The following is a 57671-nucleotide window of genomic DNA, read 5'->3' on the forward strand; positions in this document are numbered from 1 at the left end:
CGACTACTACCTGCGCCTCTCCGCGCTGCACGAGTTCGGCGGACGCCGCGGCATGCATCTCTCTGCAGCCGACGGCGAGACGCTGGACTGGTCGCGCGACTACGGCAGCACCTGGTACGAAGCCAGCCTCGGCGGCACGTACCGCTTGAACAGCCGCACGACCCTCTACGGCGACGTCCAGCGCTCGTTCGGCAGCGACTGGCACAAGAAATGGCAGGGCAACATCGGCATCAACTGGCAGTTCTGATAGAAAATGAAAATGACGCGGCAGGATCACGCCTGCCGCGTCATTTTTGTTGTTCGTCGTCCCCCCTTCCCCGGGGAAGGGGGGACCGCGTAAGCGGTGAAGGGGTCCATGGGCGAGGTTCTGCGCATATTTCGGTTTACAGCAAAATGGCAAGTTGCTGCGAGCAGGCACCCCTTCAGTCAGCTTCGCTGACAGCTTCCCCCAAGGGGGACGCCATCTGCACAAGCCCCAGCCGTCCCCGCGCACGGGGAAGGTGCCCCGAAGGGACGGAAGAGGTCCATGGACGGACGGGGAAGAACAATCTCCTCGACAGCAAGTCCTTACAAGCGTCGTAGCCCCGCGCACGGGGGCGCGAAGCGCGGGATGCCGGTGGCATCCCCGGGTGTGGCCCGCAGGGCCGAAAGGGGTTCATGGGCGAGGATATGCGTACGACCGATGATGCTGCGGGATGCATTGTGCCTCGAAGCGCGGCCTTCCCCGCGCACCTAAGGATTTGACAGGTATTTTTCAAGCGTGTAACATTAAGGGGTAAGCAGTTTCCTGATTTCATTTCTCACCGATGGCTGCATCTTGCGGCGAAGCGGTGAAGGAAAGGATGGTTTATTATGTTAGGAGGATATTTGCGATGAGTGGAATCTTTTATGGTATTGGTGTCGGCCCCGGCGACCCGGAGCTCTTGACGATGAAGGCGATTCATGCCATCCAGAAAGCTGATGTGCTGATTGCGCCCAAGACGGAGAAGAAGGATGGCAGCGTGGCGCTGTCGATTGCGAAGCCGTATTTCAAGCCGGACATTGAGATTGTCTATCAGGTGTTCCCGATGGTCAAGGGCTTCGAGACGGATACGGCGGCCTGGGAGGCCAACAAGGCGGAGATCCTGAATCTTTTGAAGGCCGGCAAGAATGTGGCGTTTTTGACACTCGGTGATCCGATGTTCTTCAGTACCTACATATATATATACCGGCTGCTGGAGCACGAGGATGTGACGATTGAGACGATCCCGGGCGTACCGGCATTTGCGGCCATCGGCAGCTATGTTGGTTACCCGATTGTCGAGGGCAACGATATCCTGACAATCATCCCGGCTACGGCGCCGGAGGACAAGATCGAGAAGGCTATGGATGCGGCCGACAACGTCGTCCTGATGAAGGTCTACAAGAATTTCCCCGAGATGGCGGAGCTGCTCAAGAAGAAGCATCTTTCCAAGCAGGCCGTGATGGTCAGCCGCGCGGGGCTTTCGGAGGAGCGCATCATCCGGGACATCGAGGCGCACAAGGATGAGCATGTCAATTACTTGTCGACCATTCTGACGCGCAAGCAGTGAGGAGGGGAGTTTCATGAAACGATTCGTTGTTTTGTGCTTTGCCCTCCTGGCCCTGCTTGTGGCGGCAGGCTGCGGCTCACAGGCGAGTGCGCCGTCCTCTTCTTCCGGCGACAAGGCGTTTGCCGTCATCCACGATGCCATGGGCCGCGAGGTGACGCTTTCGAAGAAGCCGGAGCGCATCGTCGTGACGTCAGCTTCGTTCCTCGAGCCGCTGCATGAGGTCGGCGGCGATGTCGTCGGCCGCCCGGATTCGAAGACGAAGATGCCGGATTACGCCAAGGACAAGGCGAGTGTCGGCAAGGTCTATCAGATTGACATCGAGAAGGTGCTGTCCTGTGAGCCGGATCTCGTCATCGTCAACAAGGGCATGAACGAGAAGCTCGTCGATACGCTCGAGAACAATGGCATCCAGACGGTCGTGCTCGACATGAAGAGCTACGACGATGTCAAGAATGAGGTGCAGGTGCTCGCGCAGATCACGGGTGAGCAGCAGAAGGGCGAACAGCTCATCAACGACATGGACGCCAAGATCCAAGCCATAAAAGATAAGATCCCGCGGGACACGCATCGCGTATCCATCATTCATACGACGAATCAGGGACTTTCGGTGCAGCTCGAGGGCAGCATCGCCGGCTGCACGGCCCGCCTGCTCGGCTGGGACAATGTGGCTGCCGGCATGACGCCGCTCGAGAAGAATCCCGATGCAGCGCCATACAGCCTCGAGACGCTCGTCGAGCAGAATCCGGAAATCCTGTTCATCACGAGTATGGGAAAAATCGAGGAGGCCAAGGCTGGCATGGAGAAGACTATGGCGGAGAATCCGGCCTGGCAGACGGTCGATGCCGTCAAGAACGGCCGCGTCTATTATCTGCCGCAGGACCTTTTTCTGCTGAGCCCGGGCATCCATTACCCGGAGGCCGTCGAGACGATGGCAAAGTGTGTCTATCCGGAGGCCTTTGCTAAATGAGTGAAGGGAAGAAGCAAGGCCGCAGCCTCCTGACGCGCAGCGTCCTGTTCCTCGTCTTTGCCGTGCTGGCCGTGACGGGCGGTATCGTCAGCATCATGCTGGGGTCCGTCGAGATCCCCGTGCAGGAGATCTGGTCGGCGCTCACGGGCGGCGGCGCGGGCACGCACGGGCAGATCCTCATGAACATCCGGCTGCCGCGCACGCTTGTGGCGGCACTCGTCGGCATCAATCTGGCGCTTTCGGGTGCCATTCTGCAGGCGGTCATGAAGAATCCGCTCGCAGACCCGCACATCATCGGCATTTCGTCGGGCGCGGGCCTCATGGGCATCCTCGTCATGCTGCTGCTGCCGGAGTACGCGTATCTCGTGACGCCGGCGGCCTTTGTCGGCGCGATGGGGGCGGCTATCCTCATCTACATCCTGGCCTGGAAGAACGGCATCCGGCCCATCCGGATCATCCTGGCCGGTGTGGCTGTCTCGGCATTCCTGGGGGCGGGTATTTCCGCGCTCATGATCCTCTACAGCGACCGCGTGCACAGCGCGCTCATGTGGATGGTCGGCGGACTTTCCGCGAGGAGCTGGCCGCACGTGGCGATGCTCTGGCCTTATACGCTCGTTGGCAGCGTGCTGGCCTTCCTGGCCGCACGCCATCTCAACATCCTGCAGCTCGGCGATGAGCTCGCGAAGGGCCTCGGGCTGCGCGTGGAGCTCACGCGCCTGCTGCTGACGGCCGTCGCCGCCCTGCTTGCGGCCAGCGCCGTCTCAGTCGTCGGGCTCCTGGGTTTCGTTGGTCTCATCGTGCCGCATGCGGCGCGCCTCATGATCGGCTCGGACTACCGGTATCTGCTGCCGGCTTCGGCCGTGCTCGGCGCGGCCGTCGTCATGTACAGCGATACCTTTGCGCGCGTGGCCTTTGCGCCCGTGGAGCTGCCGGTCGGCATCATCATGGCGGTGCTCGGCGCTCCGTTCTTCCTGTTCCTCTTGAGAAGGGAGCTCTGATACGATGGAACTTACGGCAAAAAATCTGCAGGTGTCCATCGCAGGACACACCATCTTAAAGGATTTGTCCGTCACGTTTGCCGCAGGCAGGCGCACGGCCATCATCGGGCCGAACGGCGCGGGCAAGTCGACGCTCCTGAAGGTCCTCACGGGTCTCAACGAGGATTACCGCGGGCAGGTCACGCTCGACGGCGAGGATATCCGCCATCTCGGGAGGCAGAAGCTCGCGCGCCATCTCGCCATCCTGCCGCAGGGCGCGCAGGCCCCGCCGGATACGACGGTAGAAAGGCTCGTGGACTACGGGCGTTTCCCGTACCGCAGCTGGTTCCGCGCCGGCGATCCCAGGGCTGACCGGGAGGCGGTGGCCTGGGCCATGCAGGTGACGCATGTGGAGAAGTTCCGCCAGCGTCAGGTGCAGACGCTCTCAGGCGGCGAGCGCCAGCGGGCGTTCCTCGCGATGGTGCTCGCGCAGCAGCCCGATATCCTGCTGCTCGATGAGCCGACGACGTACCTTGACATCGCGCATCAGCTCGAAGTCATGCAGATCGTTTGCGAGGTCAACCGGCGCTACGGCATGACGGTGATCATGGTGCTGCACGACATCAACCATGCGCTGCAGTATGCCGACGAGATCGCCGTGCTCAAGGACAGGCATATCGTGCGGCAGGGGCCGCCGCGCGAGGTTGTGACCGTCTCGATGCTCGCGGAGGTCTTCGGCGTCCGCGCGGATATCTTCACGAACCGGACCGGGGCGGCCGTGCTTTCACCGGTAGCCCTGGTGCCTCGGCCATAAAACAAGAAAGAACCGTATGCGTACGGTTCTTTTTTTTATGGAATTTATTCTTGATCGAGACGGCTTCCTTTGCAAATGAAAATATCTTTCAAATAAGTGCTGAGAATGCTTGACAGATTTTAATGATATGGGCTATCATAGTCAATGAAGAAATAATCTCATTATCATTATCATATACGATTAGGAGGCGTTCTGATTTGACATTGAAAGACGGCAAGACCGGCATGACGCTCAAAATCCTGAAGATTGATGAGTCCGACCTCAAACAGCGCATGATGACGATGGGCCTGATCCCAGGCACGAAAGTCAAGATCCTGCGCTCGGCGCCACTCGGCGATCCCATCGCCATCGGTGTCCGTTCCTACAACCTGGCGCTGCGCCGCGCGGATGCGGAGAAGGTACAGGTTCAACAGGTCAACTGAGTGGAGGAAAGGAGACGCAAGCTTTTATGTCAACATTAGCAGTAGCACTTACCGGTAATCCGAATACCGGCAAGTCCACCATTTTCAACGAACTGACTGGTGCACGCCAGAAAATCGGCAACTGGCCGGGCGTCACGGTCGATAAGAAAGTCGGCTATACGCGTTACAACAACCGCGCCATCTCGATTGTCGATCTGCCGGGTACGTACAGCGTCAACGCGCGCAGCCCGGAGGAAAAGATTGTTATCGATTACCTCATGAACAACAAGCTCGACCTCGTCATGGACGTCGTCGACAGCTCCAATATCGAGCGCAACCTGTTCCTGACGGTACAGCTGCTTGAAGCCGGCATCCCGCTGCTCATCGACCTCAACATGCAGGACGATGCCGAGCGCCGCGGCGTCAAGATTGATACGAAGCGCCTCGAAGAAGCCATCGGCATGCCGGTGGTCGAGACGGTTGGCCGCAGCAGCAAGAGCACGAAAAAGCTCCTCGATATCTTCACGAATACGGTCATGGCCAACTACGAGGTCAGCCCGCAGGTACAGGCGCACATCGACAAGGTTAACGCCATCAAGGCCAGCAGCAAATCCGAAGAGGAGAAAGAGGAGGCCATCATCGAGGCCCGCTATGCCCTCATCGATAAAATCATGGCGCAGGCCGTCGACATGAGCAATGTCGGCCAGTCGAAATCCGAGAAGATAGACCGCTATCTCGCCAACGGCGTGCTCGCACTGCCCATCTTCCTCGTCATCCTTTACGCGGTCTTCCAGATCACGTTCACCTGGATTGGCCAGCCGATTGCGGATTTCCTTGACGATGCCATCAACACGAACTTCGTCGATTTCATGACGGATTTTCTGACGGATGCCGGTGTTGCGGACTGGATGGTTTCGCTCGTCTGTGACGGCATCATCTCGGGCGTCGGCGCGGTGCTGACGTTCGTGCCGCTGATCTTCGTCCTGTTCTTCTGCCTCTCCTTCCTCGACGGCACGGGCTACATGGCCCGCATCGCCTTCATCATGGACCCGATCATGCGCCGCTGCGGCCTGACGGGCAAAGGCGTCATGCCGCTGATGATGGGCTTCGGCTGCGGCGTCCCGGCCATCATGGGTGCGCGCGCACTCGATTCCGAGAAGGACCGCATGGTCTCCATTCTCGTCACACCGTTCCTTACGTGCGGTGCAAAACTGCCGATCATGGCACTGTTCGCCGCGATGTTCTTCCCCGATAATGCCGCCAATGTCGTCTTTGCCATGTACATCATCGGCATGCTCATGGCCATCATCGTCGCCAAGGGCCTCGGCTCCACGATCTTCAAGTCGGAGGGCTCGACGTTCCTCCTGGAGCTGCCGCCGTACCGCATGCCGGATATGAAGACGGTTCTCCTCGAGACGTGGGACAAGGGCAAGGGCTACCTCATCAAAGCCGGTACGATTATCTTTGCCGCTTCCGTCCTGCTCTGGGTCATGTCGAACTACAACTTCAGCGGCCCGTGTGAGATTGAGGATTCCATCCTTGCCACGATCGGCGACTGGATGTCGCATCTCTTCGTCTTCCAGGGCTTCGACACCTGGGAGGCCGGCGCAGCTGTTCTCTCCGGCATCATGGCCAAGGAGACGGTTGTCGCGACGATCGGTATCCTCTACGGCGCCGGCGATGTCTCGACGGAGGCTGAGGATGCCGCCGATACGGCTTCCACGATGATGCAGACGGGCATGGCCACGGCCTTCACGAGCCTTTCGGCCTTCTCCTTCATGGTCTTCTCGCAGCTCTACACGCCTTGCGTGACGGCACTCGGCACGATCAAGAAGGAAGCCGGCGGCTGGAAGTGGGTTGCGTTCTCCGCATTCTACATGTTCGCCATCGCCTGGCTCGTCTCGCTGCTCGTCTATCAGATCGGCAGTCTGCTGGGCTTTGCCGGCTGATGACGGAGAAGAAGGCCCAGGCCTTGCACCTCGTTGCCTTCTGTGATACGCTTTAAGAAAGATTTCCGGGCAGGCGCTTCGTGCGCCCGGTGCCCGGATGGATTGGAGGGATTTTTATGGCAACCTTTATCGTAGGCGCTTTGGTGGCGGTGGGGCTCTATTACGCCCTGCGCCATGTTTACCGGAATTTCCGCCTCGGGCGTGAGGACTGCTGCGGCGGCAACTGCTCGGCGTGCAGCGGTCACTGTATGGGAGGCCATTCCCTTCCGGTAAAGAAGTGACGATTCTCTATCCTTACACATAATCCACATGATGTGCATCGCCTGCTTTTGGCGATGGCCGCACCATCAGGTATCCTGCCTCTTGGTGCGGTATTTTTTTTGTTTGTGCCCGGATTCTGGGCAGAATGTCAAAAATTTTGTGGACTGTCTTTTCAGATGCGCACCGATATGGTAATATATAAAGCAGAGATTTGTCTTTGAGGCGGGGAGCATTTCCCCACCGGCGGTATAGCCCGCGAGCCTGCCTGGCAGGCACGATCCGGTGTGATTCCGGAGCCGACCGTATAGTCGGGATGAGAAAAGGCAGGCACGTGTTTTTCACATGTAAAAGCAGCCGCTGGGAAGAGATCTTCCAGCGGCTTTTTATTTTCTCAATGTCTCATACACAGATCCATGTTCCTTTGGTGAATCATGAGAGTCTGAGGTGATTGCATGCAGGATGAAGAATTCATGCGGGAAGCCCTGCAGCTTGCCCGCAATGCCGAGGGGCGGACCTCGCCGAATCCCATGGTGGGCGCGGTGATCGTCCGCGGCGGCCGCATCGTGGCTGCCGGCTGGCATAGGAAAGCCGGTACGCCTCATGCGGAGGTCCATGCGCTGCGCATGGCGGGGGAGCTTGCCAGGGGCGCGACGCTCTATGTGACGCTTGAGCCCTGTGCGCATTACGGCCGCACGGGCCCATGCGCCAGGGCCGTCGCAGAAGCCGGCATCCGCCGCGTCGTCATCGCGATGCAGGACCCGAACCCGCTCGTGGCGGGCAAGGGCATCCGCATCCTTCGCGAGGCGGGTGTCGAGGTCGTCTGCGGCGTGCTCGAGGAGGAAGCGAAGAAGCTCAACGAGGTCTTCCTCAAGTGGATTCCGCAGAAGATGCCGTTCGTCGTGCTCAAGACGGCCATGTCGCTCGACGGCAAGATTGCGACGCGCACGGGAGCTTCCAAGTGGATTACGGGAGAGGCCGCAAGGCTGCGCGTACATGCGTACCGCGACCGCTATGACGCCATCCTCGCGGGCATCAGCACGGTGCTCGCGGACGACCCGAGCCTCACGGCCCGCCTGCCGGATGGCACGGGCCAGAACCCCGTCCGCATCATCGTGGACAGCTGCGCGCGCACGCCGCTTGAGTCGAAAGTCGTCACGGACAAGGCCGCGCGCACGATTATCGCCGTGACGGAGGCGGCACCTCCTGCGCGCGTCGAGGCCCTGCGCAAGGCCGGTGTCGAAGTAATGACGGCAGGACCGGGCCCCGAGGTCGATCTGAAGCTCCTCTGCCAGGAGCTCGGTCAGCAGGAAATCTGCTCCATCTTCGTCGAAGGCGGCGGCAGCATCGGGTTCTCGTTCCTGCAGGCCGGCCTTGTCGACAAGGTTCACGCCTTTATCGCGCCGAAGCTCATCGGCGGGCGCACGGCCCTGACCCCGGTGGAGGGCGAGGGCTTCGCGGAGCTCAAGGATGCCGTGGAGCTCCGGGATGTGGAGGTCGAGCGGCTGGGAGGAGACATCCTCGTCACCGCTTATACGAAATGATGAATGAGGGACGCTTATGTTTACAGGAATCATTGAAGAGGTCGGCCGCATCCAGCGGCTCGGCGGCGGCTCGCTTACCATTGCCGCCAGGGAGGTCCTCAAGGATGTACATGTGGGCGACAGCATCGCCGTCAACGGCATCTGCCTGACGGTGACCTCGTTTGATGCCCGCCATTTCACAGCCGATGTCATGCCGGAAACGGTGCGCCGCACGTCGCTTGACGGCCTGCGGCAGGGCAGCCCCGTGAACCTCGAGCGCGCGCTGCAGCTCGGCGGCCGCCTCGGCGGCCATATCGTCTCGGGCCATATCGACGGCACGGGCACGATCCGCGCATTCCGCGACGAGAAGAATGCCATCCTCATGACGGTGGAGGCGGAGCCCTCCATCCTGCAGGGCATTGTCGAGAAGGGCTCGGTCGCCCTTGATGGCATCAGCCTGACGGTGGCGGAGGTCACGGATCGCGATTTTACGGTGAGCCTCATCCCGCACACGCGCGAGGTCACGAACCTCGGCAGCCGCAGGCAGGGAGACGCCATCAACATCGAGAACGATGTCATCGGCAAATACGTCGCGAAGATGCTCGGCAGCGCCTATGGAACGGCAGAAGATGCCGGGCATGCGGGGGGCCTTTCGAAGGATTTCCTCGTCCGGAACGGCTTCTTTATTTAATCCGCAAGATAATCCGCAAGAATCAACAACGAATCAGGAGTGAAGATACATGTCAGATTTTGCAACTGTAGAACAGGCCATCGAGGATATCCGGAATGGCAAGATGGTCGTCGTCGTCGATGATGAGGACCGCGAGAACGAGGGCGACCTCATCGTCGCCGCTGAGACGGTGACGCCGCAGGATATCAACTTCATGGCGACGTATGCCAAGGGCCTCATCTGCACGCCGATTGACGGCAAGCGCCTCGATGAACTCGCCATCGGCCAGATGGTCGTCAACAACACGGACAACCACGAGACGGCTTTCACGGTCTCCATCGATGCCTACGATACGGAGACGGGCATCTCGGCCTTTGAGCGCTGCGATACCATCAAGAAGCTGCTCGACCCGAAGTCCAAGCCTGCAACGTTCCGCCGTCCGGGCCACGTTTTCCCGCTGCGCTCCGTCGAGGGCGGCGTGCTGCGCCGTGCCGGCCATACGGAGACGACGACGGATCTCGCGCGCCTCGCCGGCTTCTATCCGGCCGGACTCTGCTGCGAGATCATGGATGACGACGGCCACATGATGCGCACGCCGCGCCTCAAGGAATTCGCCAAGGAGCACGGCCTGCACATCATCACGGTCAAGGCACTCATCGAATACCGCAAACGCACGGAGAATTTCGTGCACGAGGTCGCTGATGTCGATTTCCCGAGCAAGTACGGCCATTTCCGCATCCATGCGTATGAGAACGAGCTCAACAACAAATGCGACATCGCCATCGTCAAGGGTGATGTGCGCGGCAAGAAGGATGTGCTCGTGCGCGTTCACTCCGAATGCCTGACGGGCGATGCACTCGGCTCTCTGCGCTGCGACTGCGGCGATCAGCTCGCACTCGCGCTCAAGAAGATCGAGGCAGAGGGTGCGGGCGTCGTGCTCTACATGCGTCAGGAGGGCCGCGGCATCGGCCTCGCGAACAAGATGCGCGCCTATGAGCTGCAGGATAAGGGCCGCGACACGGTGGAAGCCAATGTCGAGCTCGGTTTTGCGCCAGACCTGCGCGACTACGGCATCGGCGCGCAGATCCTCGCGGACCTCGGCCTCACGAGCATCCGCCTGATGACGAACAATCCGGCGAAGCGCGCAGGCCTCGAGGGCTACGGCCTCGAGATTACGGGCCGCGTGCCGCTGCAGGTGCATGCCAACAAGTTTGACAAGCGCTATCTCACGGTCAAGAAGGTCAAGATGGGCCATATCTTCAGTGACGATACCCTGAAATAAGCGATTCAACACAAGTGTCCAGGCTGCCGGACCGAAGCGGGCAGCCTGGTTCCAGCGGAATGGAGGAAAAACCATGGCAAATGTAATGGAAGGTTTTGTGACGGGCAAGGGCCTCAAGTTCGGCCTCGTCGTCGCACGTTTCAATGAGTTCATCACGAGCAAGCTTTTAAGCGGCGCACTCGATACGCTGCACCGCCACGAGGCGAAGGACGAGGACATCGATGTCGCCTGGGTCCCGGGTGCCTTTGAGATTCCCATCGTCGCCAAGAAGATGGCGGAGTCGGGCAAATACGATGCCGTCATCTGCCTCGGCGCCGTCATTCGCGGTTCGACGACGCATTATGATTACGTCTGCAACGAGGTTTCCAAGGGCGTTGCCCAGGTCGGCCTGCAGACGGGCGTGCCGACGATCTTCAGCGTCGTGACGACGGAGAACATCGAGCAGGCCATTGAGCGTGCGGGCACGAAGGCCGGCAACAAGGGCGTCGATGGCGCTATGGCTGCCATGGAGATGGCCAACCTGCTCAAGAACATCGGCTGATTTCAGCCCGTTTATCTGCAACAATCCATCAATCTTTATGCGCTTGGCGGCGCTGTCCGTAAGACGGTCTGCTGCCAGGCGTATCTTGCTATCTTGCCGAAAGGAGAGCTTTTTTATGAAAATCGGTATCATCAGCGATACACACGGCCATGAGATGGCCTGGGCCAAGGCTTACGACAAGCATTTCCACGATGCGGATCTCATCCTGCATGCCGGGGATGTGCTCTATCACGGCCCGCGCAATCCGATGAAGGCGGATTACAATCCGGCCGGCCTCGTGGAACGCATCAATCATTCGGACGTCCCCGTTGTCATCGCGCGCGGCAACTGTGACTCCTCCGTCGATGCGAGCTGCCTCGAGACGCCCATCCTCGCACCGTATGCCTATGTCGTCTGGGAGGGACGCCGCATCATCATCACACACGGCGATGCTGTCATGACGGACGCGGAAAAGGATGCGATGGCGGCGCATCTGAAGGCCGATGTCTTCATCAGCGGCCATGTCCATGTGACGGTGCTCGAGCAGCGCGGTAATACCGTTTTCGTGAATCCTGGCTCGGCCGCTCTTTCCAAGCGTCCGGACGGTCGCAACACCATCGCCGTCTGGCAGGACGAGACGATCCGCATCCATGACATCGATACGGATGAGGTGCTCGCCGAGCTCACGCTGCCTCCCAAGGCATGAATCTCACAAAAAGGAGTTAATTATTCATATATGAAAGATCATCTTGTAAAAGCGACGGCAGAGGGTGTGCGCATCTACGCTGCCGTCACGACGAATCTCGTCAATGAGGCCATTCGTCGCCATGACTGCCACGCCGTCGCTGCAGCGGCGCTCGGCCGCACGATGACGGGCGCGCTTTTGCTCGCGGCCAATCTCAAGAATCAGGAAGCCCTGACCGTGACGTTCGATGGCCACGGGCCGCTCGGCCGAGTCACGGCCGATGCCACGCCCGAGGGCTTCGTGCGCGGCTATGTCGTCAATCCGCATGTTGAATTGCCGCAGAATGATAAGGGCAAGATCGATGTCGGCGGCGGTGTCGGCACGGACGGCACGGTAACGGTCACGCGCTTCACGGGACTGCGCAACCCCGTGACGGGCAGCGCGCCGCTGACGGACGGTGAGATCGCCGACGACCTGACGAAATACCTCTACGTCTCCGAGCAGACACCGTCGAGCGTCGGCCTCGGCGTGCTCGTCGGCCATGCCGGCGACCGCATTGCCTGCATCGGTGCGGGCGGCTTCATCCTGCAGCCGCTGCCCGATGTCAGTGACGAGGTCCTCGACCGCCTCGAAGCGAATCTGCGTGAGGTGAATTCCGTCTCGCACATGGTGGATGAGGGCTACGATGCCAAAGGCATCATCGCGGCCGTGCTCAAGGGCTTCGACATCCACTACCTGACAGAAACGGAACTGGCCTTCCGCTGCCACTGCTCGAAGCAGCGCGTCAGCGAGGTGCTGCTGAGCCTCGGTGAGAAGGATCTCAAGTCCCTCGTGGAGGACGGCCATGCGGAGGCCTGCTGCCCGTTCTGCGGCGAGCGCTACCAGTTCACGGGCGAGGAGCTGCAGGCCATCTACGATCACGCCATGGCAGACCGCCAGAAGCCGCAGGACTGAGATGAAAAGGAGAGCAGGAGCCGTTTCGCAGCTGATGGTTTCCGGTACGGCTGTCGCCGTCACGCGCAAGGCCATCAAGAATTTCTATGTGCGCGTAGACCGCGAGACGGGCGAGGTGCGCGTCACGGCGCCGCGGCGTCTGAGCGATGACGAGATCGGGCGGCTGCTGCGGCGCGACTGGCCCTGGGTTGAGAAACAGCGGGCAAGAGCTGCTTTGCGGCCGCATCTGCCCGAGCACCGCTATGAGACGGGCGAGGTCTTCTATCTCTGGGGCAGGCCCTATGTGCTGACCGTGCGGGAAAGCCACGCGCGGCGGCCTGCCGTCTGCGTCCGGGCGGGCAGGCTTCTGCTCTATGCGGAGGCTTTGCTGGGGGCTGAGGAGCGTCAGAAGGCCATTGAAGCGTGGTACCGCGCGCGGCTCGCACAGGGCATCGAGGCGCTGCAGGGCGAGGCCGAGGCCATCGTCGGCCGCCGCCCGCGGGAGTACCGCATCAGGAAGATGAAGACGCGCTGGGGGACCTGCAACACCGCGGCGGGCCGCATCTGGCTCAATCTCAAGCTCGCCCAGTACCGGCCGGCCATCCTGCGCTACATCATGCTCCACGAGCTCACGCATCTCTGGGTGCACAATCACGGTCCAGCCTTCCACGCCCGCATGGACCGCTTCTGCCCGGACTGGCGCACGCTCAAACAGGAGCTCGACGGCGGCCCGGCTTACGAGATATGAAGAAATAAAAAAGTCACATTCTTGACCTGGTTGTCAGAATGTGACTTTTTGTTCGTGGGCCTCTTTTACTGCTGGCGGATGCGGGCGAAGAGAAGGCGCTGCGGGATGTATTCCGGCTTCAGCGCGCAGCTGAATGTGAAAGACGGGGACGAGGGCGCAACGCTGTGCGAAGTCGGCTGGCTAAAGGTTTTTTTCCTTTTTAACGAAGCCTGACGAACGTGCGAAACGCGCGCTGCTTGAACGACGCTCGTTCGCCAGGAAGCTGGCAAGGAAAAAATCCCTTCTTAACGCCAGGCGCCAACGCTCCGCTTATGCGCCCTCGTTCCCTCAGGTATTATCGCGGGCAATCACTGCGCGCCTCCAGGCGGAATACATCCCTCCGCTCGGGCCCATGCCTTTCGGTAGAACACGAGCGCAGCAAGTCGCGTGCCTTCCCCGCGCACGGGGAAGGTGCCCCGAAGGGGCGGAAGAGGTCCATGAGCTGACGGGCATCAACATGACTCGATTGCAAATATTTGCAATCGCCGTAGCCCGCGCTCCGCGCCCCTGCGGGGAGAAGGCTTGGGGCTCGGGCCCATGCCTTTCGGCAGAACATACGAGCGTCACAAAGCGCGTGCCTTCCCCTCTGGGGAAGGTGGCAGCCGCAGGCTGACGGATGAGGTGTTTTGTCATTCTTCCGCGAAGTAGAGCTTTTGCATCTCGTCGATGACGGAAGTCAGGCTGCTCGGGCGGAAGTGGATGCCGTAGCCGACGTAGATGGGCGGCGTGGCGAAGCGCGGCAGGATCTTGACGGCGATGCGGCCGTCGTTTTCGTAGAAGAAGATGTTGTAGCTCCTGGTCTGCGCGGCAAAGCGGTGCATGAGGTAATCGACGGTGAGCTGGATGAAGTCGGCGAGCGTCGCGATGGTTTCATCCGTGAGCGATTCGGGCACGATGTTGAATTCCCAGAAGCCGATGCGCGGCACGGTGGAGACGTTGAGCGTCACGCCATGCCGCCTGGCGATGACGGGGCCTTCGAATTCCTCGGGCTGGCAGAGCAGCTCGCGCTTGACGTGAGGCAGGCCGATGAGCTGCATGTGCGGATGGCGGATGGTGCCGCCCGAGAACGGCCCGTAGTTCTTGAAGAAGAGCACGGCTTCGTAACGGCCGCTCGTGAGCAGGTCCTGCCACATGCGCAGGCCGAAGCGGATGAGCGCGTGCATGTGCTCTTTCGTGTAGTCGGGCATGTCGCTGTGGCAGGCGCTGCCCTCGATGAGGACGAACTGGTCGGCTCCCTCAATGACGTTGTATTTATTGCGCAGGAAGATCATGTCGCCTTCGGTGGCAAGGATGTCCGTGAGCTGGCTGCGGTCACAGAAGGGGCAGGCATTTTCCTGATGACGGATGGTTTCTGGTTTCTGGCGTCCGATGCTCATATCGAAGCCCATGAGGTTGATGTCCATGCCGGGACTCCTTTCTGGTTTTTGCAGGCAGTTCCTGCAAAGAAATACTGGATTGATTGGCGCAATGATGATATAATCTCAATGTTGAGTACCATTATAACGACATTTTATTCTTTTTGCAAAAGAGAACGAGGCGGGGGAACCTGCCTCTCTTATTTCTATTTTAATCCTGGCAGTGTATCTGCGCACGTAGGCGGTGTTTTCAATTAGCAAGCAAGATGTAGAAAAAAAAGTAGAGATGGAGGCTTCCGCGCTCGGAACGGAACCGGCGGAGGAAATGAAGTCCAAGGGCGAATCGTTCCTCAAGGGCACCTTCATCCTGACGATTGCCGGCTTTGTCGTCAAGGTCATCGGTTCGTTGAACTGGATCTTCGTATCGCGTATCCTCGGCGGCGAAGGCATCGGCCTCTATCAGATGGCTTTCCCGATTTACTTCTTTGCCATGACGGTATCCCAGGCCGGCGTGCCGGTGGCCATCTCCATCATCACGGCGGAGCGCGTGGCGCTCAAGGATATTTTCGGGGCCAAGCGTGTCTTCCACATTTCGATGGCGCTGATGGTCGTGACGGGACTCTTCTTCTCGGTGTTGACGTACTTTGCGGCAGACTGGCTCATCGAATGGCATTTCATCCGTGATCCGCGCGCCTATATGTCGATGGTCGTGCTCGCGCCGACCGTTTTCTTCGTGACGCTGCTCGCGAGCTCGCGCGGCTATCTGCAGGGCTGGCAGCGCATGACGCCGACGGCCGTCTCGCAGATCGTTGAGCAGATTTTCCGCGTCATCACGATGATCCTCCTGGCGCAGCTCTTCCTGCCCTGGGGCCTCGACTACGCGGCGGCCGGCGCTTCTCTCGGCGCGCTTGCCGGCGCGGTGACGGGCCTCATCGTGCTCGTCTATTACCAGTGGAAGCTCGACCGCGACATCGAGCGCGATTACGGCAAGGACATCCAGCCGCTGCCGGGGACCGAGCATGAATCGGTCTTCCGCATCGTGCGGCGCATCTTCACGCTGTCGCTGCCGGTGTCGGCGGCGAGCATCATGCTGCCGGTCGTCTCGAACCTCGATCTCATGATCGTGCCGCAGCGCCTGGAAGTAGCCGGCTACAGCGTCAATGAGGCGACGGAGCTCTTCGGTTACCTGACGGGCATGGCCGTGCCGCTCGTCAACCTCTCGTGCATCATCACGGCCTCGATGGCGATGAGCATCGTGCCGGCCATCTCGGAAGCGCGCGCGCTGCGCGACATGAAGCGCGTCTACAATCAGACGGCGGCTTCGGTGCGCATCTCGAATTTCGTTTGCTTCCCGGCCTTTGTCATCGTCTTCGTGCTCGCGACGCCGATCGCATCCCTTATCTACAATGCGCCGGGCGCCGGTCCTGCCGTCATGATCTCGGCCGTCAGCATCGTGCTGCTCGGCCTGCATCAGGTTTCGACGGGCATCCTGCAGGGCCTCGGCCATCCGACCATCCCGATGGTCAACATGATTCTCGCAGCGGCGGCCAAGGTCATCCTGAACTGGGAACTCACGGCCATTCCCTGGCTCGGCATCATGGGTGCGGCCTGGGCAACGGCTGCCGACATGGGCGTCGCAGCCATCATCAATTTGTTCTTCATCTACAAGTTCATCGGCTACCGCATGGAGATCCCGCAGCTCCTCAAGACGATTTTTTCGGCTGCGGTCATGGCAGCTGCCGTCTACTTCTTCTATGAGTGGACGTACGCCTGGTGGGCCATCGGCGCCATTTCGACGTTCGGCGCGGTGTTCTTCGGCTGCTTTGTCTACATCGCCGTCATGCTGCTCATCGGCGGCCTGCTCGAGGAGGATCTCGTGCGCATCCCGCTGATCGGCCGCATCGGCATCCGCGCCCTGCGCCGCATCGGCGTGTTTAAATGAGTCTTGTCAAGAAAGTAGAGGAAATGGAGGAAGTATCGTTGAAGAAATTGGTTCTCTTCTATAATCCGGTTTCTGGCCATGCAGCGTTCAAGAACAAGCTGGACTGGATCATTGAGGCGTTCCAGCGTCGCCATATTGCAGTCATCCTGTATCGCACGCGCCGCGAGGGCAATGAGGAGTTCATCCCCTTCGTGCAGGAGATGCAGCCTGATGGACTGCTCGTGGCGGGCGGCGACGGCACGGTCCACGAGATCGTCAATCTCATGATGAAGGGCGGGCTCGATCTGCCGCTCGGCATCATCGGCAGCGGCACGTCAAACGATTTTGCCACGTATCTCGGCGTCAATGAGGATCTCGAGGCCTATATCGACATCATTGCCGCAGGGCGCAGCCGCCGTGTGGATCTCGGGCTCGTCGGCGATACGTATTTCATCAATGTGGCCAGTGGCGGTGCCATGGCCTGCATCGCGCATGAGGTCAACGCGCGGTTCAAGAATTCCCTCGGCAAGATGGCCTATTATTTAAAGGGCATCGGCGATCTGCCGAAGTTCCGCTATTTCCCGCTGAAAGTGGAAGCGGACGGCCGGCTGTATGAGCTCGAAACGTTCCTGTTTGTCGTCATCAACAGTGCCGTGGTCGGCAGCATGAAGAATGTGGCCGAGCACGTCGAGGTCGATGACGGCAAGCTCGACCTCCTGTCCATCGGCAAGTGCAGCATTCCGAAGCTCATGGCTCTGTCGGCAGATCTCATCGCGGGCAAGCCCGTGTCGGAGCGCGAGGATGTGCTGCACGTGCAGGCAAAGCATTTCCACATCGAGTCGGGTATTCCTGTGGAGAGCGATATCGACGGGGAGTGCGGCCCAATGCTGCCGCTGACAATCGATACGGTGCCGCAGGCCGTGGCCATCTATTGCTGAATCATCACAGCGCAGAAACGCAGATATAGAAAAGGAACCTGCCGCATGAAGCGAGTTGCTTCGTGCGGCAGGTTCCTTTTTGCTGCTTATGTGGGAAAGGCTTCAGTTGTTGGAGCCGTCGAGCTGGCCGAGGTAATGCGCGACGAACTGCTGGGCCGTGCGTCCGCTGCGGCCGCTGTGTGTCATTTCCCAGCGTGTGCCGGCGATGCGGAGTTCCTCGGGCGAGAGCTCGATGCCGGCCTTGCGCAGGCGGTGATCGATGATGGCGAGGTATTCCTTCTGGTCGGGCGCGTAATACTGGATGATGAGGCCGAAGCGGTCGGAGAGCGAGATCGTCTCATTGATGCTGTCGTCGCGGTAGACCTCGTCCTGTCCCTCCGCGCGGTCACGCCAGTGCTCGCGGATCAGGTGGCGGCGGTTGGACGTGGCGTAGATGAGCACGTTCTCGGGGCGCGACTCGACACCGCCTTCGATGGCGGACTTGAGGTATTTGTATTCGGCCTCAGCTTCTTCAAAGGAGAGGTCGTCGAGGAAGATGATGAAGCGCTTGCTGGCGAAGTAGCGCAAATTCTCCATGATGGCCGGCAGGTTCTGGAGCTGGGGCTTGGTGAGCTGCAGGAGACGCAGGCCGCGCTGGTAGTAGACGTTGGCGAGCGCCTTGACGGCAGAGGATTTGCCCGTGCCGCGCGCGCCGACGAGCAGGACGTTGTTCGCGGGCTTGCACTGGACGAAGGCTTCCGTGTTGTCGATGAGCTGTTCCTTCTGGTGGGCATAGCCGATGATGTCGTCCATCTGCATGGCTTCGAAATGGCGGATGCCGACGAGGACCTGGTTCTTTTCATCCCAGCGGAAGGCCTTGTAGGAGGCGATGTCGCCGTAGCCGTAGCGGCTGTAATACGTGAGGAGGCCTTCGGCGTAGTCCTCGGCCGTCTCAGCTCCTGCCAGGAAGTCCTGCAGAGCCGTGAAGGCCTCGGTGGCGAGCGGCGTGGTCGGCTGGTAGTCGTCGAGGAGCTCGAGGCCGAGGAAGTCGCTGGCGGGCTGTGTCAGGAAAGGCAGCAGCAGGGCGATGTCCTGCACGAAGGCCTGATGCAGGCTTTCGCCGATGGGGCCGCGGCTGACTTCTGTGGTCTGCGCGGCGAGGTTGGCGTCATGGACGAGGCGGTAAAGCAGATAGGAGCGCAGCAGATTGCCGGAAAGGCCAACCTCTTCGGCCGTCTCGATGAGCAGTGCCGCACAGGTGCCGGCTTTTTCCTCCTGGCCGGAGAGGACATCGGCGAGAGCCTGGCAGGCGGGGTCAGAGAGCAGGCTGCGGCAGATCAGGAGCTCTTTGATATGAGGACGTTGAGACATGGAAATCCTTCCTTTCGTATGGTCATGGTTTCATGGTATTGTTCGTTTTGTGTGTCCATCTATATTCGTGATAAGGATATTCCTCTACTATAGAACAACTGACGCTGTTTGTAAATGAAAATATGTAAAGTTGTAATCTTCCAATCTTCATGGCTTGAAGAAGCGCGGCGAGCGCGTGAAGTCGTCGGGAGCCGCGAGCTCCGGCAGCGTCAGCGTGCGAAGTTCCGTGGCAAAGGTGTCAAAGGCGAGCATCTGGCGCTCAAGCGAAAGCTCCGGCAGGCGCAGGCGGTCGCGGGAGTGGAGGAAGGGGCCGACCTTTGTAATGAGGGGCAGGGGGGATTCGCACTTGACCCGGCGCAGCAGCAGGCGGCCGCGTGCACTGCAGGCAAGCACGCGCAGGTAGCAGGGGCCTTTTTCATCGGCAGCGGCCATGAGGGCGCGCGGCGTCTGGAGCAGCAGGTGGGGGATGAGGCGCTGGATACGGCTTTTTGCATAGCGGCTCGTGACGACGCCCTGGAGAAAGTCCCCGGTGGATTTGGCGCGCCCTGCCGCCTCCTGCAGGCGGTTCTCGATGCCTTCGCCCGCGGGCAGGCCGTACTGCGCCATGAGGTCATCGCGGCTGAGCGTCAGCAGCCGGAGCTTCAGGGCGCGCAGCAGGGCATCGGGCTCCGGGATGGCCCCGGGGAAGGCCTCCTGCAGGACACGCAGCGTCCCAGGCGGCATGGCGGCGGCGAGGGCGGTCCAGTCGGGCGTTTTTGTGCGCAGGGCCTGCCGTATGGCCGTGGCGCTTGCGAGCTCCTGCAGATCCGCTTCATGGTAGCCGGCTCCGCGGCGCTGGATGAGAAAGGGGGTGACGGCTGTGCCGCGCAGGGCCCGCAGGTATTCGACGGCGAGGATGTTGTTGGCTTCGTGGAGCTCGGGCCCGCGGGCAAAGCCAAGGCCTTGCAGTGCGGCCGTGAGTGCCTGCGCGTAGGACTTCCCCTCGCGTATGAGCCGGCCCGTGCGCTCCTGCGTCTCCGGCGCGTCGATGGCGGCGGCGAGGGCGCGCAGATGGCCGAGGTCATCACTTTCGGCGCCGAAGGCCAGCGCATCGATGCCGAGTGACATGAGCAGCCGCACGCCGCCGCGCGCGAAGTCCTGCGCACTGCGGCATGCGAAGAGAAAGGGCAGCTCGCATACGAGGTCGCAGCCTCCTGCGATGGCAAGCTCGGCCCGCTGCCATTTGTCGAGCACGGCCGGCGTCCCGCGCTGCACGATGCTGCCGCTCATGGCGACGGCGATGATGGTATTGGGCCGCTCCTCGCGGATGCGGCACAGCTGATACGCATGGCCGTTGTGAAATGGATTGTATTCGGCGATGATTCCTGTGACGTGCATGTAAACCCTCCTGTTCTTTCTTCCAGTCTAGCAGAAGGAACGCCGTCCGTCCAATGACGCCTGTCGCTGCCGGGGGACGGTTGAGCTTTCGGCTCGTGATATGATATACTAGAAGATAAGTTCCTGTCCTTGCGGAGCCCTGCTGGAGATGCCGGCAGAGCGGCCGGGCGCAGGTGCGTGCCGGCGCAGGATTTGTCACAGAAAGGACTTGCACATCGATATGGAGAAGAAGAAAGTCGTCGTCGCGATGAGCGGCGGCGTGGACAGCTCGCTGACGGCGGCGCTGCTCGTCGAGCGCGGCTATGATGTCATCGGCGTCACCATGCGCCTGTCGGAGGAGAGCCGTGATTTTGAGGAGGACGACCGGGGCTGCTGCAGCCTCAGCAGTGTGGACGATGCCCGCCGCGTCGCGGAGATCGTCGGCATTCCGCATTACGTCATGAACTTCAAGGACATGTTCCAGGAGAAGGTCATCGACTATTTCCTCGCGGACTATGCGAAGGGCTGGACGCCAAACCCCTGCATCGCCTGCAACCGCTACGTCAAATTCGAAGGGCTGCTGCAGAAGGCCATGGAGCTCGGCGCCTCCTATGTGGCGACGGGCCATTACGCCCGCATCGGCCAGGACGAGACGGGACGGTATCTCCTCAAGAAGGGCATTGACGAGAAGAAGGACCAGTCGTATGCGCTCTACCACCTCAATCAGTCGTCGCTCGCGCATTTCCTCATGCCGCTCGGCGAGTACACGAAGGTGGAGACGCGCGAGCTCGCCGAGAAGTACAGCCTGCCGGTTGCACACAAGCCGGACAGCCAGGAAATCTGCTTCGTGCCGCACGACGACTACAAGGCGTATCTGCGCGCGCACAACCCGGCGTGCCTGCACCCGGGCGACATCGTCGACACTGCTGGCCATGTGCTCGGTCATCATGAGGGCGTGCCGCTCTACACGATCGGCCAGCGCAAGGGCCTCGGCATTGCCGCTGCGCATCCGCTCTACGTCGTCGATCTCGACATGGTACACAACCGCGTGGTCGTCGGCGGCGCCGATGATGTCTATGCCGACAGCCTGGTCGCAGGCGATCTCAACTGGATTGCCATCGATGCACTCGCTGAGCCCATCGCGGTTACGGCCAAGGTCCGCTACGGCAAGCGCGAGGGCAGGGCCCGCGTCGAGCCCCTTGCCGCAGGCAAAGTCCGCGTGACCTTTGTGGAGCCGCAGCGCGCCGTGACGCCGGGGCAGTCCGTGGTCTTCTACGACGGCGATACCGTCGTGGGCGGCGGCATCATCGAAGCGGCCAACCATCATAAGAGCTGACAGTTTCGCTGGAGGATAAGCGTATGAGCAAGATGCTGAAATTCAAGTTGATCGTTGTCCTTTTGCTGGTCATCGCCATGCTCTTTGGCGGTGCCTGGTGGTATTTCCACGTCCATACGAAAACGCCTGAGTATGCGCTGCAGCAGATCGAGACGGCTCTGACGAAGCACGAGACAGACCGCTTTGAGCGCTACGTCGACCTCGACGCGCTGTTCGACACATCGTACGATGATTTCATGGCGGGCCTCGTGCTCGCCGACACGGCGGGCAGCGAGGAGGAGAAGGCCGCCATCGGGGATTTCACGCAGATGCTCAAGGCCCCGCTGCTCACGAGCCTCAAATCCGCCGTGGAGCAGTACGTCGCCACGGGCAGCTGGCCGGGCGCGTCCTCTGGCAGCGGCACGGCGCTTGACGCCAGCCAGTTCCTTGAGAAAAGCGGCCTTTCCGAGATGGAATACCGCGGCCTCGACAGCCTGACGCAGGATGAGGAGAAGGGGCAGGCTACGGCGAAAATCCGCGTCTTCCAGAAGGAAGCCGACGAGGAATTCGTCTTTGATGTTGAGCTCACGAAACAGGAGGATGGCGACTGGCGCGTGACGCGCGTGACGAATGTCGGGGATTTCGCCTCCTTCCTCGCCAGGGCACGCCAGGCGAAGCTCAAAGCCTATGCCGACGCGGCCAATGCCGTCATCGCCAGACACAATGAGACGATGATGAAGGCCCAGGAGGACTTCACGACGACGCTGGCGGCCGGCAGCCTCGGCAACCAGCAGACGCGCGAGGCACTCAAGGCGCTGATGCAGGATACGGTTGTGCCGGACTGGCAGCAGCGCAGGGAGGAGCTCTCCGCCATTGACGTGCCTGCTGCGGCCCAGTCGCTGCAGAAGCTGCGCCTCAAGATCTGCAATCTGCACATCGCATACGCACAGGGCTATGCGGACTGGATGACCGACAAGAAGGCGGCCACGTTGCGCGATGCCGAGCGTCAGCTCGCGCAGGCCCGCACCCTCGAACAAGAAGAGAAATTCCTGGCCCGCCGCGTGGGCGACCGCGCCCAGTGACGGCGCCGGGCAATCATGAATAGGAAGAATAGTATATGACATTGGTTTCAAACAATACGACTGTGGGGATCCTCTACGATATCGAGAATGCCCCCTTTGAGATGCTGAATTACACGCTCGGCAAGGCAAGGCGGTTCCAGCCCTGCCGCACCATCGTGATTTCCGACTGGGACGCGCGCCCTGAGCAGAAGCGCTGGGACAAGCTCCTGCGCCGCCCGGGCTTCACGTTCCGTCAGATCAGCCGCACGTTCCTCGGCAAGAACTCGCTTGACTCAGCCCTTTACGATTCGGCGAAGCTGCTCTACGAGGAGGGCGTGCGCCGCTACTTCGTCATCACGACGGATTCCGATTTCGTGCGCATCGCCGAGATGCTCAATTCCCGGGAAAAATCCTACATCATCGGCGTGGGCACGAAGCAGGCCAGCGAAACGCTGCGCAGCGCCTATGACGAGTTCATCGTCTACCCGCCGGAGGAAAAGCCAAAGGCCGCAAAGGCCGGCAAGAAAGCCGCCAAGGCCCAGAATCAGCCGGACGAGAAGCCGGAGGCGGAGAAGAAGCGCGGCAAGTGCAAGAAAGAGCAGAAGGATTCGCAGGAAGTCCTGAATGAGTCCAAGGACCGCAAGGAGGCCAAGGAGCCGAAGAACGTCAAAGACGCAAAAGAGGCAAAGGATGCCAAGTCTGCAAAGGACGCAAAGGAAACGAAAGCGGCCAAGGCGGTCAAGAGCGGCAAGAATGCCAAGCATGCGAAGGCCGACAAGGCTGATTTGCGCGTAAAGCCGGGCAAAAACCAGAAGGCCGAGAGTCTCGAACAGGCGGAGCAGTCAGCCCGGACAGAAGCTGCCGAGGCGGCGAAGAAGCCGCAGCCGGCAGAAATGCAGCCGTCTGAGCCGCAGGGCAAGAAAGCCAGGAAGAAGGCGGCCAAGGAGCAGCCGGCAGTACCCCAGCAGCCGGCAGTACCCCAGGAGACGGCGGGCCTGCTGACCGTGCGCCTGCCAAAGACGCTCCGCCAGAGCCTCGAGGAGCGCATGCAGCATGAGGAGGTCACGATGGATGAACTCATCACGTATCTTTTGATGCGCGGCCTCTCCAAGTGAGACAAAATGTGAGAAAGGAAAACCCATGAAGCGAGAAGAACAAGTCCTGTTTTATCAATTTCACGATGATGCGAAGCTCGAACTCGCACAGAAGACCCTGCACCGCATGGGCATCAAGACCCGTCTGCTGCCGGAGGAGGCCTGGCGCGAGAAAGTCGGCTTCCTGCTGGGGCTCAAGGGCTTCCGGCAGACGAAGCACGAGGAAAATGATGACTTCGTGTTCCCGCATGAGGTCATGATCCTCCAGAACATCCGCAACAAGCGGCTCGACCAGGTTCTCTTGGCCCTCAAGGAAGCCGGCGTGCCGCAGGTCCACTATAAATCGGTCGTCACGCCCTTCAATACGCTCTGGACGCTGCGCCGCCTCTGCGAGACGATGCAGAAGGAGCATGCCGCGATGATTGAACTGGAAACGAGAAAAGCCGAAGGCAGTGCACAATGAACAACAATGACAACGCTGGCCGGAATGACCAGATCAAAAAGACAGATGCGCGGGAGCCATTGACGCCTGTGCGGCCAGGACAGCCGCTGCGCGGAGGCATCCCTGATGAGGAAGCGACGCGCTGCCTGACGCCTGACGAACAGGCGCGCCTGCAGCAGGCCGCGGGCAAAGGTGCGGCAGTCAATGCCGGCAAAACGGCGCCGAAACTTGACGATACCCAGTCGCTGCCGCCGCTGACCGATGCAGCGGAGCAGGAGGAGTCCATCCAGCAGCCCTTCCCGCAGCAAAACGATGATGTGCGCCAGCTGCAGCCCGCATTGGACAGGGAGTCCGGGCAGGGCGGCTGGCTGACGCCAAGGCGCAAGAAGGCCATCCTGCTCTGTGCGGGCTTTCTCATCGCCCTGTTCGCGGGGTTCGCAATAGCCGGCTACCGGCAGGATCAGGCGGATCTGGCGGCCAATGAGCGCCAGTATCAGGCACAGGAGATGAAGGACCGCCAGCAGAAGCTCGACCAGCAGGAAAAGGACCTGCAGCAGAAGCGCCAGCAGCTCGAACAGCAGAAGAAGGAGCTCGAGCAGCAGAAGCGCAGCCTGCAGCAGGATTCGGACCGCTTGGCCGGCCGCCAGGAACAGATGGCCGCCGATGATGCCTCGTCCTCGACCGTGCAGAAACTCCTCGACAAGGTGACGGGCAAGGAGGCGGACCGCCAGAAAGCAGCGCAGTCCGCGCAGCAGCAGCAGTCCCAGAATACGAGCAGCACCGATGCTGTGAACCAGTCCCTGGCAGACGCGCAGTCCATGCTTGACGATGTCAATGCCAAGCTCAGCGATGTCGAAACCATGAAAAACGAGGCCGGAAAGATGAAGGAAAAAGCCGCGAATGCGTATGACGAGAACAAGGATGTCATCGATACGGCCCTCTACTACGTCAAGGCAGGAGCCTCGATGGCGCTCGACATGCTCTTGCATTGAGTTTCTGCCTGTATTCCCCAAAATAAAAATTTAAATGAGAGAAGTGTGTGCGTTGAATTTATTGAATCTGAGTTCAAAATGGAAGAAATTCTTATGTGCGGGTACGGCCGTCGCCATGCTTTTGGCGATGGGAGGCTGCGGCTCGCAGGATGATCAGGCGGCCAAGTCCCCAAAGGAGCTGCAGCCGCTGACTGTGGGCCTCATGCCCGATACGGATTCGCTGCCGTTCATCATCGCCCAGGAGAAAGGCTATTTTGCTGATGAAGGGCTCAAGGTGGACATCCAGCAGTTCAAGAGTGCGATGGACCGCGATTCGGCCCTGCAGAGCGGCAATCTCGATGGCGCCGTCTCGGATATGCTGGCCGTGGCGTTTGCGAAAGACGGCGGCTTTGACGTGAAGGTCACGTCCATGACGGACGGCAGCTACAAGCTCGTCGCGGGCAAAGAGGCCGGCGTACAGTCGGTGGCGGACCTCAAGGGCAAGGATGTCAGCGTCTCGCGCAATACGATCATCGAGTACGTGACGGATCAGATCCTCGTGCACAACGGCATGCAGGAGGGCGATATCAACAAGGTCATCATCCCGCAGATCCCGACGCGCCTCGAGATGCTGCAGAACGGCAAGCTCGCGGCTGCCACACTGCCCGAGCCGATGGCCAGCATCGCCGTGCACAACGGCTGCCATTTCGTGACGGGCTCAGATGAGCTCGGCATCAACCCCGGCGTCATCCTCTTCACGTCCAAGGCCGTTGCGGACAAGAAGGCGGAAATCGCCGCCATGTACCGCGCCTACAACCGGGCCGTCGACTACCTCAACAACACGCCGCGCGACGAATACATCGACCTCGTGGTGGATAAGGGCGGCTTCCCGCCGGCAGCCAAAGAGGCCTTGAAACTGCCGGAGTACCACAAGGCCGCGCTGCCGAAGGAGCAGGATGTGACGGACTGCATCCAGTGGCTCCGCAGCAAGGATCTCATCAAGGATACGTACGGCTACCAGGATATCGTCACGGATCTTCTGGGCAAGGCATCATCATGATCGCGATTGAGAACCTGACCGTCCGTTACCGGGCAGCGCGCCCGCACAACCGGATAATCACGGCACTTTCAGGTGTCAGCCTCACCGTTCCGCAAGGAACGGTTTGTGCTATCATCGGACCTTCCGGCTGCGGCAAGTCCACCCTGCTGAAGGTCATCGCCGGCCTCATCCGCCCGGCGGAGGGAAGCGTCACCATCGACGGCTGCCCCGTCAATCCCAGGCAGACATGCATCGGCTTCATGCCGCAGAACTATGGGCTTTTGCCCTGGAAGACCGTGCGGCAGAACATCCTCCTGGGCTGCGAGATCCGCGGCAGCCGGAAGGATACGCGCGGGCAGGGCATGCAGGAGCTGGCGGCAAAGCTCCATATCGCGGAGCTTTTGGACCGCTATCCGCATGAGCTCAGCGGCGGCCAGCAGCAGCGCGTCGGCCTCGCGCGCGCCTTTTTGCTGCAGCCCGACCTCCTGCTGATGGATGAGCCGTTTTCGGCGCTCGACGCCATCACGCGCGAGACGATGCAGGATGTCTTCCTCACGCTCTGGCAGCAGCAGTCCGTGACGACGCTGCTCGTGACGCATTACGTGGAGGAAGCGCTGTGCCTCGGCCAGAAAATCGTCCTGATGGCCGCACAGCCGGGACGCGTCGCCACGGTCATCGACAATCCTTTGGGCGGTCATCGGGAGCTGCGCAATACGACGGAATTCTTCCGGCAGGGCCAGGCCCTGCGCGAAGCCATCCGGAAGCTGGAGGTGGAGGCATGAATCATTTCAAGGCCACGCGCCACATCTTCCTATCGTATCTTGGTGCGGCAATTTTCCTGCTCGCCGCCTGGTGGGGGGCATCTGAGCTCCTGCAGCTGCCCATCGTGCCGTCGCCCTGGCGCGTCTTTGCGCGGCTTGGCCGCGTCTTTGTCTCCGATATCGCCATACACGGGGCCTATAGTCTCTGGCGCATCTTTGCCGGACTCGCGCTCGCCGTGGGCATCGGGTACCCGCTGGGCGTCCTCATGGGATATTTCCGGCGGGCTGACCGGCTCTTGTCACCCGTCGTCTATCTGACGTATCCCATCCCCAAGATCGCCCTGCTGCCGATTCTCATGCTGCTGGCCGGCGTCGGGGAACTCTCGAAGATCCTCATGATCTTCCTCATCATCGTCTTTCAGGTCGTCGTGGCCGTGCGCGACGGCATACGCGCCATCCCGGAGGAGACGTACTACCCGCTGTATTCGCTCGGCGCTTCGTTCCTCCAGGTCTTCCGCTATGTCATCCTGCCGGCCTCGTGGCCCAAGTCCGTCACGGCCATCCGCGTGGCCATGGCGACGGCCGTTTCTGTGCTGTTCTTCACCGAGACGTTTGGCACGCAGTACGGCATGGGCTACTACATCATGGATGCCTGGCTGCGCGTCAACTACCTCGAGATGTATGCGGGCATCCTCGTCCTGAGCGGCATGGGCCTTTTGCTCTTCGGCCTCATCGATCTTCTGGAGTACACGACCTGCCGCTGGCAGCGCCGCTGACGGAGGAGGTTTGTCATGAAAAGAATTCTTGCCGTCCTTATATTCCTGCTGCTGCTCGGCGGTGCGGGCTGGGCCGGCTTCCACATGAGCGATCTCTGGCCGACGTTTGTCGCATATCTCGAGGATCGGGAGACGAATCCCGCCATCCGCATCCACGAAGCAGGAGACGTCTCTGCCGCCGCGCGCCGCGATGTCGAGCTGGCCACGGAGAAATTTCCCCTGCTCCTGCACCGCGAGATGGGGACGGGGCTTCGCCATTCGGTCGACGTCTACATCGCGGCTTCGGAAAACGATTACGCCGCGGTCCTGCGCAAGCAGTTCGACCTCTCAGCAGACGATGCGCGCGAGGTGGCGGCTGTCTCGGGCGGCTGGTCGGGAGGGCGCATCCGCACGACGGCCATCAACGGCACGGCCGGCGTCATGGACACGAGCGGCGAGCGCATCGCGACGACCGGCCACGAACTCTTCCATCAGGTGCAGTACGAGCTGAGTCACGGCAACGATACCGACGAACAGGCGCTGTTCTGGCTGTCGGAGGGCTCGGCCGACTACATCGGCGCCCTGCTGGCCGACCAGTACGGCGGGCGTCCGTTTGCAAAATGGCAGATGGATGTGCTTGACGCCCTGCTGGCCGCACCGAAGGTCATCCGTCCGGAGAGCCTCATGCACCTTGATTTTGAGCAGCGTAAAGCCGTCATGGCCAGGGAAAATCACGCCTATCAGATGGCCGACCTCATGACCTGGTACCTCCTGCAGCGCTATCCGCGCGAAGAGGCCAATGACCGCCTGAAGAATTACTTCTATATGCTCGGCGAAAAAAAGGATGGAGAAGCCGCCTTTGCCCGCGCCTTCGGCATGAGCTCTGCCGATTATCTGCGGGAATTTTCGGCCTGGTGGCAGCAGCAGAAGCAGCAGCCGGCCGAGATCCACTATGAAGTGCGCGCAGGCGTGACGCCGGAGATGGCGGCCGCCGTCAAGGAAGAGGTCAGGAACTCGCAGGACTTCCTCACAAAGCGTTTCGGCCGCACGCTCGGCGGTGCCTACACGATCATCCTGACGAACAGCCGGGACGATATGGTGCAGGCTGCTGCTGTCCTGGCCGGCATGAGTGAGGAGGAGGCAAATGACTTCTCGGGCGACAGTCTCTGGGTGGAGAGCGGCAGCACGATCCTTCTGAATGTCGCAAATCTTACGGATGCGCGTCAGCGCATCTTCAATCTCGCCGTCATGACGGCCCGCGTCTTTGAGGCGCAGAACATGGGGGCGGAATCCAAGGAGATGGCCTGGCTTTCGCGCGGCATCGCCTACCTCGCGGGCACGGGCCGCCTTGAAGAAGCCGGCTACGGCACGCTGCCGGATTATCGCCGCGCCTGGCTCGAGACGCTCCGCCAGGGCAGAGACATTCCCAATGTCGTGCACCTTGAAACGAAACAGGGCTTTGAGGAGGCGTCCGCATCCCTGGGCTCCGAGCGCGTGTCGGCCGTGACGGAGCTCGCCGCGGCCAGCCTGCTCGACCGCCGTGGCTGGAGCGGCTTCTACCGCTGGATGCGCGCCGTCGGCGCCAGGGATGAGACGGGGGAAGAGGCCCAGGCGGGCCGCGACGCATTCCGCGCCGTCTACGGCCAGGACACGGCTGCCTTTGCCGATTCGCTCCGTGTGCAGCTGTCTCATGAAATGTATACACGCTGAAACACTTTACAAAGTTCTTCAGCTGTGCTAAGATAAGAACCGTTCAAGCAAATAGTCAATCTGGCAACGTCGCCATGTGGTTCGCTCCGTTCCTTGCGTTATAAAATGCGTGAGCATGCAGGGAAGGGTATTTTCCACATGGCTTTTTTGTTGTCATAATTCACAAAAAGGGTGGTAAAACATGGACGAGTTACTGTATGTGATTCCTGCAAACTCCAGCAAAGAAGAGGTCCTCAAAGCGGTGAAGGACCATCCGGAAATCAAATTCGTATCCCTCGTCGGCGTCGACATGGCCGGTAACGATACGGATGAGAAAATCCCGGTTCGCATTTTCCTCAAGGACATCGATGAATTCTATGCCGGTACGGCAGTCCAGACTGATGGTTCTTCCGTTGTACTGACGGGTATCGCCACCCTGAACAATGCGAAGGTCGATATGCCGGTCGATCCTTCCGTCAACTGGTTCGTTGATTACAACATGGAGAACTACGACGAGGAGACGGGCAAGCCGGTCGGCACGCTGCGCATCCCGTCCTTCCTGATCCATGAAGGCAAGCGCGTCGATTCCCGCGCCGTCCTCGCCGATACGCTCGCTTACGTCAAGAAAGAGCTGCTGGCTCTCTTCAAGGCACATCCGCAGGCTTCCGGCCTCGAGAGCATCAACGGCAACGAAGTCACGGACATCCAGTTCACGTCCGCAACGGAGCTGGAGTTCTGGGTCAAGACGCCGCTCGAGGAAGCAGCCATCGAAGAGATGTCCGCTTCGCAGGTCCTGCAGGAGCAGTACTGGGAGCGCACGCACGGCGCTGTCCGCACGGCGATGGAGCAGTGCCTCGAAGTCCTCGACAAATACGGCTTCAAGGTTGAGATGGGCCACAAAGAGGTCGGCGGCCTCAAGGCACAGATCGATGAGAATGGCCATATGACGCATGTCTGCGAGCAGCTCGAGATTGACTGGCGCTTTGCCGATGCCCTGCAGGCTGCTGACAATGAGCTCTTCGTCCGCACGATCGTCCGCGAGGTATTCCGTGCGATGGGCCTCGAAGTCAACTTCAAGGCAAAACCGATGATCGGCTTGGCCGGCAACGGCGAGCACACGCACATCGGCATGGCTGCCATCACGAAAGACGGTAAGCTCCACAACCTCTTCACGGCAGATGACCAGAAGAAAGACTTCATGAGTTCCATCGGCTACGGCGCACTCATGGGCCTGCTCAAGAACTATGAAGTCATCAACCCGTTCGTCTCCGCTACGAACGACTCCCTGAACCGTCTGAAACCGGGCTTCGAGGCTCCGGTCTGCGTCGTCACCTCCCTCGGTCATACGCCGGAGATCCCGTCCCGCAACCGCACGATCCTCGCCGGCCTGATCCGCGACCTCACGAATCCGTATGCAACGCGCTTCGAGCTGCGTGCCTGCAACCCGTACACGAATACGTACCTCGTACTCGCTGCCATCTACTCCAGCTGCCTCGACGGCATCAAGGCCACGATCACGCACACGACGGCAGAATGCCTCGCCGAGATCTCCAAGGAAGCCGGCGAAGAAGGCTTCTACCTCGAGAAAGATCGTGCATATCGCAGTGAGGATGATGTCTTCGAAGACTACACGGAAGAAGAGCGCACGCGCCTCTTCGGCGCTCCGCCGGCTACGGTCTGGGAGAACATGCAGAACTTCGAGAACTATCCGGAGAAGCTCGCCGTCATCACGGCCGGCGGCGCTCTGCGTGACCAGATCATCAGCGCCTTCCGCGCCGGTGCCCTGACGCGCTGGAAGACGGAGCTCGTCGCCCGCATCATCCCGGAGAACCGCGACATCGTCCGCGCAGCCAAGGAAATCAAATCCGATTTCGTCACGGATCTCGATTCCTACAACTGGAATAAAATCAACGGTATTCGCAGCTACCTCGCCAAGGACAGCATCGATGAGAAGTCCCTGTTCACGCTGCTCATCAACGCCCTCAACGAAGGCGACTTCGCCACGGCTTCCGGCCTCCAGGTCGAGATGTACGACAAGATTGAAGAGCTCAAGAGCCTCTACGATTCCTATGTCAAGAACATGATCTGACTCCTTGTTTTACCCCTTGTACAAAAAGCACCGCTTCGGCGGTGCTTTTTTCATACCTGTTGTTTCAGACAGGACGGTGCAGCCAAGGATTCTTGTACACTGTAGATAGAGATTGATTCATGCTGCGGAGGTGATTGTATGTGGAAGAGGTGGCTGATCTTGCTGCTCATGCTTGCCTGCCTGCTGCCTGCCCGGGCAATGGCTTGTGAGGAGGGAAATGCTCCCGTCTTGCTGGATTATCAGGCGTTCTTGCGTGAATACAGCGAGGCCATTGAGGAAAATCGGGATATGGTGCGCCATTGGCAGGTGAGCGAAGCGGCAAAGATGGCCGGTCTGGATGGGACGGGCTATGCCTTTGCCACAATCGGCAAAGACGAGATCCCGGAGCTTCTGATTGGTGACATCGAGAACTGGCATGTCTGGCAGGCGTACACCTGGTCGGATGGCAAGATTTACAGTCTTTACCCGGAAGGTGATCCGGGCGGTGAGATGTGGCTGACGGACGAAGGCATGCTCTATCTGGAATGCGCAACGGCAGATTGGGGCTACAGTGCCTGGTCCTCCAAGCTGCCGGGCTCAACCATCCGCTCGTTTGTCGCCGGCTATGAGCAGGATCTTGATACAGGACTGGTGCGCTTCTTCCGCGGGGAGTTCGATGCAGATGGTATGCCCGTCTGGTATCAAACGCGTATCGACGTGGAATATATCCGTGCGATGATGCCAAGTACGCGGATGATGGAGCTCGTCTGGCACCCGCTTCATGAGCTGCGCGAGCAATAAAGAATGGGGTAGCCCGCGTCTACAACATCAGAAGTTGATCATATCGAACAGCTCATGTTCCTTTTCTGGAAGATGCAGAATTCCGGTGTGAGAATGAAACATCCCCTTGGCAGCTGCTCCAAGGGGATGTTTTCATTGATTCAGCTTTATCAACCTTTGAATATAATCGGTTATAGCATACATTGTAAAACGTGCAAGGAAATCAGCTCAATTCCTGTTGGATGTGTTTCCAAAAGGCTTCCTTGTAAGAAGACGGCATCGTCGTTTGCAGACGTGCCATGATGGTGTGCTTGTAGACAGGATTCTTTAATGGTCGTATGACAAGATCTTCTGTTCGATGATATCGTAAGGCACTTTCTGAAACGATAGAGATACCAAGACCAGCTTTGACCAAGTCAATGCGATTGGCAGCTCCACTGCAATAACTGACAATGTCGGGCTTAAATCCTGCATCTTCACAAGCCTTGAGCAGGATATCATAAGAAACATTTTCTGGTGTGGGAAAAATGAATTTTTCCTTTTCAGCCAATGTCAGATCGAAATAATCCGTTGAAGCGGATGGATGCAGAGGTGGCAATAAAGCCAAAAATGGTTCCTGTTGTATGGGCAGGATTTCAAAAGGGTAAGAATGGATATTTTGTGGTGCTGCAAAGATAGCGAAATCCAATTGTCCTTCTGTCAGCATATGACAGAGTTCTTTGCTTAGGTGATGCTCTAATGTGAAACGAGCTTCTGGATATCGGGTATTGAAAGCCGCAAGAAAATCAGATAGTGGCAGACCTCCCAGCCCCATGATCATACCAATATGGATGGTATGCTTATGGGGCTTTTGCCATTTTTTCATCCCTTCGTGTAGTTGATTGACACCATGAAGAATATATTCTGCATAGTGACAAAAATCTTCTCCTGCTGGTGTCAGTTCAATGGGATGGCAGTCACGATTGATGAGCTTGATATTTAAGTCGTTTTCTAATTTTGTAATTTGTTGAGAAAGTGCAGACTGAGATAAAAAGAGACGTTCGGCAGCCCGTGTAAAATGACGACATTCTGCTACCGCGAGAAAATATTGAATCTGTTTCAGAAGCATGAATATTCAACCTTCTTTATATCTAAGACTAATTATTAGTATAAATATATTTTATCATTCTGCTAAAATAACAGCAATTCGTTTTGCTAATGATTACAGTAGAACAGCGAATTGTACTTCGTCCTTCCAATCCTTTAAACTATGCCTATACAGTGAATGAAAGATTCACTTGTGGACAACTTGAGAATGGATCATGCAGGCAAAGGAGGATATAGCATGAAACGTTGGAATGAAACGATTATTGATGCTGCTCGTTATCAAGAAGAGCTGGCATACCTTGTCAATATAGACAGTTCTTCTTCTGAGCCGGTCGGAGCTGGAAAGGTGGCTGCTTTTTTTCAAGAACAGTATGAACAATTAGGATGGCAAGTGGAGCCGTTGCAGCTCGCGCCATCAATCGGACCCTGTTTGAAGATTACGAACGGACCGGCAGCACATTATGACCTTTTATTGCTGGCTCATCTGGATACGGTTTTTCCGTTGGGAACAGCGGCAAAACGTCCGTTCAGCCGAGATGGTAATCGAGCCATGGGGCCAGGTGTAATTGACTGCAAGGGAGGTGCCTTGTCTGGCCTTTATGTTTTACGAACTTTGCAGGAACATGACCTGCTTCGTAATAAGCATATCTGTGTATTTTTGAATTCAGATCATGAGGGAATCAGTTCCTGCTATTCCAAAACGGTCAATCAAGAGTTAGCCAAGAAAAGCACATGCGTATTGGTGCTGGAATGTGGGCGAGCCAATGGGAATCTGGTCTATAAGAGAAAGGGGATTGCACGCTATCATTTGACTGTCACAGGACGCAGTGCGCATGCCGGCGTGGACTATCAGAATGGTCGTAATGCCATAGAGGAACTGGCTCACTGGATTATCGCCCTGCAGGAAGCGACAGATCTTACTAAAGAAACAACAGTAAATGTAGGACTGGTAAAAGGCGGCACTGCTATCAATGCTGTACCTGGTGAAGCGAAGGCTGCTGTGGATGTGCGGTATTACGATCCGCAGGAAATCGTTCGCATTGAACAATTGATGCAGGAACTGCAGCATCATCCACATGTAAAAGATACATCTGTGACCATTGCCGGCGGGATTACCAGGCCACCCATGCTGCCTACGGAGAAAACGCGTAAGCTGATGCAGCTTATAGAAAAGCAAGGCGAACGTCTGGGAATTGCTTTTGGCTGGACCGCTAGCGGCGGTGGCTCTGACGGCAGTTTTGCGGCCGATGCGGGAACTCCGACAATCGATGGAATGGGACCAGTTGGTGGAGGTGCGCATACGGAACGTGAATATTTGGAAATTGATTCGGTAGAACCCAGAGCGCATTTACTGGCTGCTGTGATTAAAGCCGTATTATCACAAGATAATATTTAATCTGTCAGCAGCGTTTAGAATCATTGCACTGTTTCAGATGTTAGGAGGGAGCTTGAATGTTGTCTTTAGGCATTGCCTTGCTGACAACGATTGTTGTTGCTTGGTTAATCGTCAAACGAATGAAGCCGCAGGCTGTGCTTTTTGCCGGGGGATTTTTCCTTTTGGCTGTAGCAATCTTGATGGGGGTTCCATTGTTGGATGCAAAAAAATCTACTGGCCTGGTATGGTTTGATATTTTTAAATTTGTAGAAGATACGTTTAGTACACGTGCGGCAGGAATTGGTTTGATGATTATGACAGTAGGCGGTTTTGCTAAATACATGGACTACATTGGTGCCAGCCGGAGCCTGGTGCATTTGGCTTCTAAGCCCTTGAGTCTGATTCGTTCGCCCTATCTTCTGCTGGCTGTCAGCTATATTATAGGTCAGCTGCTCAACATTGTCATTCCTAGTGCGGCAGGACTTTGTGTACTGCTTATGGCTACGATGTATCCTGTTCTTGTCAGCCTGGGCGTCAGCCGCTTGTCAGCGGCTGCAGTGGTTGCTACTACACCATGTCTGGATCTCGGCCCTGCTTCGGGTACGGCGGTTTTTGCCGCAAAGACAGCGGATCTGGATGTCGCTGATTATTTTGTCGGAGAGCAGCTCCCGATTGCTGTCGTGACGATGGCTGCTATTTCAATTTCCCATTATTTCATTCAACGTTATTTCGATCGCAAAGAAGGAGTTGAGGCGAAAGTCCTGCAAGCTGCTCCTGTGCAAGAAGGAGAGCAGCTTCCGCCTTCGATTTATGCACTGTTGCCGATGGTGCCAATCATTCTGGTTTTAATGTTCAGCAAACTTTGCATTACCAGTATCAAGATGCCGGTCGTGACGGCTATGATTATCAGTGTGTTTTTGGCTATGCTGATGGAATTGATTCGGACGCGCCATCCCAAAGAAGTATGCAAGAGCATTCAGGTGTTTTTTGATGGTATGGGCCATCTTTTTGCAACAGTTATTACTTTGATTGTGGCCGGTGAAACGTTTGCATTTGGCTTGACAAAGATTGGTGCAATAGACTTGATTATACAGGGAGCGCAGAGTTCCGGTTTTGGTGCAGTTGGCGTCACCCTGATCATGACGATAATTGTAGCTGTTGCTGCTATTATTATGGGCTCCGGTAATGCACCGTTTTATTCTTTTGGTGCGTTGGTTCCAGATATTGCCAAGGGACTTTCCATGCTTCCTGCGACCATGATTACACCGATGCAGATGGCATCCAGTATTGCTCGCAGTGCATCACCAATCACAGCTGCTGTTGTTGCCGTAGCTGGTGTGGCTGATGTATCGCCTGTAGACATTGTCAAGCGTACGGCTATACCCATGGGAATCGCATTGCTGGTTTCATTCCTCATGGCAGTAATTCTTTAAGCTGGAATCTGATTTTTCAGAATCAGGCAGTTTGGGCATCCTTTCTCTTTGCAGATTTTTGTAGTATCATTAGACAAGAAAATAGAGCTTCAGAAAAGGATGGTGGCGAAATGGCAGCAAACATGTTGTTCCGCGAGGAATCCGGGCGGATTTACGCGGAAGATGACACGGGTAAAGTGGTAGCAGAAATTGTATTTCCCGAGGTCCGTCCCGGTGTTTGTGAGATCATGCATACGTATGTCGATGACCGTCTGCGCGGGCAGGGCATTGCGGGGAAGTTGATGACACTGGCCGTGGCTGCCATCGAGCGGAACGGAAAGACGGTGACGGCTTCCTGCTCCTATGCGGTAAAGTGGCTGTCTAGGAGAGCAGCCAAGCGTTGAGAAGCATGGCGGCTGTTTCGTCATGGAATTGGAAGATGAAGTCTGGATACTCGGCAAAGGGGGAATCTCTTATGTTCGGTGCGATTGTTGGCGATATCATCGGGTCGCGGTTTGAGTGGCACAATTGCCGGTCGAAGGAGTTTGCGCTCTTTGATGAGAAGTGCCGGCCGACGGATGACAGCATCATGACGCTGGCGGTGGCGAAGGCCATCCTGGCGGCGCGGCCGGGGTATGAGGACCTGCCGGAACAGGCGGTGCGAGCGATGCAGGAGCTCGGGCGCAGGTATCCGCATGCGGGCTATGGCCGGGGCTTCCGGCAGTGGCTGGCAGCGGAGCATCCGGAGCCTTATCACAGCTTTGGCAATGGCTCAGCCATGCGCGTGAGTCCGGCGGGCTTTGCGGCGCGTTCGGAGGAAGAGGCGAAGTCGCTCGCGCTCGCGGTGACGGCCGTCACGCACAACCATCCGGAGGGCCTCAGGGGCGCGGAGGCCGTGTCCGTCCTCATCTACCATGCGCGTCAGGGCATGAAGATGGACGAGTTGCGCGAGTTTGCGGAAGCGCGCTATTATCGGCTGGATTTCACGCTCGATGAGATTCGGCCGACGTATGAATTCAGCTCGGCCTGCCAGAAGTCGGTGCCGCAGGCGCTCGTGGCATTCCTTTCCTCGCGGGATTTTGAGGATGCAATCCGCAATGCCATTTCAATCGGCGGCGACAGCGATACGATCGCGGCCATTGCCGGCAGCATTGCCGAGGCGTACTACGGAATCCCGCAGGCGCTGCGCGAAGCGGCCATGCAGCGGCTGCCAGCTCCGCTGCAGCAGATCGTGGCGGATTTCGAGCAGGTCTATCCGCAGTAAAAAAAGCCCGTTCCATCCGGCTGCCACGGAGCAGTGAATGGAACGGGCTTTTGTGCACCAATCTGCGTTTGTTTGTTTATGCCTCGGTGTGATGATTCTGCGTTTCCTTCATGAGCAGGGCAACGATGAAGAGGCAGAATTCAAAGGCCACGACGATGATGTCGAGGGCGGCGACATGGCCGAGTGTCGTCGTCAGGAAGCCCATGAGCGGGCCCGAGAAGAACGAGAGGAAGTAGCTCGAAGCGCCGACGATGCCGGTCGCGAGGCCAATCTGGCTCGTGCTGACGCCGTCCTGGGCGATCGTGTAGCCAAGCACGTAGATGGCATGCAGGCCGATGCCCATGAGGCCGCCGACGATGTAGAGGACGGCGGAGGTCTGCGGGATGACGTGGAAAATCAGGAAGGCGCAGAGGGCGTTGAGTCCCGAGAGGAAGATGATGGTCGGCTTGCGGCCGAAGCGGTCGGCGAAGAAGCCGAGGATGACGCCGCTGAGTCCGCCGATGCCGTAGATGGCACCGAAGAAGGAGCCGGCTTCTGTCGGGCTGAAGCCCTTGTACGTCATGAAGAGGTACGGGCCCATCGAGGCAAAGCCCCAGTACGGGATGATGTTGAGAATCTGGATGAGGACGCCGAGCCAGACGACTTTGTTGAAGCCGACGGTGCGGATGGCTTCGATGAGATGGATGCGCTTGATGTCCGTCGAGGTATCCGTGTATTTCTTCTTGAAGCCGAAGATCAGCAGCAGGCCGAAGATGACGGTGACGAGGCCCATGTGCGTCAGGCCGATGCTCCAGTCGCCCGTGCGCTCAAGGCTCCAGCCGTAATACGTCGGGCCGACGTAGGCGCCGATGGAGTAGAAGGTCATCATGAGGCCGTTGAGCATGGCGCGTGCCGCTGGGAAAATGGAGCCGGCGACGGAGTACATGACGATGTTCCAGCAGCCTTCAAAAATGCCGAAGCAGACGCGCCAGAAGGCTGCGCCGGCGAAGCTTGCGGAGGTCGTGACGCAGGCGGTCATGCAGCCGAGGCCGACCATGCCGAAAATCAGCATGCGCTTGCGGCCGAAGCGGTCAGCGAGATAACCGGCCGGAATATCGATGAGTGCCTGGCCGAGCGTAAAGATGGTGCCAATCGTTCCGAGCTGTACGGCGGTCAGAGAAAGCGAGGCTGCGACTGCCTTGAGGCCGACGCCGAAGGAAAGGCGGTTGGCCGAGTAGAAGGCATAGCCGATTGCCAGCAGGAACAGCTGGAACCAAAGGATTTTTGGTATCTTGAGCGGGTTCTTTTGCTCCATAATACATACGTCCCTTCTAAAAATAAATGCATGATGAAAAATAGGAAAGATTGTTTTGTATTATAGCACTTACACTTTAAATGTAAACATTGAACGGGAATAAAATACATAAATTTTTATACAAGAGACATATCGCGAAAAATCTCGGAAAAGTACGATGAAAGCATATAGAGAGTAATAAAAAACGCCCTCTCCATGTACTGGCTTTTCAGCGGGAAAGGGCGTGGCTGTCCGGGCGATGCCGGTTTTCGGAGAATTTTCGGATTGTGCAGCGGGAGTTTGCTGTTTGCTGTTGTCAGGCTGCCGCGGAGGAAGCGGACTTTTCGGCCTGCGGCTGCGGGAACTGCTCGGGCAGGAAGCGCAGCAGGGGACGGTAGACCATGAGAAAGAGGCCGACCTCCATGGGATAGCAGAGGAGATTCTTGATGAGGCGGCTCAAGAAGATGGCGGAGGCTGCCTTATGGTAGAAGATGGTCAGCCAGAGCGTGTTGAGGCCCAGGTGGATGAAGACCATGACGAGGAAGAAGGGGATGCAGGCGCGCAGCAGCGTGACACGCCTGCGGTAGAAGAACCAGCCGTAGATGTAGCCAGTGAGAAATCCTGAGACGAGGAAGCCCGGGAAGAAAATACTCGTGCCGAGCAGGGCCGTGCCGATGAAGTCGGCGGCCGCTGCGACGAGCCCCGCCTTCATGGGGCCGTACATCGCGCCGTAGATCGCGATCGGCAGGAAGCCGAAGGTGATGCGCACGAAGACGGTCTGGACCGCGAAGACGTAGGAGAGAAGCACGGCCAGCGCTACGGAGACGCCGGCGTAAACGAGGGGCTTGACGGAGAATCTGGACATGAAAAAAGACCTTCCTTTCCATTGTGTGACGAGTGTGTGACAAGTAGCAATGGGTTGCAGCGTTGCTGCAACAAGGAAAGCCTTCCGTGCCTGCAGCAGCGGGATGCAATGCCTGCACCGCAGCCTCTGGGGCTTTCGTCCGGATGTCAACTCCCCGTACATCCGGCACTTGACGCGCAGGCACTTACTCTGCTCATATTTTGCATCGATGCCCTTAGTATAGCGCGGAATGTTTTGTTTGGCAATGGCCCGGGACTGTATGTAAAACTGTAACATATTTTTTCGTTCAAAAAAGGCTTCTGGCGGTGGTTTGACGAAATATCTATCTGGAAAAACCAATCCGGCTTTTCGAATCTTGATGTTTGACGCAAAAACGATAGGGGGCCCTTCATATGGAACAGTTTACGATTGCTGTAGTCAATTCGTTCATGAATGAAGCGCATCGCGAGCAGATTGCCGCACTGGCGGCGGAGCACGATGCGAAAGTGAAATTCTTCACGTCGCAGGACGAAGCCCTGCCGCAGATGGCGGATGTCGATATCCTGTATGCGGCGGCGACGGGCGGCGGGCATAAGCTCGCGCAGGCCGCGCCACATCTCAAGTGGTTCTGCAGTGTGTCGGCGGGCGTCGATCCCGTGCTGCGCCCGGGTGTTTTGCCGGAGGGCTGCCTGCTCTCGAATTCCTCCGGTGCCTACGGCGTGACAATCGCGGAGCATCTCGTCATGGTGACGCTGATGCTCGTGCGCCGGTATCCGGAGTATGCGGAAATCATCCGCCGCCACGAGTGGCAGAACAATCTGCCGCTGCGTTCCATCAAGGACAGCCGCGTGACGATCGTCGGGACGGGCGATATCGGCACGCGCTATGCCGAGCGCATCCAGTCCTTCCAGCCCGCGCGCATCGTCGGTATCAACCGCAGCGGCCGCAAGCGCAGCGCCGTCTACGACGAGGTGGCCGACCAGTCGCATCTCACGGAGTACCTGCCGGCAACGGATATCCTCGTGCTCTGCCTGCCGGGCACGCGCGAGACGACGAACCTCCTCTCCCGGGAGCGCCTGGCCATGCTGCCGAAGGATGCCTTCGTCATCAACGTGGGCCGTGGCAACTCCATCGATCAGGCGGCGCTCGTCGAGGCGCTCAATCACGACGAGCTCGCGGGCGCAGCGCTCGATGTCATGGCCAAGGAACCCATCCCCGAGGGCGATCCGCTCTGGACGGCCAAGAACGTCATATTGACGCCGCACTGCTCGGGCAAGATGACGCTGGCCTACACGCGCGACAAGAGCGTGGCGATGTTCTGCGAGGACTTCGTCCATTTCATCAAGCATGAGCCGCTGGCACATGAGGTCAAGCGCGAGCTCGGCTATTGATGCATGCCGGCAGGAAAACTGAAGCAGGGAACGGCACGGTGCAGCGGCATCGCGCCGTTTTTTTATGGATGTTCTGTTTTCGGGCCGGATACCTGTGCTTTTGCAGGAGGTTTTTGTGGGATATCGCAAGAATCTGGCCGTATTTGGAGGCGGGGAGTGTCAAGATACCCGGATATGTGTTATAATCGAGTGTATGCATAATTTATAGAAAGCGATAAAGCTATGTTGTTGCGGGAAACCGCAGGATGAAGGGGTTGGCGTCATGACGCAGTTTGACAAGCGCAATATCACGATGATGATGGACTTTTATGAGATGACCATGGCCAATGGTTATTTCAAAGACCATGACAAGGACGTGCAGGTGGCTTTCGATGTCTTCTATCGGGCAAATCCGGATGAGGGCGGCTTTGCCATCTTTGCCGGCCTCGAGCAGGTCATCGAGTATGTGGAAAACATGGAGTTCATGAAGGAGGATGTGGAGTACTTCCGTCAGCAGGGAATCTTCTCCGAGGAGTTCCTCGCCTATCTGGCGGATTTCCGCTTCAAGGGCGATATCTACGCGCTGCCCGAGGGCACGGTCATGTACCCGAATGAGCCAATCCTGACAGTTGTCGCACCGCTCATCGATGCGCAGCTCGTCGAGACGGCCATCCTGGCACAGATCAACCATCAGTCGCTGATCGCGACGAAGGCCCGCCGCATCTGCCGGGCCGCTGACGGCCGCGCCGTCTCGGATTTCGGCGCACGCCGCGCGCACAATATGGATGCGGCGACGTACGGCGCCCGCGCCGCCTATATCGGCGGCGTCGTCGGCACGGCAACGTGCTCGGCCGGCCAGATGTTCGGCATCCCCATCTCGGGCACGATGGCGCACAGCTGGGTCATGTTCTACGGCGATGAGTACGAAGCCTTCAAGAAGTACGCCGAGACGTATCCGGATGCGACGGTTCTGCTCGTCGATACGTATGATGTCATCCATTCCGGCATCCCCAACGCCATCCGCGTGGCACATGAGGTGCTCGAGCCGATGGGCAAGCGTCTCATGGGCATCCGCATCGATTCGGGCGACCTCGCGTACCTCTCGAAGCGCGTGCGCAAGATGCTCGATGCGGCGGGGCTTCCCGACTGCAAGATCGTCGTGTCGAACAGCCTCGATGAATTCACGGTATCGTCGCTGCTCTCGCAGGGGGCCTGCATCGATGCGTTCGGCATCGGCGAGCGCCTGATCACGGCGAAGTCCGAGCCGGTCTTCGGCGCCGTCTACAAGCTGGCGGCCGTCGGCGAGAACGGCGAGTTCGCTCCGCGCATCAAGGTTTCGGAGAATGTCGAGAAAATCACGAATCCGGGCCTCAAGGATCTCTACCGCGTCTACGATGAGAACGGGCATGCCGTGGCCGATCTTCTGGCCATCTGCGGCGAGCTCTTCGATATGAAGCAGCCCGTGCGCTACGTCGACCCGCAGAAGCCGTGGAAGAACCGTTCGTTCGAGAACTGCACGTTCAAGAACCTGCGCAAGTGCTACGTTCGTCAGGGCAAGCGCACGGAAGAGCTGCCGGCCCTCGACGAGATCCGCGACTACGTCAAAGAGCAGCTTGACAACGAGATCTGGGAAGAGGAGCAGCGTTTCGAGAATCCGCATCGCCATTATCTCGACATGACGCCGGATTACTACGAGCTCAAGATGGATCTTCTGACGAAGACGCGCCGCGAGCATGCGTGAGGAACTGAGGTGAAAGCATGAGCCAGAAGCTTACGGGAACGACGCAGAATCTCGGCGTCATGGGCTGGCCAATCCGCCATTCCCTGTCGCCGGTGCTGCAGAATGCAGCCCTTGAAAGGGCGGGCCTCGACTACGTCTATGTGGCACTGCCCGTGCCACCGGAAAAGCTTCGGACGGCTGTCGAGGGACTACGGGCGATGGGCTTTGCCGGCTGGAATGTGACGATTCCGCACAAGCAGGCCATCATGCCGCTGCTCGACGAGATCGACGAGGACGCGCGCATCATCGGGGCCGTGAATACCGTGGTCCGGAAGGACGGGCGGCTGCTCGGCTATAATACCGATGTCACGGGCTTCCTCATGCCGCTTCAGCGCAGGCATGTCGTCCTGCGCGGGAAGCAGGCGGCTCTTTTGGGTGCGGGCGGCGCTGCGCGCGCTGTCATCTGGGGCCTCCTGCGCGAGGGCGTTTCGTCGATTGCCATCGGCGTGCGCAATCCGCACAAGGCGGAACCCCTCGTCCGCGAGTTTGCGCCGTACGGAGTCCTGCGCGTCTATCACTGGGAGGATGAGGCATTCCGCGCGGAGCTCGGCGAGACGGATCTGCTCGTCAACACGACACCGCTCGGCATGACGCCGCATACCGAAGGCATGCCGCCTGTCGTCTGGCAGGATCTCAAGGCCTCGGCCTTCGTCTATGACATCATCTACACGCCGGCGCACACGCGCTTCCTGCGGGAGGCCGCGGTGCACGGCCACACCATCCTGAACGGCGAGGAAATGCTCGTCGGGCAGGGCGCGGCTGCCTTTGCGCGCTGGACCGGGCAGGAGCCTGACCTTGCGTGCATGCTCGACGCCCTGCGCCGGGAGCTTTCCTCCCGCCGCCAGCCGTGACAACCAGCACAGTCGCCAAAAAACAAGAAAGTTGAGGGTTTTGTTTGACTGCGATCACTTATGAATTAGTCAAAAAAGATGCCGCCACGGGAGCCCGTGCCGGCATCATCCATACGCCGCACGGCAGCTTCCCCACGCCAATCTTCATGCCCGTGGGCACACAGGCCTCGGTCAAGGGAGTCTCGCCCGATGAGCTCAAGGATCTCGGCGCGGGCATCATCCTGTCGAATACGTATCATCTCTTCCTGCGCCCGGGCATGGACCTCGTGCGTGAGGCCGGCGGCCTGCACAAGTTCATGCACTGGGACCGCGCCATCCTGACGGACAGCGGCGGCTTCCAGGTGTTCAGCCTCGGTGATTTGCGCAAGATCACGGAGGAGGGCGTGACGTTCCGCTCGCATATCGACGGCTCGAAGAAATTCCTGTCGCCGGAAGTCTCGATGGACGTCCAGATGGCACTTGGCTCCGATATCGTCATGGCCTTTGACGAATGCGTGCCGTATCCGGCGGATTTTCAGTATGCCAAGCAGTCGACGGAGCGCACGCTGCGCTGGCTCAAGCGCTGCAAGCAGGCGATGACGGCCCCGAATCAGGGCCTCTTCGGCATCGTGCAGGGCGGCATGTACAAGGAGCTGCGCGAGTGGAGTGCCCGTGAGACGGTGGCACTCGACCTGCCGGGCTATGCAGTCGGCGGCCTCTCTGTCGGCGAGCCCAAGGAGCTCATGTACGAGATGCTCGAGTATTCCACGTCGCTCCTGCCGGAGAACAAACCGCGCTACCTCATGGGCGTCGGCACGCCGGACTGTCTCGTCGAGGGCGTGCAGCGCGGCATCGATATGTTCGACTGCGTCTACCCGACGCGTGTCGCGCGCAACGGTATGGCGATGACGTGGACGGGCCGCCTCGTGATGAAGAATGCCCAGTTCACGCACGACCATCACGTGCTCGAGGAGGGCTGCGGCTGCTATGCGTGCCGCAACGGCTACACGCGCGCCTACATCCGTCACCTCGTGCGTGCCGGTGAGATCTTCGGCCTGCGCCTGCTGTCGCTGCACAACCTCTGGTTCCTGCAGGAATTCATGCGCCGCATGCGCCAGGCCATCCTCGAAGACCGCTTCGGCGCCTTCCGCGAGGAATTCCTCGCCCATTACGTCATGCATGGCAAGCAGTGAGCCTGCCCGTGCACCGTTGAACCTGTATCCGTTGGAAGTGTATTCCATATATATGTAAAGGAGTGTTTTTCATGAGTCCAGAAATGCTTGGAACCGTCGGCCCTATCGTGGTCATGATCGCAATCTTCTACTTCCTGCTGTACCGTCCGCAGAAGAATCAGCAGAAGAAGCGCATGAGCATGCTTGACAGCCTCAAGAAGGGCGACAAGGTCGTCACGATCGGCGGCATCTACGGCACGATCGAGGCCCTGTCGGACAAGTCGCTGAAGCTCAAGATTGCGGACCGCGTCGTCATTGAAGTGGCGCGTGCGAGCATCAACGCTGTGCTCACGGAGGAAACGGAAGCGAAATGAACGGGCTGTCGCATGAGGCCATGCTGTCCCTGAAGAAAGATCTGCGCCAAAAGATGCTGGCGTTCCGCCGGCAGCTCGCGCCGGCCGCGCGGGCCGAAAAGAGCGCCGCCATCCTCGCGCGCCTTTATGAGGAGCCGTCGTTCCAACAGGCGAAGACCGTTTTTGCCTACGCTTCGATGCCGGACGAGGTGCAGCTCGGCGCGCTGCTCACATACTGCCTTTCCCACGGCAAGCGCGTGGCGCTGCCGCTCATTACGGGCAAAGGCCTCATGGAGGCCGTGAACCTGCCGGAGCTTTCTGACCTCGTGCCGGGCAAGTTCGGCATTCTGACCGTCCGGCCCGACCGGCAGGAGATCATCCCCGCCGGCGAGATCGACTTTGTCGTCGTGCCCGGCGCGGCCTTCTCGCCTGAGGGGGACCGGCTCGGCCTCGGCGGCGGCTATTACGACCGCTATCTCATGGAGAAGGCACCGCAGGCTTTCCGGGCGGCGCTGACCTTTGATGGCCAGGTCACGGCAGATGTGCCCATGGAGGCGCATGATGCCACGGTCAATTTGATCCTGACGGAAACACGCCGGATCTTGATTCATACATAAAAAAGACCACAAGGAAAGGGTTGTGAAACGTTGAGAAAGAACAGTCTCATCAAACTCATCATCTGCATCGTGGCCATCATCGGTATTTTCCTGGTTGCGGTGAAGCCGCTGGCGAATTCCATCCGCCAGGGCCTTGACCTGCAGGGCGGCACGCACGTCGTGCTCGAGGCCGAGGACACAGATGTAGCAAAAGTCAACGATGACGCGATGAACCGCGTCGTTACGATCATGGAGAAGCGCGTCAACGCGCTGGGCCTCACCGAGCCAATCATCCAGCGTGAGGGCGAGCGCCGCGTCATCATCGAGCTGCCGGGCGTCAAGGACCCGGATGCGGCCATCAAGATCATCGGCAAGACGGCCATGCTCGAATTCAAGGATGAAGACGGCAATACGGTGCTCACGGGTACCGACCTCAAGGATGCCCAGGCTGCGACGAATCAGCAGAATGGCCAGAATGTCGTCAACCTCGAATTCACCGATGAAGGCGCGAAGAAATTCGCTGACCTCACGACGAAGAACGTCGGCCGCACGATTTCCATCCTGCTCGATGGCGAAGTGCTGACGGCTCCGAACGTCCGCGAGCCGATCCTCGGCGGCAAGGCTGAGATCACAGGCCAGAAGACGCTCGAAGAGGCTCAGAACCTCGCCGTCGTACTCAGGAGCGGTGCTCTGCCGGTAAAGGTCAATATCATCGAGACGCGCACGGTCGGCCCGACGCTCGGCCAGGATTCCAAGGACAAGTCGGAATTCGCCTTTGCTGTCGGCCTCGGCGCCGTCCTCCTGTTCATGATTTTCTTCTATCGCATGTCGGGCTTTATCGCCGACATCGCGCTGATGGCCTACACGATCATGCTGCTCGGCCTCTTGTATCTGCTCGATGCAACACTGACGCTGCCGGGCGTCGCCGGTATCATCCTGACCATCGGTATGGCCGTCGATGCGAACGTCCTGATCTTCGAGCACTTCAAGGAGGAGTACCAGATTCAGGGCAAGACGCTGCGCATGTCGATGGAATCGGGCTTCAAGCGCGCGTTCACGACGATTTTCGACTCGAATATCACGACGATCATCGCGGCTGTCGTGCTGTTCTTCCTCGGTACGGGTACGATCCGCGGCTTTGCCATCACGCTGGGCCTCGGCACCGTGCTCTCGATGTTCACGGCCATCACGCTGACGCATTACATGCTGCGCCTCATGGTCGATGCCAAGCTCTTTGAGAAGCCGGGCGCTTACGGCGTCACGGGCTTCATGCTCTGGAAGAAGGAGGATGTGAAGAAGGATGCCTAAATTCGATATAGCAGGTCATCGGAAAATCTGGTTCCTGATTTCCGCCCTGATCATCATCCCCGGACTCATCTGCATGGCAGTCCGCGGCTTCAATTTCGGTATCGACTTCACGGGCGGTACCATCATCGATCTCAAGTTCAACCAGCCGGTCGCCATCTCCGACATCCGCACGAGCCTCGGCAAGTACGATCTCGACGATGCGACCATCCAGCTCTCGGGCGCGCAGTCCGATGTCCACGAGTCAGAGAATGTCATGATCCGCACGAAGGACCTCGAGGAGGATCAGCGCAAGGAAGTCATGGCGACGCTCAAGAGCGATGTCGGCGACTACCAGGTGCTGCGCGAGGAGAAGGTCGGCGCGACGATTGGCGGCGAGCTCATCACGAATGCGCTGCTGGCCCTGCTCGTCTCGTGGGTGCTCATCATCCTCTACGTGGCGTACCGCTTTGAGCTGCGCTTCGGCATCGCGGCTGTGCTGGCCCTCGTGCACGATATCCTCATCGTGCTTGCGGTGTTCTCGCTGACGCAGCGCCAGATCGATTCCTCGTTCATCGCGGCCCTTTTGACGATCGTCGGTTATTCCATCAACGATACAATCGTCATCTTCGACCGCATCCGCGAGAACCTCAAGCTGCATTTCCGCCGCGGCGGCGACATCAACGAACTCGTCAACCGCAGTATCTATCAGACGCTGACGCGTTCCCTCTACACGGTCTTCACGGTCCTCTTCACGACGGCCGCGCTCTACTTCTTCGGCGGCGATACGACGAAGGATTTCGCTTTCGCGCTGCTCGTTGGCTTCAGCGTCGGCTGCTATTCGTCGATCTTCATCGCGAGCCCGCTCTGGATCGTATTCCGCAACTGGTCGGAGGGCAAACGCCATCAGCCGAAGGCCGCACCGGCCAAATAAATGCCTGGCGAAGATGCCTGAGGCGATAAGATTGTCACCTGGAAGCCTGTTCTGTTAGACAGGCTTCTTTTTTTGTGCTAATATTGATGGGACTGATAGGATTTTACATGGATACAACGAATACCATAAAGATAAAGAATGTATCGTAACGGGAGTTTTTATGATCAAGCAGTGGAACATGTACGAGCCGATACCGGATCTCGGTTCGTTCGCCAGGGCCATCGGGCAGGATGAGATGATGGCGACGATCCTCTGGCATCGCGGCATACGGGATGCGAAGGAGGCGGAGGCTTTCCTGCACCCTGAGGCGCAGCCCTTTGAAGATCCGTTCCTCATGAAGGATATGGAGGTTGCGGTCTCCCGCCTCACGCAGGCAATCGATAACGGCCAGCACATCACGGTGTACGGCGATTACGATGTCGACGGCATGACGGCGACGTCGCTGATGCTGCTGAACCTGCGTGCCATGGGTGCGCGGGTCGACTTTTACATACCGGACCGCCTGACGGAAGGCTACGGCCTCAACCGGCAGGCACTCGAAACGCTCGCGGGGAAGACGGATCTTCTGGTGACGGTGGACTGCGGCATCGCCTCGGTCGATGATGTCGGGGCCATGCAGGGCAGGCTCGACATCATCGTGACAGATCATCACCTGCCGGGGGCGCAGCTCCCGCCGGCCGTGGCTGTCCTCAACCCGCACCGTGCGGACTGTCCGTATCCCGACAAGGAGCTCGCGGGCGTCGGCGTGGCCTTCAAGCTCTGCCAGGCTCTCTGGCAGAGACGCGGGGGGCATGGCGATGCGAGGGGCATCGAGCTCGCGGCGCTCGGCACGGTCGCCGATCTCGTCTCCCTGCGCGGCGAGAACCGCCGCATCGTCAAGGAGGGCCTCCGCCGCATGGAAGAGGAGCCGCTGCCGGGGCTTGCCGCGCTGATCGAGGTTGCGAATCTCACGGGCAAGCACCTGAACGCCGGCCATGTCGGCTTCATGCTCGCACCGCGCCTCAACGCAGCCGGGCGCATCCGCTCGGCCCGCCAGGGCGTGAAACTCCTGACGGCCGGGAGCCGCGAGGAAGCGGCGCCCATCGCAGAAGAACTCGATCTTCTGAACCGGGAACGCCAGGAGCTTGAGCGCGGCATCGTGCAGAAGGCGGAGGAGAAGCTTGCGCCGGAGGAGCCCTTCTCACTGCCGGCCCTCGTCGTGGCGGGCAGGGGGTGGAACCCCGGCGTCATCGGCATCGCGGCCTCGCGCCTCGTCGACAAGTACTACAAGCCCGCCATCGTGCTGACCATCCAGGACGATGGCGTCTGCAAGGGCTCGTGCCGCAGCATCAAGGGGCTGCACATGGTTGAGGCCCTGCGCGCCTGCCGGGAGCACCTGCTGCAGTTCGGCGGCCACGAGATGGCGGCGGGGCTTTCCCTCAAGGAAAGCGAACTGCCGGCCTTCCGCGAGGCCTTTGGTGCCTATGCGGCCGCGCATCTCACGGCCGACGATTACCAGCCGAAGGTCGCCGTCGAATTTGAACTGGCGCCTGAGGCCATCACGATTCCGATGGTGGAGGAGCTCGAGAAGCTCGAGCCTTACGGCATGGGCAACCCGAAGCCGCTCTTCGGATGCCGCGATGTGCGCGCGGAGGAGGCCGTGGCCATCGGGCGGGAGCGCAATCACCTGCGCTTCCAGCTCGGCACGCGCGAGCACCGCGTGACGGGGCTCATGTGGAACCGGGCGGAGCTCGCGGGCGTCGTCAATGCGGAGCCCTGCGACCTCGTCTATGCGCCCGCCATCAATGAATGGAACGGCAATCGCAGCGTGCAGTGCTTCGTGGAGGAGCTCAGCCCCGCTGCGTCCGGCAGGGTCTTCCCGGGGAAGGAGACGCTGCGGGATATCTACCGCTTCCTGTATGGCATCCAGCAGCAGAGGGGCAGCATCCCGTTTACGGCGGCCGGGCTCACGGAGGCCTGCAACCGCCTCATGCGGCCCATGGCGTATTTCACCATGGCGATGGGCCTGCGCGTCTTCCAGGAACTCGGGCTCGTGCGCGAGAGCCTCGAGGAGACGGGCTACTACCTGCCGCCGCCGTCCGGGAAAATGGATCTTGCCGCCTCGCCGACGTTCCGCCGCTATGCGGGAGAGCGGGGCCTTGAGAATCGCTGAGAGAAGAAGCATCACGTCAATGAGGAGTTGGGACGTATGAACGATAAAGATAAAGAACCGGTGACGATCGACACCATCATCGATAACGTCAGGGCGTATTCGCCCAAGGCCAACCTCGATCTCATCCGCAGGGCCTATGAGATCGCGCAGAAGGCCCATCAGGGGCAGACGCGCGTTTCGGGCGAAGCCTATATCATCCATCCGCTGCATGTCGCGGAAATCCTGACGGAGCTGCATCTCGACGATGTGACCATCAGCGCGGCACTCCTGCACGATGTCGTCGAGGATACGACGTACACGCTCGACCAGATGAAGGAGCTCTTCGGCGAGGAAGTGGCCATGCTCATCGATGGCGTGACCAAACTCGGCCGCCTGCAGTACAAATCGAAGGAAGAGGCCCAGCTCGAGAGCTACCGCAAGATGTTCCTCGCGATGGCCAAGGACATCCGCGTCATCATGATCAAGCTGGCGGACCGCCTGCATAACATGCGCACGCTCAAGTACATGCGCGAGGACAAGCAGAAGCGCATCGCGCGCGAGACGATTGAGATCTACGCACCGCTCGCGAACCGCCTCGGCATCTCAAGCATCAAGTGGGAGCTCGAGGATCTCTGCCTGCGCTATCTCGAGCCGGAGATCTACTACGACCTCGTCGAGAACGTCAAACAGAAGCGCAAGGAGCGCCAGTCCTTCATCGAGACGTCCATCCGGCAGATCCAGGAAAAGCTCGAGGAAGCGCACATCAAGGCCGACATCAGCGGCCGCGCCAAGCATTTCTACAGCATCTACAAGAAGATGAAGCGCGACAACAAGGACCTCAGCGAGATCTACGATCTTTCGGCCGTGCGCGTGCTCGTCGATTCCGTCAAGGACTGCTACGGCGTGCTCGGCGTCATCCATGCGATGTGGAAGCCGATCCCGGGCCGCTTCAAGGATTACATCGCCATGCCGAAATCGAACGGCTATCAGTCGCTGCACACGACGGTCATGACGCGCGGCTATCCGCTTGAGATCCAGATCCGCACGTTCGCGATGCATCAGGTGTCGGAGTACGGTGTCGCGGCGCACTGGAAGTACAAGGAGGCCGGCAAGGGAGCCAAGGCGACGGGCGCCGTCGACCAGAAGATGAGCTGGCTGCGCCAGATGGTCAGCCTGCAGCAGGAACTCAGCGACCCAAAGGAATACTTCGAGGCCCTCAAAGTCGATATCTTCTCCGACGAGGTTTTCGTCTTCACACCGAAGGGCGATGTCGTCGATCTGCCGAAGGGCTCCATCCCGATTGACTTTGCTTACCGCATCCACACGGAAGTCGGCCATCACTGTGTCGGCGCCAAGGTCAACGGCAAGCTCGTGCCGCTCGAGTACAAGCTCAAGAACGGCGATATCGTCTCGGTCATCACGAACAAGGCCAACAACGGCCCGAGCCGCGACTGGCTCAACATCGTCGCTTCCTCGGAGACGCGCAGCAAGATCCGCTCGTGGTTCAAGAAGGAGAAGCGCGAGGAGAACATCGAGCGCGGTTTCGAACTCATCAAGGAGGAGGCCAAGCATCTCGGCTATGCGCCGAAGCAGCTTCTGAAGGAAGGCCGCCTGCAGCAGGTGGCCGACAAGCTCAACATCCAGAGTGAGGATGACCTTTTGGCCGCGCTCGGCTTCGGCGGGCTGACGGTGCGCAGCGTCATGACGAAGCTCATCGAGCTCTACAAGAAGGATCTCAAGGAAGCGACGCCGCCCGACGTCTCGAAGATGCTCTCGGAGCTCAAGACCCCGCAGCACAACGGCAAGCGCAGCCGTTCGAGCCACGGCGTGCTCGTCGAGGGCGAAAGCGGCCTCCTCGTGCGCCTCGCGCGCTGCTGCAACCCGATCCCGGGCGATCAGATCGTCGGCTTCATCACGCGCGGCCGCGGCGTCTCCGTACACCGTGCCGACTGCCCGAATGTCCTGCGCGACAACGACCTCTCGCGTCTCATCGAAGTCAGCTGGGATATCGGCCTCGACAAGGATTACACGGTCGAGATCGAGATTGTCTGCAACGACAAGAGCGGTGCGCTCGCGGAGCTTCTGGCCGTGCCGTCGGAGATGAAACTCAATATCCGCAGCGTCAATGCGAACCCGAACCGCAACAACAAGACGTCGACGGTCGTCATGGGCATCGATGTCAAGAGTGCCTCGCAGGTCGCCCAGATCATGACGAAGATGCGCCGCCTCAAGAATGTCTACAGTGTCACGCGCGCCATGGGCCGCAATGCCTCGAACTGAGCGCGTGCCCTTGATTGTATTTTCTCTTCGGTTTTGTTATAATGAATACATTTGATGCTTATTTATAATCAACTTATAATCGATAATCAATAAAATCATTGAGGAAAGAGGATCTTACTATGCCACGTACATTTACCATGGAAGATTTAAAACGGAAACTGCAGGAACGCCAGCATAAGATGACGCCGCAGCGCCAGGTCGTGCTGCAGATTTTCCTTGATCACCCGGGCGAACACCTGAGCGCAGAAGATGTGCACGGAATCCTGCGCGACAACAAGTCGGAAATCGGCCTGGCGACGGTGTACCGCAGCCTGGAACTGCTGTCGGATCTCGGCATCCTGCAGAAGATGGAGTTCGGCGACGGCTGCAGCCGCTACGAGGTCAATACGACGGACCCGTCGCAGCACCATCATCATCATCTGATCTGCACGAAGTGCGGCAAGGTCATTGAGTTCGAAGACGATCTGCTGGAGCCGCTGGAGCAGGATATCCAGGAGAAATCCGGCTTCAAGATTTCCGATCATCAGGTCAAGTTCTTCGGCCTCTGCAAGGAGTGTCAGGATGACGCTCAGGGTTAATTCGTTCACACTCAACAACAAGCGCGAGATCACGGACAAGATCGTGCGCGAGGTGCTCGTGCTCTTCAAGGTCGAGGTCGTCGGCCGGCGCGGCGAGGCGGACTTCGCACAGCTCTCCGTTGTCAACCGCCGCCTGCCGGATACGGGGACGGGGCTGCCGCAGGTCGAGAGCGAACTCCTGCTCTTCGATTTGAAGGGCCATGTGCGCCGTTTCGTGCGCCGCGGCACGGGCAAGGCTGACGAGCGCGAGGGGGCGGCCGTCAACCGCCTCATCAAGCTCAATCTCTACCGCATCTTCCGCGAGGAACTCGGCATGCCGGAAGCTCCCTGGGGCATCCTGCACGGCGTGCGCCCGACGAAGATCGTGCATCGCTGGATCCGCGGCGGCCTTGCGGAAGAAGCCATCGTCGCAAGGCTCCAGGAAGATTATGCCTGCAGCGAACAGAAGGCCCGCGTCATCACGCCGATGGCCTTCCGCCAGCTGCCGTTCCTCAGGACTTCCGATGAAAAGACCGTCAGCGTCTACGTGGGCATCCCGTTCTGCCTGACGCGCTGCCTCTACTGCAGCTTCCCCTCGAACATCCTGCCCGGGGAAAGCAAACTGCAGGAATTCATGAACGTCTTGACGAAAGATCTCATGGCGGCCCGGGATGCCATCGCGCATTACGGGTTCCGCGTGCAGAATATCTACGTCGGCGGCGGCACGCCGACGAGCCTGCCCGATGAATTTTTTGCTCAAATGCTCGAGATGGTATATAATGCTTTTTATGGACCCGATACCGTGGAGTTCACGGTGGAGGCCGGCCGTCCCGACAGCATCACGCCGGGGAAGATCGAGACGATGAAGAGGCTCTGTGTCTCGCGCGTCAGCGTCAATCCGCAGACCATGCAGCTGCGGACGCTCAAACGCATCGGCCGCCAGCACACGCCCGAAGATGTCGTCGCGATGTTCCATGCCCTGCGCGAAGCGGGCATCCCGCACATCAACATGGACCTCATCCTGGGGCTGCCGGGCGAGACGGCTGAGGATGTGCGCGATACGATGGAGAAGGTCGTGGCGCTCGAGCCCGATGACATCACGCTGCACGCGCTCGCGCTCAAGCGCGGCTCGCGCCTCAAGCGCCTCATGGAGGAGCAGCACGTGGAGCTGCCGTCTGACGAGGAGACGCGCCGCATGTCGGAAGTCGCCATGTCCTATGTGGCAGCTGCCGGCATGAAGCCGTATTACCTTTACCGCCAGGGCTACATGAGCGGCGACCTCGAGAACGTGGGCTGCTGCCGTCCGGGTGCGGAAGGCATGTACAACATCCAGATTATGGAGGAGCATCAGACCATCCTCGGCATCGGCGGGGCGGCCACGACGAAGGTCGTCGATTTCCGCGCACAGCGCATGAAGTCCTCGTTCAATGCGAAGGACCTCGCGACGTATCTGCGGGATGTGGATATTTACATAGAGAAACGCAGGCAGCTCCTGGAAGAGGCCTGCGGAAAATAAGAAACAGGGGGAGAAGATTCATGCTCACCAATGCCCCTCGGGGAACAAAGGACATTCTGCCGGATACCGTCGGCGAATGGAATTACGTGGAACAGAAAATCCGTGAGATTTGCGGCCGTTATGGATTCGAGGAAATCCGCACGCCGCTTTTCGAGCATACGGAGCTGTTCCATCGCGGCATCGGCGAAGGAACCGATGTCGTCGACAAGGAAATGTACACGTTTGAGGACCGCGGCGGACGCAGCATCACGCTGCGCCCGGAGAATACGGCTTCGGCCGTGCGCGCCTACCTGCAGAACAAGCTTTACGGCGATTCCTCGCTCGTCAAGCTCTTCTACATCGGCTCGATGTTCCGCTACGACCGCCCGCAGGCCGGCCGCATGCGCGAATTCCATCAGTTCGGCGTCGAATCGCTCGGCGAGGAGAACCCGATGACGGATGCCGAGGTCATCATGCTGGCCGTGGATTTCCTGCAGTCCCTCGGGCTCAAGGATCTCAAGCTGAGTCTCAACTCCGTCGGCTGTCCGAAGTGCCGCCCGACGTACCGCAAGGTCCTGCAGGACTACTTCCGCGACAAGCTCGATGATCTCTGCGACGACTGCAAGGACCGCTTCGAGCGCAGCCCGCTGCGCATCCTCGACTGCAAGGCCGATGCTGACAAGCCCTTCATGGCAGGCGCTCCGAAGATCACGGACTGCCTCTGCGAGGAGTGCCAGGAGCACTTCCACAAGGTGCAGGAGTACCTGACGGAAGCGGGCATTGCGTTTGAGCTCGACCCGCGTCTCGTGCGCGGCCTCGACTACTATACGAAGACGGCCTTTGAGATCAAGTATGCGCCGCTCGGCGCGCAGAGCGCCGTTGCCGGCGGCGGACGCTACGACGGCCTCATCGAGGAGATCGGCGGCAAGCCGACGCCGGCCGTCGGCTTTGCGACAGGCCTCGAGCGCGTGCTGCTGGCCCTCGAGAAGCAGGGGCTCATTCCCGAGCAGCCGAAGCAGACGGATGCATTTGTCGTGGCACTCGGCGATGCGGCCAAGGCGCCTGCCTTCAAGCTCCTGACGGAGCTGCGCCGCGCGGGCCTCAAGGCTGGCATGGATTATGCCGGCCGCAGCATGAAGGCCCAGATGAAACAGGCAAACAAGGCACATGCCCGCTTTGCGCTGATCATCGGTGAAGATGAAGTCAAGGAATCCTGCGTGATGCTCAAGGATATGGAAAAGAGCGAACAGCAGAAGGTTTCCTTTGATGCTATTATAGAAAAGCTATGTGCTGAGGTGAAAGGTTAATGGAAACATTACAAGGTATGAAGCGCACCCATCATTGCGGTGCCCTTCGCAAGACGGAAGTCGGCCAGGAAGTCGTACTCTGCGGCTGGGTTTCCCGTCGTCGCGATCACGGCGGACTGATCTTCGTCGACATGCGTGACCGTTCGGGCTTTGTCCAGATCGTCTTCGACGAGGCTGCCATGAACGAAGGTACGTTCCACAAGGCAGAGTCCCTGCGCAACGAGTTCTGCATCGCGGTACGCGGCAAGATCCGCGCCCGCAGCGAGGAGACGATCAACCCGAACATCGAGACGGGCGAGATTGAGGTCGTCTGCGCCGAACTGCGCATCCTCAACACCTCGAAGACGCCGCCGTTCTACATCCAGGATGGTGTGGACGTCGACGAGATGGTCCGCCTGAAGTACCGCTATCTCGATCTGCGCCGCCCGGAGATGCAGTACAACATCATCCTGCGTCACCGCGTGACGAAGATCATGCGCGACTTCTTCGACAACCACGGCTTCCTCGAAATCGAGACGCCGATGCTCTGCAAGAGCACGCCGGAAGGCGCGCGCGACTTCCTCGTGCCGAGCCGCGTCAACCCGGGCGAGTTCTACGCCCTGCCGCAGTCCCCGCAGATCTTCAAGCAGCTGCTGCAGGTCGCGGGCTTCGAGAAGTACTTCCAGATCGTCCGCTGCTTCCGCGATGAGGACCTGCGCGCTGACCGCCAGCCGGAATTCACGCAGCTCGATATCGAGATGAGCTTCATGGACCAGGATGATATCCTGACGATGATGGAAGAAATGATCAAGGAGCTCTTCAAGAAGGCCATCGGTGCCGACATCCCGACGCCGTTTGAGCGCATGGAGTGGGATACGGCCATGGACAAGTACGGTTCCGACAAGCCGGACCTGCGCTTCGACATGCCGCTCATGGACATCTCCGAGTACGTCAAGGGCTCGAGCTTCAAGGTGTTCAATTCCGTCATCGAGAACGGCGGCATGGTCAAGTGCATCAAGGTTGACGGCTATGCTGACATCCCGCGCCGCCGCCTCGACGACCTCGTCAAGTTCGTCCAGATCTACGGTGCCAAAGGCCTTGCCTGGATCCAGTACACGGCAGACGGCATCAAGAGCCCGTTCAAGAAGTTCTATGAGGACGAGACGTTCGCCAAGATCGCTGAGGCAACGGGCGCCAAGACGGGCGACCTGCTGCTCGTCGTCGCCGACAAGCGCCTCGTCGTCGACACGGCTCTCGGCCAGCTGCGCCTCGAGATGGGCAAGGAGCGCGGCCTCATTGATCCCGACAAGCTCCGCTTCCTCTGGGTCGTCGACTTCCCGATGTACGAGTGGAGTGACGAGGAGAAGCGCTTCAAGGCCATGCACCATCCGTTCACGGCTCCGCGCGACGAAGATATCAGCCTCCTCAACACGGACCGCATGGGCGATGTCAAGGCCAAGGCCTACGACATGGTCCTCAACGGCGTCGAGATCGGCGGCGGCTCGCTGCGCATCTACAACGCCGACCTGCAGGAGAAGGTCTTCGAGTCCCTCGGCCTCACGCCGGAGCAGGCTCATACGAAGTTCGGCTTCATGATGGATGCCTTCCAGTACGGCACGCCGCCGCATGGTGGCCTCGCCTTCGGCCTCGACCGCCTCGTCATGCTCATGGCGAAGCGCCAGTCCATTCGCGACGTCATCGCCTTCCCGAAGACGCAGAGCGCACGCGACGTCATGTCGAACGCACCGTCGCCGGTCGACGAGAAGCAGCTGCGCGAGCTTTCCATCCGCACGGCCGTCAAGAAGAAGGAAAACAAAGAGCATAAGGAATAAGGCATACGCCGGTTCCAGGCTGTAAGGGCCCGGGCAGCATGAGAGGCTGCCCGGGTCTTTTGCATCTTCTGGTTTTTTATGCTACAATCTATAAATACTACAGAAAACAATACAGAGATTCTGCGCGCGTGCGCCGAGGGGAAGACGCGCGCCGCGAATGTACGGAGGGTTACGAAGTGCCAGAGAAAATCGATATCTTGGGCGTGCAGGTTGATCCTGTCACCATGCAGCAGGCCGTCAGGCAGGTGGAAACGTATATGGATGAGCGCAGCGGCGTCATGGTCG

53 protein-coding genes and 2 riboswitches (1 of these 55 cut by a window edge) are annotated in these 57671 nt (G+C 59.2%); of the genes, 47 read left to right on the forward strand and 6 right to left on the reverse strand.

Features of this window, described 5'->3' with window-relative positions; all coding sequences use genetic code 11:
• From DWZ54_RS11880 to DWZ54_RS03400, 15 genes are all read left to right on the forward strand, one after another.
• Nucleotides 1–247 (forward strand): autotransporter outer membrane beta-barrel domain-containing protein (locus DWZ54_RS11880; RefSeq protein ID WP_199663208.1); only part of this gene is annotated, 247 nt, incomplete at its 5' end.
• A gap of 625 nt (nt 248–872) precedes the next feature.
• Nucleotides 873–1571, forward strand: coding sequence for a precorrin-2 C(20)-methyltransferase (gene cobI / locus DWZ54_RS03335; protein WP_118474501.1), 699 nt, complete (start codon nt 873–875; stop codon nt 1569–1571).
• 13 nt (nt 1572–1584) lie between these two features.
• Nucleotides 1585–2538, forward strand: coding sequence for an ABC transporter substrate-binding protein (locus DWZ54_RS03340; protein ID WP_118474502.1), 954 nt, complete (start codon nt 1585–1587; stop codon nt 2536–2538).
• Nucleotides 2535–3536 carry an iron ABC transporter permease gene (locus tag DWZ54_RS03345; protein WP_118014418.1) on the forward strand — a complete coding sequence of 334 codons (1002 nt, stop codon included), beginning with the start codon at nt 2535–2537 and terminating at the stop codon, nt 3534–3536. The genes DWZ54_RS03340 and DWZ54_RS03345 overlap by 4 nt, the downstream gene beginning before the upstream one ends.
• A 4-nt stretch (nt 3537–3540) precedes the next feature.
• Nucleotides 3541–4329: an ABC transporter ATP-binding protein gene (locus DWZ54_RS03350; RefSeq protein WP_118474503.1), complete on the forward strand. Its 789-nt coding sequence runs from the start codon at nt 3541–3543 to the stop codon at nt 4327–4329.
• 197 nt (nt 4330–4526) lie between these two features.
• Nucleotides 4527–4751, forward strand: a complete 225-nt coding sequence (locus DWZ54_RS03355; RefSeq protein ID WP_118474504.1) for a ferrous iron transport protein A — start codon at nt 4527–4529, stop codon at nt 4749–4751.
• Between the two features lie 26 nt (nt 4752–4777).
• The gene (feoB, locus tag DWZ54_RS03360) at nt 4778–6679 is read left to right on the forward strand and encodes a ferrous iron transport protein B (RefSeq protein ID WP_118474505.1); all 1902 of its coding nucleotides are present in this window, start codon (nt 4778–4780) and stop codon (nt 6677–6679) included.
• Between the two features lie 116 nt (nt 6680–6795).
• Complete coding sequence (locus tag DWZ54_RS03365) at nt 6796–6960, forward strand: FeoB-associated Cys-rich membrane protein (RefSeq protein ID WP_118014410.1); 165 nt, start codon at nt 6796–6798, stop codon at nt 6958–6960.
• A gap of 189 nt (nt 6961–7149) precedes the next feature.
• Nucleotides 7150–7269: riboswitch (FMN riboswitch) on the forward strand.
• 123 nt (nt 7270–7392) lie between these two features.
• Nucleotides 7393–8481 carry a bifunctional diaminohydroxyphosphoribosylaminopyrimidine deaminase/5-amino-6-(5-phosphoribosylamino)uracil reductase RibD gene (gene ribD, locus DWZ54_RS03370; RefSeq protein ID WP_118474506.1) on the forward strand — a complete coding sequence of 363 codons (1089 nt, stop codon included), beginning with the start codon at nt 7393–7395 and terminating at the stop codon, nt 8479–8481.
• 16 nt (nt 8482–8497) lie between these two features.
• Nucleotides 8498–9151 (forward strand): riboflavin synthase, encoded by a 654-nt coding sequence (locus DWZ54_RS03375; RefSeq protein ID WP_118474507.1) that lies wholly within the window; start codon nt 8498–8500, stop codon nt 9149–9151.
• Between the two features lie 49 nt (nt 9152–9200).
• Nucleotides 9201–10412 carry a bifunctional 3,4-dihydroxy-2-butanone-4-phosphate synthase/GTP cyclohydrolase II gene (locus DWZ54_RS03380; RefSeq protein ID WP_118014404.1) on the forward strand — a complete coding sequence of 404 codons (1212 nt, stop codon included), beginning with the start codon at nt 9201–9203 and terminating at the stop codon, nt 10410–10412.
• Between the two features lie 73 nt (nt 10413–10485).
• A complete protein-coding gene (ribE, locus tag DWZ54_RS03385) occupies nt 10486–10953 on the forward strand; it encodes a 6,7-dimethyl-8-ribityllumazine synthase (RefSeq protein WP_118014402.1) in 468 nt (155 codons plus the stop codon).
• A gap of 115 nt (nt 10954–11068) precedes the next feature.
• Nucleotides 11069–11638, forward strand: a complete 570-nt coding sequence (gene yfcE / locus DWZ54_RS03390) for a phosphodiesterase (protein ID WP_118474508.1) — start codon at nt 11069–11071, stop codon at nt 11636–11638.
• A gap of 30 nt (nt 11639–11668) precedes the next feature.
• Complete coding sequence (gene hslO, locus DWZ54_RS03395; RefSeq protein ID WP_118014398.1) at nt 11669–12571, forward strand: Hsp33 family molecular chaperone HslO; 903 nt, start codon at nt 11669–11671, stop codon at nt 12569–12571.
• 1 nt (nt 12572) lies between these two features.
• The gene (locus DWZ54_RS03400) at nt 12573–13298 is read left to right on the forward strand and encodes a M48 family metallopeptidase (RefSeq protein ID WP_158573601.1); all 726 of its coding nucleotides are present in this window, start codon (nt 12573–12575) and stop codon (nt 13296–13298) included.
• Nucleotides 13299–13966: 668 nt separating this feature from the next.
• Here DWZ54_RS03400 and DWZ54_RS03405 read toward each other — a convergent pair.
• Nucleotides 13967–14740: a DUF4931 domain-containing protein gene (locus DWZ54_RS03405; protein ID WP_118474510.1), complete on the reverse strand. Its 774-nt coding sequence runs from the start codon at nt 14738–14740 to the stop codon at nt 13967–13969.
• A 277-nt stretch (nt 14741–15017) separates the two neighbouring features.
• Between DWZ54_RS03405 and DWZ54_RS03410 the strand changes: the two genes are divergently transcribed.
• Together DWZ54_RS03410 and DWZ54_RS03415 are read left to right on the forward strand one after the other, a co-directional pair.
• Nucleotides 15018–16634 carry a polysaccharide biosynthesis protein gene (locus DWZ54_RS03410; protein ID WP_118014476.1) on the forward strand — a complete coding sequence of 539 codons (1617 nt, stop codon included), beginning with the start codon at nt 15018–15020 and terminating at the stop codon, nt 16632–16634.
• Nucleotides 16635–16672: 38 nt separating this feature from the next.
• A complete protein-coding gene (locus DWZ54_RS03415; protein ID WP_118474605.1) occupies nt 16673–17551 on the forward strand; it encodes a diacylglycerol kinase family protein in 879 nt (292 codons plus the stop codon).
• 102 nt (nt 17552–17653) lie between these two features.
• Here the strand turns inward: DWZ54_RS03415 and DWZ54_RS03420 are convergent, their stop codons facing one another.
• Both DWZ54_RS03420 and DWZ54_RS03425 read right to left on the reverse strand, forming a co-directional pair.
• The gene (locus tag DWZ54_RS03420; protein ID WP_118474511.1) at nt 17654–18901 is read right to left on the reverse strand and encodes an ATP-binding protein; all 1248 of its coding nucleotides are present in this window, start codon (nt 18899–18901) and stop codon (nt 17654–17656) included.
• Nucleotides 18902–19048: 147 nt separating this feature from the next.
• Nucleotides 19049–20278 (reverse strand): nucleotidyltransferase family protein, encoded by a 1230-nt coding sequence (locus DWZ54_RS03425; protein WP_118474512.1) that lies wholly within the window; start codon nt 20276–20278, stop codon nt 19049–19051.
• A gap of 220 nt (nt 20279–20498) precedes the next feature.
• Between DWZ54_RS03425 and mnmA the strand changes: the two genes are divergently transcribed.
• The 11 genes from mnmA to DWZ54_RS03480 all read left to right on the forward strand — a co-directional run bounded on the left by mnmA (nt 20499) and on the right by DWZ54_RS03480 (nt 32253).
• Nucleotides 20499–21593, forward strand: coding sequence for a tRNA 2-thiouridine(34) synthase MnmA (mnmA, locus tag DWZ54_RS03430; protein ID WP_118474513.1), 1095 nt, complete (start codon nt 20499–20501; stop codon nt 21591–21593).
• A gap of 23 nt (nt 21594–21616) precedes the next feature.
• A complete protein-coding gene (locus tag DWZ54_RS03435) occupies nt 21617–22654 on the forward strand; it encodes a DUF2939 domain-containing protein (protein ID WP_118474514.1) in 1038 nt (345 codons plus the stop codon).
• A gap of 35 nt (nt 22655–22689) precedes the next feature.
• A complete protein-coding gene (locus tag DWZ54_RS03440) occupies nt 22690–23748 on the forward strand; it encodes an NYN domain-containing protein (RefSeq protein ID WP_118474515.1) in 1059 nt (352 codons plus the stop codon).
• Nucleotides 23749–23773: 25 nt separating this feature from the next.
• Nucleotides 23774–24190, forward strand: a complete 417-nt coding sequence (locus DWZ54_RS03445; RefSeq protein ID WP_118014384.1) for a DUF3783 domain-containing protein — start codon at nt 23774–23776, stop codon at nt 24188–24190.
• Entirely contained in the window at nt 24187–25161 is a 975-nt protein-coding gene (locus DWZ54_RS03450; RefSeq protein WP_118474516.1) for a hypothetical protein, read from the forward strand. The genes DWZ54_RS03445 and DWZ54_RS03450 overlap by 4 nt, the downstream gene beginning before the upstream one ends.
• A 115-nt stretch (nt 25162–25276) precedes the next feature.
• Nucleotides 25277–26200: an ABC transporter substrate-binding protein gene (locus tag DWZ54_RS03455; protein ID WP_118474517.1), complete on the forward strand. Its 924-nt coding sequence runs from the start codon at nt 25277–25279 to the stop codon at nt 26198–26200.
• Nucleotides 26197–26961, forward strand: a complete 765-nt coding sequence (locus DWZ54_RS03460) for an ABC transporter ATP-binding protein (RefSeq protein ID WP_118474518.1) — start codon at nt 26197–26199, stop codon at nt 26959–26961. The genes DWZ54_RS03455 and DWZ54_RS03460 overlap by 4 nt, the downstream gene beginning before the upstream one ends.
• Nucleotides 26958–27716 (forward strand): ABC transporter permease, encoded by a 759-nt coding sequence (locus tag DWZ54_RS03465; protein ID WP_118474519.1) that lies wholly within the window; start codon nt 26958–26960, stop codon nt 27714–27716. Before DWZ54_RS03460 ends, DWZ54_RS03465 begins: the two co-directional genes overlap by 4 nt.
• Nucleotides 27717–27731: 15 nt before the next feature.
• Nucleotides 27732–29405: a hypothetical protein gene (locus DWZ54_RS03470; RefSeq protein ID WP_118474520.1), complete on the forward strand. Its 1674-nt coding sequence runs from the start codon at nt 27732–27734 to the stop codon at nt 29403–29405.
• 181 nt (nt 29406–29586) lie between these two features.
• Nucleotides 29587–31473 carry a glutamine synthetase gene (locus DWZ54_RS03475; RefSeq protein ID WP_118474521.1) on the forward strand — a complete coding sequence of 629 codons (1887 nt, stop codon included), beginning with the start codon at nt 29587–29589 and terminating at the stop codon, nt 31471–31473.
• 138 nt (nt 31474–31611) lie between these two features.
• On the forward strand, nt 31612–32253 hold the full coding sequence (locus DWZ54_RS03480; RefSeq protein WP_118474522.1) for a hypothetical protein: 642 nt from the start codon (nt 31612–31614) through the stop codon (nt 32251–32253).
• 202 nt (nt 32254–32455) lie between these two features.
• Here the strand turns inward: DWZ54_RS03480 and DWZ54_RS03485 are convergent, their stop codons facing one another.
• Complete coding sequence (locus DWZ54_RS03485; protein WP_118474523.1) at nt 32456–33340, reverse strand: LysR family transcriptional regulator; 885 nt, start codon at nt 33338–33340, stop codon at nt 32456–32458.
• 216 nt (nt 33341–33556) lie between these two features.
• Between DWZ54_RS03485 and DWZ54_RS03490 the strand changes: the two genes are divergently transcribed.
• The 4 genes from DWZ54_RS03490 to DWZ54_RS03505 all read left to right on the forward strand — a co-directional run bounded on the left by DWZ54_RS03490 (nt 33557) and on the right by DWZ54_RS03505 (nt 37369).
• Complete coding sequence (locus tag DWZ54_RS03490; protein WP_118474524.1) at nt 33557–34714, forward strand: M20 family metallopeptidase; 1158 nt, start codon at nt 33557–33559, stop codon at nt 34712–34714.
• A 56-nt stretch (nt 34715–34770) separates the two neighbouring features.
• Entirely contained in the window at nt 34771–36126 is a 1356-nt protein-coding gene (gene dcuC / locus DWZ54_RS03495) for a C4-dicarboxylate transporter DcuC (protein ID WP_118474525.1), read from the forward strand.
• Between the two features lie 110 nt (nt 36127–36236).
• Nucleotides 36237–36509 carry a GNAT family N-acetyltransferase gene (locus tag DWZ54_RS03500; protein ID WP_233541603.1) on the forward strand — a complete coding sequence of 91 codons (273 nt, stop codon included), beginning with the start codon at nt 36237–36239 and terminating at the stop codon, nt 36507–36509.
• A gap of 71 nt (nt 36510–36580) precedes the next feature.
• A complete protein-coding gene (locus DWZ54_RS03505; protein ID WP_118474526.1) occupies nt 36581–37369 on the forward strand; it encodes an ADP-ribosylglycohydrolase family protein in 789 nt (262 codons plus the stop codon).
• Between the two features lie 76 nt (nt 37370–37445).
• Here the strand turns inward: DWZ54_RS03505 and DWZ54_RS03510 are convergent, their stop codons facing one another.
• Nucleotides 37446–38663: an MFS transporter gene (locus DWZ54_RS03510; protein WP_118474527.1), complete on the reverse strand. Its 1218-nt coding sequence runs from the start codon at nt 38661–38663 to the stop codon at nt 37446–37448.
• Nucleotides 38664–38958: 295 nt separating this feature from the next.
• Nucleotides 38959–39507, reverse strand: a complete 549-nt coding sequence (locus tag DWZ54_RS03515) for a folate family ECF transporter S component (protein ID WP_118474528.1) — start codon at nt 39505–39507, stop codon at nt 38959–38961.
• Between the two features lie 94 nt (nt 39508–39601).
• Nucleotides 39602–39701: riboswitch (THF riboswitch) on the reverse strand.
• A gap of 198 nt (nt 39702–39899) precedes the next feature.
• On the opposite strand from DWZ54_RS03515, the gene DWZ54_RS03520 reads away from it, so the two are divergent.
• The 15 genes from DWZ54_RS03520 to DWZ54_RS03590 form a co-directional block, all read left to right on the forward strand.
• Complete coding sequence (locus tag DWZ54_RS03520; RefSeq protein WP_118474529.1) at nt 39900–40877, forward strand: D-2-hydroxyacid dehydrogenase; 978 nt, start codon at nt 39900–39902, stop codon at nt 40875–40877.
• Nucleotides 40878–41139: 262 nt separating this feature from the next.
• Nucleotides 41140–42597 (forward strand): nicotinate phosphoribosyltransferase, encoded by a 1458-nt coding sequence (locus DWZ54_RS03525; protein ID WP_118474530.1) that lies wholly within the window; start codon nt 41140–41142, stop codon nt 42595–42597.
• Nucleotides 42598–42614: 17 nt separating this feature from the next.
• Nucleotides 42615–43487, forward strand: coding sequence for a shikimate dehydrogenase (locus DWZ54_RS03530; RefSeq protein ID WP_118474531.1), 873 nt, complete (start codon nt 42615–42617; stop codon nt 43485–43487).
• A gap of 44 nt (nt 43488–43531) precedes the next feature.
• On the forward strand, nt 43532–44659 hold the full coding sequence (tgt, locus tag DWZ54_RS03535; RefSeq protein ID WP_118474532.1) for a tRNA guanosine(34) transglycosylase Tgt: 1128 nt from the start codon (nt 43532–43534) through the stop codon (nt 44657–44659).
• A 71-nt stretch (nt 44660–44730) separates the two neighbouring features.
• Entirely contained in the window at nt 44731–45012 is a 282-nt protein-coding gene (gene yajC / locus DWZ54_RS03540) for a preprotein translocase subunit YajC (protein ID WP_118474533.1), read from the forward strand.
• Complete coding sequence (locus DWZ54_RS03545) at nt 45009–45608, forward strand: 5-formyltetrahydrofolate cyclo-ligase (protein ID WP_233541604.1); 600 nt, start codon at nt 45009–45011, stop codon at nt 45606–45608. The genes yajC and DWZ54_RS03545 overlap by 4 nt, the downstream gene beginning before the upstream one ends.
• A gap of 30 nt (nt 45609–45638) precedes the next feature.
• The gene (secD, locus tag DWZ54_RS03550) at nt 45639–46895 is read left to right on the forward strand and encodes a protein translocase subunit SecD (RefSeq protein ID WP_370245730.1); all 1257 of its coding nucleotides are present in this window, start codon (nt 45639–45641) and stop codon (nt 46893–46895) included.
• Nucleotides 46888–47805: a protein translocase subunit SecF gene (secF, locus tag DWZ54_RS03555; RefSeq protein WP_118474534.1), complete on the forward strand. Its 918-nt coding sequence runs from the start codon at nt 46888–46890 to the stop codon at nt 47803–47805. Before secD ends, secF begins: the two co-directional genes overlap by 8 nt.
• Nucleotides 47806–47965: 160 nt before the next feature.
• Nucleotides 47966–49957 (forward strand): single-stranded-DNA-specific exonuclease RecJ, encoded by a 1992-nt coding sequence (recJ, locus tag DWZ54_RS03560; RefSeq protein WP_118474535.1) that lies wholly within the window; start codon nt 47966–47968, stop codon nt 49955–49957.
• 36 nt (nt 49958–49993) lie between these two features.
• Nucleotides 49994–52216 carry a bifunctional (p)ppGpp synthetase/guanosine-3',5'-bis(diphosphate) 3'-pyrophosphohydrolase gene (locus DWZ54_RS03565; RefSeq protein ID WP_118474536.1) on the forward strand — a complete coding sequence of 741 codons (2223 nt, stop codon included), beginning with the start codon at nt 49994–49996 and terminating at the stop codon, nt 52214–52216.
• A gap of 119 nt (nt 52217–52335) precedes the next feature.
• Nucleotides 52336–52794 (forward strand): Fur family transcriptional regulator, encoded by a 459-nt coding sequence (locus DWZ54_RS03570; protein ID WP_118014338.1) that lies wholly within the window; start codon nt 52336–52338, stop codon nt 52792–52794.
• Nucleotides 52778–54289: a coproporphyrinogen dehydrogenase HemZ gene (gene hemZ, locus DWZ54_RS03575; RefSeq protein ID WP_118474537.1), complete on the forward strand. Its 1512-nt coding sequence runs from the start codon at nt 52778–52780 to the stop codon at nt 54287–54289. Before DWZ54_RS03570 ends, hemZ begins: the two co-directional genes overlap by 17 nt.
• A 20-nt stretch (nt 54290–54309) precedes the next feature.
• Nucleotides 54310–55575, forward strand: a complete 1266-nt coding sequence (gene hisS, locus DWZ54_RS03580) for a histidine--tRNA ligase (protein ID WP_118474538.1) — start codon at nt 54310–54312, stop codon at nt 55573–55575.
• A complete protein-coding gene (gene aspS / locus DWZ54_RS03585) occupies nt 55575–57386 on the forward strand; it encodes an aspartate--tRNA ligase (RefSeq protein ID WP_118014332.1) in 1812 nt (603 codons plus the stop codon). The genes hisS and aspS overlap by 1 nt, the downstream gene beginning before the upstream one ends.
• Nucleotides 57387–57610: 224 nt before the next feature.
• Nucleotides 57611–57671: the 5' portion of a WecB/TagA/CpsF family glycosyltransferase gene (locus DWZ54_RS03590; protein WP_118474609.1), read on the forward strand. The gene runs 617 nt beyond the window's last position; only the first 61 of its 678 coding nucleotides appear in the window; it begins with the start codon at nt 57611–57613; its stop codon lies off the right edge, out of view.

Origin of the sequence: Mitsuokella sp. AF33-22 (assembly GCF_003475755.1) — a bacterium.
GTDB lineage: Bacteria > Bacillota > Negativicutes > Selenomonadales > Selenomonadaceae > Mitsuokella.

Bases quoted from the DNA above. Each gene is read 5' to 3' on its own strand.
- mnmA (WP_118474513.1), top strand. From the start codon at position 20,499: ATGGAGAAGAAGAAAGTCGTCGTCGCGATGAGCGGCGGCGTGGACAGC.
- DWZ54_RS03380 (WP_118014404.1), top strand. From the start codon at position 9,201: ATGTCAGATTTTGCAACTGTAGAACAGGCCATCGAGGATATCCGGAAT.
- DWZ54_RS03455 (WP_118474517.1), top strand. From the start codon at position 25,277: ATGCTTTTGGCGATGGGAGGCTGCGGCTCGCAGGATGATCAGGCGGCC.
- dcuC (WP_118474525.1), top strand. From the start codon at position 34,771: ATGTTGTCTTTAGGCATTGCCTTGCTGACAACGATTGTTGTTGCTTGG.
- DWZ54_RS03520 (WP_118474529.1), top strand. From the start codon at position 39,900: ATGGAACAGTTTACGATTGCTGTAGTCAATTCGTTCATGAATGAAGCG.
- DWZ54_RS03505 (WP_118474526.1), top strand. From the start codon at position 36,581: ATGTTCGGTGCGATTGTTGGCGATATCATCGGGTCGCGGTTTGAGTGG.
- DWZ54_RS03420 (WP_118474511.1), bottom strand. From the start codon at position 18,901: ATGTCTCAACGTCCTCATATCAAAGAGCTCCTGATCTGCCGCAGCCTG.
- DWZ54_RS03485 (WP_118474523.1), bottom strand. From the start codon at position 33,340: ATGCTTCTGAAACAGATTCAATATTTTCTCGCGGTAGCAGAATGTCGT.
- DWZ54_RS03375 (WP_118474507.1), top strand. From the start codon at position 8,498: ATGTTTACAGGAATCATTGAAGAGGTCGGCCGCATCCAGCGGCTCGGC.
- DWZ54_RS03545 (WP_233541604.1), top strand. From the start codon at position 45,009: ATGAACGGGCTGTCGCATGAGGCCATGCTGTCCCTGAAGAAAGATCTG.
- DWZ54_RS03490 (WP_118474524.1), top strand. From the start codon at position 33,557: ATGAAACGTTGGAATGAAACGATTATTGATGCTGCTCGTTATCAAGAA.
- DWZ54_RS03345 (WP_118014418.1), top strand. From the start codon at position 2,535: ATGAGTGAAGGGAAGAAGCAAGGCCGCAGCCTCCTGACGCGCAGCGTC.
- yajC (WP_118474533.1), top strand. From the start codon at position 44,731: ATGAGTCCAGAAATGCTTGGAACCGTCGGCCCTATCGTGGTCATGATC.
- aspS (WP_118014332.1), top strand. From the start codon at position 55,575: ATGGAAACATTACAAGGTATGAAGCGCACCCATCATTGCGGTGCCCTT.
- ribE (WP_118014402.1), top strand. From the start codon at position 10,486: ATGGCAAATGTAATGGAAGGTTTTGTGACGGGCAAGGGCCTCAAGTTC.
- hslO (WP_118014398.1), top strand. From the start codon at position 11,669: ATGAAAGATCATCTTGTAAAAGCGACGGCAGAGGGTGTGCGCATCTAC.
- DWZ54_RS03425 (WP_118474512.1), bottom strand. From the start codon at position 20,278: ATGCACGTCACAGGAATCATCGCCGAATACAATCCATTTCACAACGGC.
- DWZ54_RS03565 (WP_118474536.1), top strand. From the start codon at position 49,994: ATGAACGATAAAGATAAAGAACCGGTGACGATCGACACCATCATCGAT.
- DWZ54_RS03460 (WP_118474518.1), top strand. From the start codon at position 26,197: ATGATCGCGATTGAGAACCTGACCGTCCGTTACCGGGCAGCGCGCCCG.
- cobI (WP_118474501.1), top strand. From the start codon at position 873: ATGAGTGGAATCTTTTATGGTATTGGTGTCGGCCCCGGCGACCCGGAG.
- DWZ54_RS03405 (WP_118474510.1), bottom strand. From the start codon at position 14,740: ATGGACATCAACCTCATGGGCTTCGATATGAGCATCGGACGCCAGAAA.
- DWZ54_RS03440 (WP_118474515.1), top strand. From the start codon at position 22,690: ATGACATTGGTTTCAAACAATACGACTGTGGGGATCCTCTACGATATC.
- DWZ54_RS03400 (WP_158573601.1), top strand. From the start codon at position 12,573: ATGAAAAGGAGAGCAGGAGCCGTTTCGCAGCTGATGGTTTCCGGTACG.
- yfcE (WP_118474508.1), top strand. From the start codon at position 11,069: ATGAAAATCGGTATCATCAGCGATACACACGGCCATGAGATGGCCTGG.
- DWZ54_RS03500 (WP_233541603.1), top strand. From the start codon at position 36,237: ATGGCAGCAAACATGTTGTTCCGCGAGGAATCCGGGCGGATTTACGCG.
- recJ (WP_118474535.1), top strand. From the start codon at position 47,966: ATGATCAAGCAGTGGAACATGTACGAGCCGATACCGGATCTCGGTTCG.
- DWZ54_RS03445 (WP_118014384.1), top strand. From the start codon at position 23,774: ATGAAGCGAGAAGAACAAGTCCTGTTTTATCAATTTCACGATGATGCG.
- DWZ54_RS03450 (WP_118474516.1), top strand. From the start codon at position 24,187: ATGAACAACAATGACAACGCTGGCCGGAATGACCAGATCAAAAAGACA.
- hemZ (WP_118474537.1), top strand. From the start codon at position 52,778: ATGACGCTCAGGGTTAATTCGTTCACACTCAACAACAAGCGCGAGATC.
- secF (WP_118474534.1), top strand. From the start codon at position 46,888: ATGCCTAAATTCGATATAGCAGGTCATCGGAAAATCTGGTTCCTGATT.
- DWZ54_RS03525 (WP_118474530.1), top strand. From the start codon at position 41,140: ATGACGCAGTTTGACAAGCGCAATATCACGATGATGATGGACTTTTAT.
- ribD (WP_118474506.1), top strand. From the start codon at position 7,393: ATGCAGGATGAAGAATTCATGCGGGAAGCCCTGCAGCTTGCCCGCAAT.
- hisS (WP_118474538.1), top strand. From the start codon at position 54,310: ATGCTCACCAATGCCCCTCGGGGAACAAAGGACATTCTGCCGGATACC.
- DWZ54_RS03510 (WP_118474527.1), bottom strand. From the start codon at position 38,663: ATGGAGCAAAAGAACCCGCTCAAGATACCAAAAATCCTTTGGTTCCAG.
- DWZ54_RS03435 (WP_118474514.1), top strand. From the start codon at position 21,617: ATGAGCAAGATGCTGAAATTCAAGTTGATCGTTGTCCTTTTGCTGGTC.
- DWZ54_RS03515 (WP_118474528.1), bottom strand. From the start codon at position 39,507: ATGTCCAGATTCTCCGTCAAGCCCCTCGTTTACGCCGGCGTCTCCGTA.
- DWZ54_RS03410 (WP_118014476.1), top strand. From the start codon at position 15,018: ATGAAGTCCAAGGGCGAATCGTTCCTCAAGGGCACCTTCATCCTGACG.
- DWZ54_RS03465 (WP_118474519.1), top strand. From the start codon at position 26,958: ATGAATCATTTCAAGGCCACGCGCCACATCTTCCTATCGTATCTTGGT.
- DWZ54_RS03470 (WP_118474520.1), top strand. From the start codon at position 27,732: ATGAAAAGAATTCTTGCCGTCCTTATATTCCTGCTGCTGCTCGGCGGT.
- DWZ54_RS03475 (WP_118474521.1), top strand. From the start codon at position 29,587: ATGGACGAGTTACTGTATGTGATTCCTGCAAACTCCAGCAAAGAAGAG.
- DWZ54_RS03350 (WP_118474503.1), top strand. From the start codon at position 3,541: ATGGAACTTACGGCAAAAAATCTGCAGGTGTCCATCGCAGGACACACC.
- DWZ54_RS03480 (WP_118474522.1), top strand. From the start codon at position 31,612: ATGTGGAAGAGGTGGCTGATCTTGCTGCTCATGCTTGCCTGCCTGCTG.
- DWZ54_RS03340 (WP_118474502.1), top strand. From the start codon at position 1,585: ATGAAACGATTCGTTGTTTTGTGCTTTGCCCTCCTGGCCCTGCTTGTG.
- DWZ54_RS03570 (WP_118014338.1), top strand. From the start codon at position 52,336: ATGCCACGTACATTTACCATGGAAGATTTAAAACGGAAACTGCAGGAA.
- feoB (WP_118474505.1), top strand. From the start codon at position 4,778: ATGTCAACATTAGCAGTAGCACTTACCGGTAATCCGAATACCGGCAAG.
- DWZ54_RS03530 (WP_118474531.1), top strand. From the start codon at position 42,615: ATGAGCCAGAAGCTTACGGGAACGACGCAGAATCTCGGCGTCATGGGC.
- DWZ54_RS03365 (WP_118014410.1), top strand. From the start codon at position 6,796: ATGGCAACCTTTATCGTAGGCGCTTTGGTGGCGGTGGGGCTCTATTAC.